Source organism: Bradyrhizobium sp. USDA 4503, assembly GCF_054055815.1.
In genome coordinates this window covers 6,337,860-6,393,587 of the sequence record NZ_JBSRXS010000001.1, presented here as the reverse complement: position 1 = coordinate 6,393,587, position 55,728 = coordinate 6,337,860, and the positions used below count along the sequence as shown (strand labels likewise).

The following is a 55,728-nucleotide window of genomic DNA, read 5'->3' as shown; positions in this document are numbered from 1 at the left end:
AGGTCAGCAGAATGATGATCGGCGCGCCACTGTCGCTGCTGGTGAGCTTGAAGCTGCTCGAGACCGGGACGACGCTGTCCGTGAAGTTGGTGGTGAGCTTGGTGTTGGGATTGTTGTTGTCCGTGAACTTCAGCGCAAAGACGTCGGAGATCAGCTTCTGCGCATCGGTCGACAGTTGCGCCGACGAGACGAAGCTGACGCTGCCCTGGCCGTTGACAATGGTCTGGGTGCCGGCCTGATCGACGGTCGCGATCGGATTGAGCGTCGTCTTGTCGAACAGGATGTAGGAGCCGGTGCTGCCATCGGGCTCGACCAGCACCTGGAATTTGGCCGGCGGCACGCCGCCGGTGCCCTGCACGTCGAAATCGATCTCGACCAGCACCGCGGTGCCGCGGATGCCCATGGTCGCGACCGGCGTATCGACCTTCATGTCGCCGTGCTTGGCGGTCGCGCCGGCCACGAAGGAGATCGTGCCCGAGACCAGACTCATCAGCGACGTATTGCTCGACCCGTTCGGGTCGTAGATCATTTCGTTCAGCACCATCTTGGCGTTCGGGCCGAGACCGAACACGGTGCCGTCGATGAAGGTGATGCCGAGCGTCGAGTCGCCGCCGGATTGCACCACGTCACCCTTGTTGACGTTATCGCCCTGGTTCAGGACGATCGCGACGCCGTTGCGGATGGCCGTCGCGTTCCCGGTCAGCTTGGTGACATGGCCGATGACCTTGGCCGGCTCCGCCGCGCCGCCGGCCTGGGCATATTGAGTATAGCCGGTGAGTGCGCTGACGAGATCGCCGGTGAGATGCGCGCCGTCAGGCGACGCCAGCGGCGCGCGCTTCTCGCCCTTGAAATAGTCGTGCAGGACGAGTTCCCGATCGTCCTTCGCGATGACGAGATCGAGCCCGGCCCGCTTGAAGTCGCCGGTGAACAGCAATTGCCCGTCGTCGACGATGATCGCGCCGGGCGGAGCATGCGTGGAAACGCTGTCGACGTGCACGTATCCACGGGCATAAGCGTCCGTGCTCGGCAACAGGCCGTCGAATTTCTCGACAAAGTTCACTGCGGATCACCGCACGAGAGTTAATATTGTTAAAATATCCGAATGATTATGCCTGCATATCATCGGATAAAGCTTGGCGAAACCACTCTGTGCTTGCGCAAGGTGGTCCTGTAGTGCGGTTTGACTGGATGTGACTTGGCTCACGCTGTGAAGAGCCGTGTAGTTCGGATTCGCCTGACGGTACCATAAGGTGGGATTTAAGCCAAGATACGTACTGAGCCACGTATTCGTGGTATTGATTGGCATTTCTGTACTTGCCTCTATTTCCCCTTAGCCCAGAGCGGCCATTTGACCCCAATTTCCCGGCCAAAGCTGTGACTTAGCTTACAAATCACAGCAGTCCCGTGCGCGGACCGGCCGGGTTAACCAGAGGGCAAGGATGAGTTGCAAAGCAGTGGAAAAAGGTTCGCCGCTTCCTTTCACAAACCGGTAAAGTTTTCGGGACCCCAAGCAGGCGCCCTTTAGCCTCTTCCCCTGATTCCCCACATCTTAAGTCGATTCGAAGGGATCGTTCGCCATGCTGCCCGGCATGAAACGATCCGATCGCGTGCGCGGTGCAATTTCCACCCGCCGAAGAGCGGACAGGGGGTGTCGGATGAGATTCTCGCTTCGCCCGCTTGCGCTGAGCGCCGTCATGCTGGGCTTCGGCCTGGCCCTGGCCGCGCCGGTTGCCGAGCTCAATGCCGCTTCGCTGCTTTCGCCCGGTCCGGCGACGCTGATCAGAAAATCGACCGAGCCGTTCGGCCTGACGACCAGCCTGCTTGCCGACGGCGGCCTGCACGACAAATGGCTCGGCGTGCAGCGCCAGCTCGCCGACGAATTGGAGCAACTGGCAGCCTGCGAGAGCGACCGCGCCGGCTGCGTGTCGCCGGCGGCGCTGCGATTCCTGGCGATCGTCGATGCCGGACGGGCGCGTCAGGGTCGCGCCCGGCTCGGCGAAATCAACCGCGCAATCAACCTTGCGATCCGTCCGGGCAGCGATCTCGTGGCCTATGGCGAGCCCGACGTCTGGGCGACGCCGCTCGCCACCTTCGCCCGCGGCAGCGGCGATTGCGAGGACTATGCGATCGCGAAACTCGTGGCGCTGCGCAAGGCCGGCGTGGCGCCGGAAGATCTGCGGATCGTCGTCCTGCATGACCTCGTCGGCGGCGAGGACCATGCGGTGGTCGCGGCGCGGCTCGACGGCCGCTGGCTGACGCTCGACAACCGCCGCATGGCGATGATCGAGGACAACGACATCAGGAGTTTTCGGCCGACCTTCGTGATCGACCAGCACGGCGTCAGCCGCTATGTCGATGCCCCGCTCGTCGCCGAGGCCGCTTGGCGGCCGGCGGCGCAGACATACTTTCCGTCATTGCGAGCGAAGCGAAGCAATCCATCCCTCCGCGGAAAGATGGATTGCTTCGTCGCTCGCTCCTCGCAATGACGAGTGAATCCAGATGAGCGACTACCCGTCAGAACATCAGATTATCCTTCACCAGCACCCAGCGGCCGCCCTTGACCTGCTGCACCTGGGTGATGGTGTTGGCGAGATGATCCGTCTTGGAGAACTTGGTCGGCGGCGAGCTGAAGATGTCGAGGAATTTGTCGCCTGACTCCAGCGAGTCCAGCATCTTCTGGCCGGAGAGATCCTTGCCCGCCTTCTGGGCGTAGAAGGCGAAGGTCATCACCGCGTTGTAGCCGATGATCGCCTGGGTGTTGGCGTCGGTGTTGAACATCTTCTTGTAGTTCACCAGCCAGTCCTTCACCTTGCCCTTGGCCGTGTCCTCGTAGGGAATCTCGAAGCCCGAGGCCGCATAGAGCCCTTCGACGGCTTCCTTGCCGAGCGCCGGCACTTCGAGCACGTTGGTCGGGGTGGCGCCGAGGAAGGTCACATCCCAGCCGAGCTTCTTGGCCTCGTTCATCGCGCCGATGGTCTCGCGGATCACGGTGCCGAGCACGACGAGGTCGCAGCCGTCGGCCTTCATCTTGGCGACCTGCGCCGAGAAGTCGGAGGCGCCGCGCTTGTAGCTCGTGACCGAGGCCGGCTGCACCTTCATCGCGCCAAGCTGCTGGGTGAAGCCGTCGAGCACGTTTTTGCCGTACTCGTCATCCTGATGCATGATGCAGGGCTTCTTGAAGTTCTTCCACTCCATCATGTATTTGAGCGCGGCGCGCGTGCTCTCGACATAGGGCAGGAGGTTGTTGAACTTCAGCCGCTCCTGCGGCTTGGCGGGATCGAACTTGAAGGTGAATTCGGCGGCCGTCAGCGGGAACAGCTGCAACACGCCCGCATCGAACAGGATGTCCTGCGCGGCGAGCACGGTCGGCGAGCCCATCGGGCCGATCATCGCGAACACCTTGTCGCGCTCGACCATCTTCTGCGAGGCCAGCACCGCCTTCTTCGGATCGTAGCCGTTGTCCTCCAGGATCATCTTGATCTTGCGGCCGTTGATGCCGCCGCCGGCGTTGATCTCCTCAACCGCCATCTTCATGCCGTTGGACACCGGAACGCCCCAGACCTTGATCGGGCCGGACAAGTCCTGATGCGTTCCGATCACGATCTCGGTCGGCGAGATGCCTTCATTGGTGACCTTGGTCTGGGCTGCGGCCGGCAGACAGGTCAGCGCCAGCGCACTCACCGCAAGGCCCAGCGCCTTCAGCGATTTCGACATTGCAGTCTCCTCCTTACATGGCCCATGTTAAGCGAAGGGTCGGGCCTGCTCGCTCCTTCGCCAATTTCTTTCTCCTCGGCTATGCCACCGCGCGTTCGCCATACATGGCGGCGATCTCGGCCGCGTAGCGCTTGTTCACGAAGCTGCGCTTCAGCTTCATGGTCGGCGTCAGCTCCTCGTCCTCGGGCGTGAGCTGGCGCTCGATCAGATAGAATTTCTTGACGGTCTCGACGCGCGCGAACTTGACGTTGACCGCCTCGACCTCGCGCTGGATCAGATCCTGGATTTCGCGTGCGCGGCACAGGCTCGCGTAATTGGTGAAGGGGATGTCGTGGTCCTGGGCGTATTTCTCGACATTCTCCTGGTCGATCATGATCAGGCAGGTGAGATACGGCCGCTTGTCACCGATCACGACCGCATCCGAGACATAGGGTGAGAACTTGAGCTGGTTCTCGATCTCGGACGGCGTGATGTTCTTGCCGCCGGAGGTGATGATGATGTCCTTCATCCGGTCGGTGATCTTGACATAGCCTTCATTGTCGATCGTCCCCACGTCGCCGGTGTGCAGCCAGCCTTTGGCGTCGATCGTCTCGGCGGTCCTCTCCGGCTGGTTGAGATAGCCCATGAACAGGAAATCGCCCTTGATCAGGATCTCGCCCTTCGGGCAGATCATCACCTCGCCCCAGGGCGCGGCCTTGCCGACCGAGCCGAGCTTGATGCGATCCGCCGGCATCATGGTCGCGACGCCGCAATTCTCGGTCTGGCCGTAGACCTCGCGCATGTCGATGCCGAGCGCGAGATACCAGCGGATCAGATCCGGCGAGATCGGCGCGGCGCCGGTCAGCGCAATCCGGCAGCGGTCGAGCCCGAGCATGCGGCGGATGTTGCGGAACACCAGCCAATAGGCCGCGCGGTTGGCGAGCCGCAGCGACAAGGGCGGCGTCTCGCCCTGCAGCCGACACTCGGTCATCCGGTTGCCGATCGCGAGCGCGCGGGCATACATCCAGTTCTGGAACGGGGTCGCATCCTTCAGCGCGATGGTGATGCCGGAATAGAACTTCTCCCAGATCCGGGGCACCGCGAGGAATGCGGTCGGCTGCACCTCGCGAAGATTGTCCGGCACCGTCTCCGGGCTCTCGGCGAAATTCATCACCGATCCCAGCGCGAGCGAGAGGTAATAGCCGCCGACCCGCTCGGCGACGTGGCAGAGCGGCAGAAACACCAGCCGCTCCTCGCTGTCGGTCGAGGGGTAGAGATCGTTGGCGTGGCGCATCTGGTGCGTCACGCTGCGGTTGGAGTGCATCGCGCCCTTGGGCGGGCCCGTGGTGCCGGAGGTGTAGACCAGGATCGCGAGATCGGAGGCGGTGCGGCTGCCGGTCATCTCGTCCCACAGCGCCGGATTGCCCCAGGCATGATTGCGGCCGAGCGACGTGAATTCCGCGAGCGACAGCACCATCGGATCGGAGAAGCCGGAGAGGCCCTCCATGTCGAACACGACGATCCTCTCCAGCGTCGGACAGCGCGACCGGCAGGTCAGCACCTTGTCGAGCTGCTCCTCATCCTCGACGAAGATCACCCGCGTGCGGGAATCGTTGATGAGGTATTCGACCTGCGCGGCCGAATCGGTCGGATAGATGCCGGACGAGACGCCGCCGGCGCACAAGATGCCCATGTCGGCGTAGACCCATTCCGGCACCGCGTTGGCGATGATCGAGCCAACGTCGCCGGGACGGAAGCCTGTGGCATGCAGGCCGTAGGAGATGTCCTTGGAGATCTGCAGCCATTCGCGCCAGCTGGTCGGTTGCCAGATGCCGAACTTCTTCTCGCGGATCGCGGGCCTGTCGCCACGCGTTTGAACCGCGAGCAGAAAGCTCCTCGCGATCGTGTCGGCAACCGTCAGCACCGCTGGTCCTGCCATGCGCGCTCCCTCCTCTGCCGCCGGTCTCACGCGCCGGCTTGTGTTGCCGGTCTTGTTGGCGAAACTGGCCTGAAATCTAGCTCCAACTCTCGTTCAGTGCCAAACCTTCCTCGGCGCCATTGCCAACGCCCAGTCATTCTCAACGCCACGTCTTCTTCTTTTTCCAGCGCCGCTCGCCGCGCGCACCGGCTTCCTTGGCGCCGAGGTAGAACTCCTGGATATCGGGTGAATTCATCAGCCGCTCGCAGCTGTCGTTCATGACGACGCGGCCGATCTCCAGCACATAGCCGTAATGCGCCGTCTCCAGCGCGATCTTGGCATTCTGCTCGACCAGCAGGATCGACATGCCCTGCTCCTCATTGACGCGGCGGATGATGGTGAAGATCTCCTTCACCAGGATCGGCGACAGCCCGAGCGACGGCTCATCGAGCAACAGCAGCGTCGGCCGGTTCATCAGCGCCCGCCCGATCGCCAGCATCTGCTGCTCGCCGCCCGAAAGCTGCCCGGCCGGCTGGCCGAGTCGCTCTCTCAACCGTGGAAAATAGCCGTAGACGCGCTCGAGGTCCTGCGCCACACCGTCGCGGTCCCTGCGCAGATAGGCGCCCATCATCAGGTTTTCGCGCACCGACAGGAACGGAAACACCTCGCGCCCCTCCGGCACGTGGCTCAGCCCGAGCCTCACGATCCGGTCGGCCTCCATGCGCTGGATCGGCTTGCCGAGGAATTCGATCGAGCCCTTCTGCGGGTCGAGGATGCCGGAGATCGTCTTCAGGACCGTGGTCTTGCCGGCGCCGTTGGCGCCGAGCAGCGTCACGATCCGGCCGCGCGGCACCTCGAGGCTGACGCCGCGGATCGCCATGATCGGCCCGTAATAGCTTTCGATGTTGGAGAGTTTCAGGATGATGTCCGCTGTGCTCATGGCATCATCCTCATGCGCCGAGATACGCTGCGACGACGTCGGGATGGTGCTGCACCTCGGACGGCGAGCCCATCGCCAGCACGCGGCCGTAGTTCAGCGCGATGACGCGGTCGGAGACGCGGTTGACCAGCGTCATGTCGTGCTCGACCATCAGCACGGTGATGCCGAGCTCGCTCTTCATGTCGCGGATCCAGAACGACATGTCGTCGGTCTCCTCGACATTGAGGCCGGAGGACGGTTCGTCGAGCAGGATCAGCTTCGGCTCCGAGCACAGCGCCCGCGCCAGCTCGATCACCTTGCGCACGCCGTAAGGCAGTCCCGAGATCAGCTTGTCGCGGTAGGGCTCGAGATCGAGGAACTCGATCACCTGCTCGACGCGGCGGCGATGCGCCTTCTCGCCGGCACGAACGCTCGGCAGGAACAACAGTTCCTGCCACAGCCGGGTGGTGGAATGGCGATGGCGGCCGACCAGGAGATTGCTCAGCACGGTCGCGTTCTCGAACAGCTCGATGTTCTGGAAGGTGCGGGCGATGCCGAGTTTCGCGATATCGTAGGCCGGCTCCTGGGTGATGTCCTGATCCTCGAAGAAGATCTTGCCGGAGGTCGGCGGATAGATCCGCGAGATCAGGTTGAAGATCGAGCTCTTGCCGGCGCCGTTGGGCCCGATGATCGAGAGGATCTCGCCCTTCTCGACCGCGAAGCTGACCGCATCGACCGCCTTGAGGCCACCGAAATGCAGCGACAGGTTCTCGGCGCGGAAATAGCTCATCTGTTCCGCTCCGATTTCACATAGATCTTCTGCCGCTTGAAGGTGGCGCGCTTGTAGAGCGGGAACAGCTGGAAGAAGAGCTTGATCTTGAGCCAGCGGCCATAGAGTCCGAGCGGTTCAAACAGCACGAACAGCACGATGATGATGCCGTAGATCGCGCCCTTCAGTCCGTTGGCGGAGGCGAAGGCTGCGACCGCGTCCTGGATATGGCCCGCGCGCTCGGTGCCGGCGCCGAGGGTGGCAGCAATGCCGCCGATCACGCCGGGCATATCGTCCTTCAGATAGGTCAGGAACGGATCGATCATGACCAGGAAGATCGCGCCCAGTACCGCGCCGTGCAGGCTGAACGTGCCGCCGATCAGGATCACGATGATGAACTCGATCGAAAGCTGCAGCGTGAACATCTCGGGCGAGATGAAGGAGAGCTTGTGCGCGAACAGCACGCCGGCAAAGCCGGTGATCGCCGCCGAGATCGCGAACGACTTCACCTTGTAGAGTGCGACATTGATGCCCATGCTGCGCGCCGCGGTCTCGCTGTCGCGGATCGCGACAAAGGCGCGCCCGGTCGGCGAGCGCAGCAGATTGAGCGTGCCGACGATGGTCAGCACCAGCACCGCAAGGCAGAGGTAATAGAAGGTCGGGCCGTCGCGCGACACCGTCGTGCCGAGCAGCTGCATGGTCTTGACCCGCATGCCCTCATTGCCGTTGGTGACGCTTTCCCAGCGCGCCAGGATCTCCTCGACGATGAACGCAAAGGAGATCGTCGCGATCACCAGATAGATGCCCTGCAGCCGCAGCGCCGGAAACCCGACCAGCGCGCCGACCACGCCGGTCAACAACCCCGCGGCGAGGAAGTAGACCGGAAACGGCACATTGAACTGCTGCAGATAGGCCGCTGTGTAGGCGCCGATCGCAAGAAACGCGGCATGGCCGAGCGAGGCCTGTCCGGTGAAGCCGGTCAGGATCAAGAGCCCGACGCCGACGGTCGCGTAGATGCAGACGAAGACCAGCTGGCTCATCAGATAGCTCGAGAGCACGTAGGGCGCGATCAGCAGCACCGCCAGCAACAGGCCGTAGGAATAGATGTAGCCCGAATGCGGGAACAGCTTGATGTCGTCTTCGTAATCGGTCTTGAAGAGAAACCGCATCCGTTGCTCCTCAGACTTTCTTCCGGACGTGAAGGCCGAACAGGCCCTCGGGCTTGAGCAGCAGCACCGCGAGCAGCACGATGTAGGGCGCGACGTCCTTCCATCCCTGCGGCAGATAGAAGCCGGCCATGCTCTCGATCACGCCGATCAGGACGCCGCCGACCACGGCGCCCGGGATCGAGCCGAAGCCGCCGAGCACCGCAGCCGGAAACGCCTTCAGCCCCAGCACCAGGCCGACATTGGAATGAATGAAGGTGATCGGCGCCAGCAGCACGCCGGCGCAGGTCGCGACCGCGGCCGAGATCGCCCAGACGATCGAGACCACCCGCTTGACCGGAATGCCCATGTAATAGGCAGCCAGCATGTTCTCGGAGCTGGCGCGCATCGCGGTGCCGAGCGTGGTCCGGTTGAAGAACAGATAGAGCAGCGCGCACAGGATGATGGTCGCCGCGATCACCGACAGCTTGTCGTAGGCGAGCACCAGGCTGCCGATCCGAAGCACGCCCTGGCTGAACGGCGTCTCGATCTTGAAGTCGTCGGTGCCCCAGATCATGCCGGAGACCGAGCGCAGGAAATAGCCGAGCCCGATCGTCGCCATGATGATGGAGAATTGCGGGTAGCCGAGGATCGGCCGCACCACGAGCCGCTCGGCCAGCATGCCGAACAGCGCCATGCAGATCACCGCGCCGGCGAACCCGACCCAGTAATTCAGCCCGAGCATGCCGATGAAGGTGAAGGCGAAAAAGCCGCCCAGCATCATCAAATCGCCTTGCGCGAAGTTGACGACCTCGGTTGCCTTGTAGACCAGCACGAAGCCGAGCGCGATCAGGCCGTAAACGCAGCCGAGCGCGATGCCGCTGACGAGCTGCTGAACAAAGTCCAGCATCGTTCCCTCCCCGATGCCCGGCGATTCTTATCCGATCGCTCGTTGCATCCCGCCTTCACGCCCTTGTGTCTGGAGCGCCGAAAGCCGCCTATGTCCGCCCCGATTGAGCCAAAAGGCCCGATCCCTGTCAACAAACCGCTGTTGTCGCTGTATCATCACATTTGCGGAGATTTGCCGCAGCACGGACTAATACGGATATCACCTTTGATTTGCCCCGTGCGATTCACTGCACCGAAACGGTTTTTGTCCAAGCTTTGCGCAACCGACGAGCGAAATTCCGGATCGCCACCCCGCCATGACACCTGAACTGTCCGCACTCGCCGTGCGAGGGTTAACCAAGCGTTTTGACCGCCCGGCGGTCGACGCGCTCGATCTCACGATCCGTGTCGGTGAGTTCTATGCGCTGCTCGGACCGAACGGCGCCGGCAAGACCACGACGCTGCGCATGGTGGCGGGGCTATTGCGGCCCGATGCCGGCTCGGTTTCGATCCTCGGCATCGACGCGCTGGCCGATCCGGTCGCCGCCAAGCAGATCATGGCCTGGGTGTCCGACGAGCCGATGATCTACGACAAGCTGACGCCGCTGGAATATCTCGAATTCGTCGCCGGCCTGTGGGGCATCGATCCGCGCACGTCGGAGAGCTCGGCGCGCGATCTCCTGGTGTCGCTCGGGCTCGAGCCGCATCTCAACGAGCGCTGCGAAGGCTTCTCCAAGGGCATGCGCCAGAAGGTGGCGCTGGCCGGCGCGCTGGTGCACGATCCCCGCCTGATCATTCTCGACGAGCCGCTGACCGGCCTCGACGCGCTGTCGGCACGTCACGTCAAGGGACTGCTGCAGGAGCGCGTCCGCGCCGGCTGCACCGTGATCATGACGACCCACATTCTCGAAGTCGCCGAGCGGATGGCCGACCGGATCGGCGTGATCGCGGCCGGCAGGCTCATTGCCGAGGGCACGCTGGCCGAGCTGCGCGCGCAGAACGGCCGCAACGACACCACCCTCGAGGACATGTTCATCGCGCTGGTCGATACCGAAGCGGCGGCCGCGTGAGCTCGGTCGCCCACCTCACCTGGTTCGCGCGGCACGAATTCCGCCTGGCGTGGCGCGAATGGCTGGCGATGATGACCGGCGGCCGGCGCCGGCGCAATCGCGCCGTGATCGGCCTCTTGGTCTTCGCGGCGATCCTGCATCTGCCGGCTTATGCCGTGGTCAACCGCTATTCCGACTTGCGGTTTCCGCTCGACCCGTCGTCGCTGATCGTGCTGACCGCGACGATCTTCCTGGCCTGGGCGCTGATGCTCTCGCAGGCGATCGAGTCAGTGACGCGCGTGTTTTACGCCCGCGCCGATCTCGATCTGATCATGTCGTCGCCGGCAAAACTCACCAACATCTTCTCGATCCGGATCGCCGCGATCGCGCTGACGGTGAGCAGCATGGCGCTGTTGCTGTCGACGCCGTTCATCGACGTGCTGGTCTATCTCGGCGGCCCGCGGTGGCTCGCCGGCTTCGGCGTCGTCCTTGCGATCGGGCTGTCGGCGGCAGCCGCCGCGATCGCCGTCACCGCGTTCCTGTTCCGCCTGATCGGGCCGAGCCGGACGCGGCTGGTGGCGCAGGTCGTCTCCGCCGTGATCGGCGCCGGCTTCGTCATCGCGCTGCAGGTCGTGGCCGTGCTGTCCTACGGCACGTTGTCGCGCTTTGCCTTCCTGACCTCGGAAACCGCGGCGCGAATTGCCCCCGCCCTCGGCAACCTGCTGTGGTGGCCGGCGCGGGCATCGCTCGGCGACCTCGAAATCATGATGCTGCTGCTCGCCGCGGCGCTGGTGATGCTCGGCGGCGTGATGGCGATATTCGCACCGCGGTTTGCCGATACGGTCGCCAGCGTCGCCGCCAATCCAGCTGCGGTGACGCGGGGACGCGCCCGCGCGTTCCGGGCGGGCTCGCGGCAGCAGGCGCTGCGGCGCAAGGAATTCTTGCTGCTGCGTCGCGATCCGTGGCTGCTGTCGCAGACCCTGATGCAGATGCTCTATCTGCTGCCGCCGGCGCTGATGCTGTGGCGCAGCTTCTCCGGTACGTCGACCGCGATCGTGCTGATTACGCCCGTCATCGTAATGGCCGCAGGCCAGCTCGCCGGCGGGCTCGCCTGGCTGACCATCTCCGGCGAGGACGCGCCCGATCTGGTGGCGACCGCGCCGCTGCCGCCGTCACGCGTGACCCGCGCCAAGGTCGAGGTGGTCCTGATCGCGATCGCCGCAATCTTCGCCCCGCTGGTGGCCGCGCTGGCGTTTGCCTCGCCAGGTCAGGCCGCGGTCACGGCGATCGCAATCCTCATCGCGACCGCATCCGCCGCCGCGGTCCAGCTCTGGTTCCGCGCACAGGCCAAGCGCAGCCAATTCCGCCGGCGCCAAACCTCCTCCCGCATCGCCACCTTCGCGGAAGCCTTTTCCTCGATCGGCTGGGCCGCAACCGCGGCACTGGCCCTGACAATCCCGACGGCCGCGCTGGTCAGCGGCATTCTGACGCTGCTGACGCTTGCCATCGCCTGGAAGATCAGCCCGCGGCGCTAGCCTTCATCACCTCGATCACCGCCGCGGCAAACGCCTCGGGCGCTTCCTGCGGCAGATTGTGGCCGGCATGCGGAATCAGGCGATGGGCAAGGCGGCCGGTGTACTTTGCCGCGGTGCGACTGCCGTCGGTCGCGAACGTCACGCCGTCGTCGGCGCCGTCGAGCGAGATGGCGGGGACCCTGATGACAGGCAATGTGTCGAGCCGCCGCTGCAAATCCGCATATTGCGGATCCCCGTCGACAACGCCGTAACGGTGCCGATAACTGTGGATCACGACGTCGACATAATCAGGATTGTCGAACGCAACCGCGGTCCGCTCGAAGCAGGCGTCGTCGAACGCCCAGCTTGGCGACCATTGCGACCACAGGATTTTGGCGATGCCGCGCCGGTTGGCGGCGAGCCCCGCCCGCCCCCGCTCGAGCTGGAAGTAGTACTGATACCAAAGCGGCACCTCGCGATCAGGCGGCGCCGGCACCATCGCATGCGCGATGTCCTGGATCATGTAGCCGTTGGTGCAGACGAGTCCGATGCATCGTTCCGGCCACAGCGCCGCACCGATCGATGCGGCGCGGCCGCCCCAGTCATAGCCGGCGAACACCGCGCGCTCGATGCCGAGCGCGTCCATCAGCGCGATCAAGTCGGCGCCGACCGCCGCCTGCTCGCCCGAGCGCGGCGTCGCCTTGTCGCGGAACGCCGTCGGTCCGTAGCCGCGCAGATAGGGCACGATGACCCGACAGCCCTGCGCCGCCAGCATGGGCGCGACGTCCACATAGGAATGGATGTCGTAGGGGAAGCCATGCATCAGCAGCACGGCCGGCCCAATGGAGGGGCCCGCTTCGTAATAGGCGATGTTGAGCACACCGGCATCGACATGGCGCAATGGCTCGAGCCGTTTGGTCGAAGGCGCGCGCTGCGAAGAGACGGTATCAGTCACGCAGAACTCCCTGATCTCGATCGTTTGCGCGGCATCCTAGCGTGTCCCGACGCAATAATCGCCCGGCTCGTGTTGCAGCCCGCGCCATGGAGCGATGCACGGGCCTCATCATGACGGCGCGCCAATTGCGCGCTACTCTTCCGTCCGCGGATGCCGCCGCAGACGGAACAGGTCATGCTGAGATTGCTCGCCGCGCTCGTCTTGCTGGGATCATTGACCGGTCACGCCTTCGCGCAGGACGCCCGGCGCAGCGAATGCCTGGCGATGGCAAATGCGCCGCCGCGCGCCGTTCCCGTGAGCTACCGCCGCGTCGCGGACAAGAACGCGACCAAGTCCGACGAAGTCGCGATCACCTATGCCGGCCATTCGACCTACTATATCGACACGCCCGGCGGCATCCGGATCGCGACCGACTACAACGGCGTCTATCGGACCGGGCGGCTGCCCGACGTCGCGACCATGAACCGGGCCCACGCGACCCATTACACGCTGTTTCCCGACCCCAAGATTCCCCACGTGCTGCATGGCTGGGGCGAGAACGGCCAGGCCGCGCATTACGCGATGCGCATCGGCGACGTCTATATCCGCAACGTCACCACCGACATTCGCCGCTACTGGGGCGAAGACCCCGGCGGCGAGATGATCAAGGACGGCAATTCGATCTTCATCTTCGAGGTCGCCGGCCTCTGCATCGGCCATCTCGGCCACCTCCACGTCAAGCTCGACGACAGCCATTTCGCCGCGATCGGCCGGCTCGACATCGTGATGGTGCCGATCGACGGCACCTATACGATGTCGCTCGACGGCATCTCCGAGATCACCAGGCGATTGCGCGCCGCCGTCGTGCTGCCGATGCACCGCTTCACCACCCCGCTCGACGAGTTCATGCGCCTGATCGGCCAGCAGTTCGAGATCGATCGCCGCGGCGGCGAGCGCACCTTGCGGATTTCGCGCGACACCCTGCCGGCGACGCCGACGGTGATCATCCTCGACGGGGTGTGAGGCTCAACGCACTCATTCCTCCGCCGCCTGGCTGCGCCGGTAGTGCCGCCGCGATTTGGCAAGATTGCCGCAATCGCCCATCGAGCACCACCGCCGGTTCTGAGTACGGCTCTCGTCAACGAACAACCAACCGCAACCCCGCTCATCCTGGCACTGCTTCACCCTCAGCGCACGGGGCCCGGTCAGAAGGCTCACCGCCGACCATGCGATCGGCTTGAGCAGCGTCTCGGGCGCAACTTTCCCGGCTGTCGGCAGCCACCGCAGGGTGTCGCCGACAGGTGCGAGCGCAACACCGCCCAACGCGGCTTCAAGGTATCGGTTGATATCGGCCAGCGCCGTCGGATCGATCCGGCCGCCTCCGATGCGGGCGATAAAGATCCTGTAGAGCGCCTCGCGCAGACCATGCGCCGCATTCAGAAAGGCATCGGCCTCGTGCGGTGAGGCTTTCCATCGCGCCCTGAGCTGCGCGGCGATCCGGCGATCCGCCAGTTCGGCATCGACCAGCCATTTCAGAATGGAATCCGAAGTCGCGATCCGATCCTCAACCAGGTCGCGGAGACGCCATGCGACGGTATTGACGAACTTGATGCTGAGCTCTTCCCGGGACGACGCCTCAGGCGAAGGAACGCGCGGCATGGTCCAGCAACTCCTCTGGAACGCATAACCCCTTAATGGGTTGGATTGATAACCCATTAAGGGGTTAGAATCTAGCTCGGGAGCCCCGTATGCCCAAGCGCCTTTTGATTGTCGGCGCGTTCGCCGCCATCTATCTGCTTTGGGGTTCCACCTACTTCGCGATCGCGCTCGGCTTGAAGTCGATCCCGCCGTTCCTGCTGATGGGCCTTCGCTCGCTTGGCGGCGGCCTGATCCTGATCGCGCTGAACGGGGCTGACGTCACGCGCGTTTCGCGGTGGAACTGGCTGACCGCAGCACTCTGCGGCGTGCTGTTCTTCGTCGGCTGCCATGGTGTTCTCGCTTATGCCCAGCAATCGGTTCCGTCCGGCATCGCCGCGATCATGCTGGCTACGATCCCGTTCTGGGTGTTGCTCATCGATTTCCTGTATCCGCAAACCCGGCGTCCCGCGACCATGACGCTGGCCGCATTGCTGCCCGGCCTTGCTGGTGTGGCAATCGTGGGCTGGCAATCGGCCGAACAGGGCCATTTCAGTATCCTTCCCATTCTGCTGCTGCTCGCTGCGGCGTTCTCCTGGGCGATGGGCACGGTGCTGTCGCGTCGGACTTCGGATCATGGTTCGCCAACATTGTCGTCAGGCATGCAACTGTCGATCGGCGGCGCGGTCCTGTTTGCAATCAGTCTTGCGTCCGGTGAACTGGAAGGCTTCTCGCCGCGCGGCGTTTCGGCGCCCTCGCTCGCGGCCGTGATCTATCTCGCCATCGCCGGCAGCGTCATCGGCTTCACGGCATTTCGCTGGCTGCTCGACAATGTGTCGACGTTCATGGTCTCGACCTACATCTTCGTCAACCCGATCATCGCCGTGCTGCTCGGCACGCTGATTCTGGGCGAGCCGTTTTCCGTCACGATGTTGTTTGGAGCGCTTCTTGTCATCGCCTCGGTCATCATCACCTGGCGCACCGAGCAGGCAACGCCGGCGTCGGCGAGGCAAGCTCAGTCGATGACATGGTCGCGACCGGCAATACGGTCGGGGTGACCGGCACCCGCAGACGTACGCATGCCTCCTCAGGCAGAGGCAGGTTTGACGCGCTCCTGCGCGGCTCGTTATCCTCTCCCAAAGCCGACATCGTATCGGCGGCCGACAAGAGCAAGAACAGGGAGCATCATCCATGGCCAGCACTCTGCCCGCCTCCGCCAGCGGGCTCTATGCCAATCCGCGCGAAGACTGGCTCGCCCAATACACCGAGAAGATCATCGATCCGGCCCGTCCGATCGTCGATCCGCATCACCATCTCTGGGACCGCGGGGGCTTGCGCTATCTGATCGAGGAGATGCGCGACGACATCGCGTCCGGCCACAACATCGTGGCGACCGTCTATGTCGATTGCCGGTCGATGTACCGCGCCGACGGCCCGGAGGCGTTCCGTCCGGTCGGCGAGGTCGAGTTCGCCAACGGCGTCGCGGCGATGGGGGCGAGCGGCGGCTACGGCAAGGCGGCGATCTGCGCCGGCATCGTCAGCCACGTTAACCTTCTGATCGGCGATCAGGCCAAGGCGGTGCTGGAGGCGGAGATTGCCGCCGGCAACGGCCGGTTCCGCGGCATCCGCCACTCCTCGGCCTGGGATGAAGACCCCAACGTCGCCCACATGTACGCGAACCGACCGAAGGGCATTCTGCTGGACTCCACCTTTCGTAGGGGGTTCGCCTGCCTGGCACCGCTCGGCCTCAGCTTCGATGCCTGGTTGTTCCACCCGCAGATCGGCGAGCTGACCGACCTCGCCCGCACCTTCCCCGACACTCGGATCGTGCTCGATCATTGCGGCGGGCCGGTCGGCACCGGCCGTTTCGCCGGCAAGCGCACGGAGACCTTTCCGGTCTGGCAGGCGTCGATCCAGGAGATCGCCAAATGCCCGAACGTCGTGGTCAAGCTCGGCGGGCTGGCGATGTGCCTGCTCGGCTACGACTTCCACCTCCGCCCCAGGCCGCCCTCGTCGGAGGAACTTGCGGCCGCCTGGCGGCCTTATGTCGAGACCTGCATCGAGGCGTTCGGTCCGGACCGTTGCATGTTCGAGAGCAACTTCCCACCTGATAAGGGGCAATGCAGCTACCAGGTCATCTTCAACACCTTTAAACGGCTTGCATCACAATATAGCGAAGCCGAAAAGACGGCGTTGTTCTTGAAGACGGCAAAGGATGTCTATCGGCTCGATATCGGGTAAGCTCTCGACTCATGGATGACGGCATCACCATCCGGCCGCTTCGAGAGGCTGATGCGGAAGCGGTGGTCGAACTTTACGCAAAGGCAGCCGCGGTGGAACCGCGGCTAGGCCCTGTCACGCTGCCGCAATGGGACCAGTTCCTGAAGCTGCCGCAGAACCGCGGCGGGCGCGACTTTCGCGTAGCCGAGCGCGATGGCGTGCTCGTCGGCCTCGCCGAGTCGTCGTTGCGCGACCAGGGCGCGCATCACACCCGATTCCTCAAGATCGTCGTGGCGCCCGAGATGCGCCGCCGCCGGATTGGCCTCGCGCTGTTCGACGAGGTGCTTGCGATCGACGCCGACGCCGATCTCACCGTTCAGACGCTGGTGAGCAGCGACTGGCCGGCCGGAATGGCCTTCGTGGCCGCCTTCGGCTTTGTTCATGTCGAGTCCGAGATCGGGATGAAGTGCGTCGAGCCGTTGCAGCCGGCGCGCACGCTCGCGGCCGCGCGCGCCACCATCGAGCAGGTCAGCGACGTCACCGCCTGCGCGGGCGAGGTCGCGCGCATCCATAACGCCGCCTATGCGTCGGACGCCGCCTTCCGCCTGTACTCGCGGGAAGAGATGGCGCAGGTCCTGACCGAGAGCGAAGTCTGGATCGCGTCGGAGGATGGACAGATGTCGGGCTTCTGCCTGACTGAACTGGAGCGGAACTCGATGTGGATCGAGTCGGTCGCCGTCGACCCGGTGCGGCAGGGACGCGGGCTCGGCCAGCTGCTGGTTTATCGCGTGCTGGCCGCACACGACGTATCGGTCGAGCACCCGTGCTGGCTCAACGTCTCGAGCCGCAACGCTCCCGCGCTGAAGATCTATCGCCGGCTCGGCTTCCGGCCGCAGCACGAGACCTGCCGCTTCAGCGCGCCACGCGGCGACCTGCTCGCCGCGCGGGGGCGGAGGTTTCAGTAGAGCGCGATGAGATTGGGTCGGGAGCGACGGCGACGGGATTGCGCTCCCTCGCCCCGTTCTTACGGGGAGAGGGTTGGGGTGAGGGGCCTCTCCACATATTCGGTGACAGCTGCATTCGCGGAGGCGCCCCCTCACCCGGATCGCATCTGAAGATGCGATCCGACCTCTCCCCGCACGCGGGGCGAGGTGAAGAGCGTCGGCCCCCTTAAGCCCACTCGCCCTTGCGGAACACCGGCACGCTGCGACCGTCGGCGTGGATGCCGTCGATATCGGTGTGGGCGGAGCCGATCATCCAGTCGATATGGATCAGGCTCTTGTTGCCGCCCTGCTCGGCGATCTGCTGCGGCGTCAGCTTGTCGCCATTAACGAAGCATTTCGAGTAGCACTGGCCGAGCGCGATGTGCGAGGCGGCGTTCTCGTCGAACAGCGTGTTGAAGAACAGCAGCCCGCTCTTCGAGATCGGTGAGGAATGCGGCACCAGCGCGACCTCGCCGAGGCGGCGCGCGCCCTCGTCGGTGTCGAGCACCTTCTTCAGCACTTCCTCGCCGCGCGAGGCCTTGGCCTCGACGATGCGGCCTTCCTCGAACTTGACCGAGATATTGTCGATCAGCGTGCCCTGATAGGACAGCGGCTTGGAGCTGACGACGTGGCCGCTGACGCGGCGGCAGTGCGGGGTGGTAAAGACTTCCTCGGTCGGGATGTTGGCATTGCAGACGATGCCGTTCTTGGCAGTCGACGCACCGCCCTCCCATTCATGACCGTCGGCGAGGCCGATCGTGAGGTCCATGCCGGGTCCGGAATATTTCAGCGCATGGAAGCGCTGGCCGTTCAGCCATTCGGTGCGCTCGCGGAGCTTCGCATTGTGCTGTGCCCAGGCGGCGACGGCGCCATCCTGATCGACCCGGGAGGCGGCGAAGATCGCATCCGCAAGCTTGGCCACTGCGACGTCCTCGGCATCGTCGGGGAACACCTGCTTGGCCCAGGAGGTGCTCGGATAGGCGATGATGTTCCAGTTGGTTTCGAAATTGACGATCTTCTCCAGCGCCGGCTGGTAGGCGATCGAATTGGCCTTGCTGGCGCGCGCCACCTTGACCGGGTCTTCCCCTGACAACAGCATCGGATTGTCGCCGACGATCGCAAGCCGCGCGGTGTTGGCGCCGAACGCCTTCGCCATGCCCTCATAGAGCCAGCTTGCGGCGCGATCGAAGCTCGCATCATTGGCGTAGCGGTAGCGCGCCAGCGTGAGCTCTTCGTCCGAGAAGAACGGGGTCACGAGACCAGCGCCGGCCTTGTAGGCGTGCTCCACCACCCGCCGCACCAGCGGCATCGCGGCGGCGGGCGCCGTCAGCAAGAGATCCTGCCCCGGCTGCAGCTGCAGGCCGACCCTGATCGCGACTTCGGCAAGCCGATCGAGCTTGACGGGATCGATCGAGGCGGAAAGGTTGCGTTGATGTGCGGTCATGAAGCGCCGTGTCGTTTGAGGAACCCTCGGGATTCGTAATCCAATTCGATCCGCATTCGCAAGGTTCCCGGCCGGTGCGCGCGATCACGCGACGGCGAGCAATTGGCTCGAATTTTACCGCTTCACCGAGGCCAGCACCCGGTCGACCATCTCGGGCGCAAGGCCGAGATAGTTTTTCGGCGCAGTGAGGCGGTCGATCGTCGCCCGATCGATCCGGCTGGCAACGCGATCATCCGCCGCTAGCGCCTCGGCCAGCGTCAGGCCCTTGTCGTTGGCGAGGCGGCAGGCGTCATAGACCACGTCATGCGCTTCCTGCCGGCCGATCGACGACGCGAGGCCCATCATCACGGCTTCGGCCACGATCAGCCCGCGGCTGATGTCGAGATTGTCGGCCATCCGTTGCTCGTCGACGATCAGACCGCCAAGCGCGAACCTCGCCTGGTGCAGCGCGCCCGCGGTCAGCACGAAGCTCTCCGGGATCGCCATCCATTCGGCGTGCCACGGACCGGTGGCGCGCTCGAAATCCTGCACCATCGCATCCAGCATCAGGCCGGCATGCTGGCGCACCGCCTTGGCGGCGGCGAGCATCAGTTCCGACGAGATCGGGTTGCGCTTCTGCGGCATGGTCGAGGACGCGCCGCGCCCCTTGACGAACGGCTCGTAGACCTCGGCGAACTCGGTCGACGCCATGATCATGATGTCGAGCGCGATCTTGCCGAGCGTTCCCGTGAGCAGTGCGAGGAAATTCACCGCTTCGGCCAGACCGTCGCGCGCGACATGCCAGGTCGCGACGGGCACGCCGAGCCCGAGTTCCTCGCACAGCGCCCGCTGAACCTCGAATCCCTTGTCGCCGAGCGAGGCCAGCGTGCCGGCGGCGCCGGCGAACTGGCCGACCAGCACGCGCGGCTTCAGCTCCACAAGCCGCGCGGCGTGGCGATCGAACGCGGCTAGCCAGATCGCGGTCTTGTAGCCGAACGTCACCGGCAGCGCCTGCTGCAGATGGGTGCGGCCGGCCATCGGCGTGTCGCGGTATTTTTTCGAGAGATCGGCGAGGATGCCGCGCAGCGCACCGATGTCGTCCTCGATGATCTTCAATCCATCGCGCAGTTGCAGCACGACGGCGGTGTCCATGACGTCCTGCGTGGTCGCGCCCCAATGAACGTAGCGGCCGGCCTCGCCGCACTGCTTGGCCATCTGATGCACCAGCGGCAGGATCGGGTAGCCGACGACGTCGGTCTCCTGCCGCAGCAGATCGAAATCGAGCGCGGCAACATCGGTACGTTTTGCGATCTCCGCGGCGGCTTCAGCGGGAATCACGCCGCAGCGCGCTTCGGCCTTCGCCAGTGCGACCTCGACCTCGGCGTAGCGCTCGATCAGCCGCAGGTCGGAAAACACCTCGCGCATCTCGCGCGTGCCGAAGGCATCGCGAAACAATACGGAATCAAGCACGGTGGTCGAGGTCGGGAAGGCGGACATGGGCAGATCCTGTTGCCGGTCGCGGTCGGCAACGTCCCTATCACGGCAAGGGCCGGTGCCCTACCCCTCCGGCGGCGCCTCGCCGAACACCTCGGCTGCAATCTTGCTGGTCTCGATCGCGGCCGGAATGCCGCAATACATCGCCACCAGCAGCAGCACGTCCTGCACCTGCGCGGCGGTGCAGCCATTGGCCAGCGCGCCCTTGGCATGGACGCGGAACTCGGCGGGCTTGCTGCTCGCCGCGGTGATGCCGAGCATCACGAGGCTGCGGATCTGGTCGGACAGCCCGCTACGCTCCCAGACGTCGCCGTAGACATAGGCATTGATGATGTTCTGCAGCGGCGCGCCGAAGTCACCCGCAGCCGCCATCCGCTTGGCGACATCGACCTCGCCGAACATCTTCTGGCGCCGGCGCAGTCCGCGCGCATGGAGATCGCTGATGTCCACCATCGTCGTCGGGCTCCCTGAATGGGCTATTTATACGGATAAATATGACACACCTCAACATTCCAGCGGGCATAACGCTTGCCTTTCTGATGTATTTGTCCGTATAAATTTGCAAAAGCAGACACGGGAGGAGACCGGGATGAAGTTACGGCTGGGGCTGCTCGCAGTCCTGCTTGCGACGCTTTCCATCCTGCCGGCTTTCGCCGCGGACGATTTCCCGCAACGGCCGCTCAAGATCATCGTGCCGTTCCCGGCCGGCGCCGGCCCCGACAACGTTGCGCGGCTGGTCGGCCAGCATCTGCAGGACGCGTTGGGCCAGACCGTGCTGATCGAGAACCGCGCCGGCGCGCTCGGCAGCATCGGCGCCCAGGAGGTCGCCCGCAGCGCGCCCGACGGCTACACGCTGTTGATGGGCACCAACACCACCCATGCCAGCAACGTCGCGACGCTGAAGAGCCTGCCATACGACCCGGTGAAGGATTTCGCACCTGTCATCCGCACCACCACCACGGCGATGGTGCTGCTGGTCAATCCCAAGCTCGCGGCCAGGGACCTGCCGCAGTTCCTCAGCTACGCCAAGGCCAATCCCAACCTGACCGCGGGCTACGGTTCCGGCGCATCGCAGATCTCGATCGCCCAGCTGCAATCGCGCGGCGGCCTGTCGCTGGCCGCGGCGTCGTATCGCGGCGTCCCGCAGGCGATGACCGACGTGATGGCGGGGGTGATCGATCTCACCTTCGGCGACTTCTCGGTCGCGATCCCGCAGATGCAGGGCGGCACCTTGCGCGGCATCGCCGTGACGTCGGCGACCCGCAACGAGCTGACGCCCGGCCTGCCCGCGCTCGCGGAAGCGATGCCGGGCTTCGAGGCCACGATCTGGTACGGCCTGTTCGCGCCCGCCGGCACGCCGGAACCCGTGGTCAGCAAACTCTACGCCGAGTGTGCGAAGTACCTCGCGATGCCGGAGACGAGGAAGAAGCTCGCCGATGTCGGCGTGATGGTGGCGCCGCTCGCGCCCGCCGAGTTCGGCGCCTTCGTCAGGAGCGAGGTCGTGCGCTGGTCGGCGGAGGTCAAGGCGGCCGGCATCCGGCCGCAATAAAGCGAGGCGGCGTCGCATCATGGCTCGCGAGACACCTGTCGGCATGATTGGCCTCGGGCTGATGGGATCGGCGCTCTCCGCGCGGCTGATCGACGCCGGCATCGGGGTGATCGGCTTCGACATTGACGCCGCGAAGACAGATGGCCTGCGAGCCAGCGGCGCCGAGTTCGCGGCGTTCGCCGCCGACGTCACGGCGCGCTGCCGGACCATCGTCATCGCGGTGTATGACGCGGCCCAGGTCAGGACGCTGCTGCCGGACCTCGCCAACGCGACGCCGCCGCCGCGCGTCATCTGCACCACCACCTGCGCGCCGGGTGAGATCGTGGCAATCGCCGAATTCGCCTCCCGCTCGCGCCTCGCCTTCATCGAAGCGCCGATCTCGGGCACCAGTGCCGAGGTCCGGGCGGGCACGGCCACCGCGCTGGTCGCCGGCGATGCCGACATCATCGACGCCGCCGCGACGACGCTCGATATTCTCTGCCCGCAGCGGGTCAATGTCGGCGCGATCGGCAATGCCAGCCGCACCAAGCTCGCCATCAATCTGATCCTGCAGAACAACCGCGCCGCGCTGGCCGAGGGCATCGCCTTTGCGGAAAGCCTCGGCCTCGACGGCGCGGCGTTCCTTGCGACCGCGCGGCAATCGGCGGCATATTCCAAGGTGATGGACAGCAAGGGGCCGAGGATGCTGGCGCGGGATTTCTCGCCGCAATCGCATATCGCGCAGACCTTGAAGGATGCCGAACTGATCCTGCAGGAGGCCGGGCGGCACGGCCTGCCCTTGCCGCTGACCTCGGTGCAGGCCGAACTGCTGCGCGCGGCGATCGCGCTGCAAGGGCCGGACAGCGACAGCGCCGCGGTCATCGAGGCGATCCGGGCCGGCCGCGGCCACGGTGAGGGACAGTCATGATCAACTGTGCGATCGCGGGCCTCGGTCGATGGGGCCGCGCACTGGTCGGGGCCGCGCGCAACGAGCCGCGGCTCAGGATCGTGCGCGCGGTGGAACCCGACGCCAACGGCGTCGCCAGCTTTTGCGAGGCGCTCGGCCTCTCCCTCGCGGCGAGCCTGGACGATGTGCTCGCCGACCCTCGCATCGATGCCGTGCTGCTGGCGACGCCGCATTCGCTGCACAAGGGCCAGGTGATCGCGGCAGCCGGCGCCGGTAAGCAGGTGTTTTGCGAGAAGCCGCTGGCGCTTCGGCGCGCCGATGCCGCGGAGATGTTCGCGGCGTGCCGCAGCGCCGGCGTGGTGCTCGCGGTCGGGCATAACCGCCGGTTCTGGCCGTCGATGCAGGCGCTGCGCGCGATCACAGCCCGCGGCGAGCTCGGCACCATCCTGCATGTCGAGGGCCACAATAGCAACGAGAACTCGCGGAGCATCACGCAGGGCTGGCGGCTGTCGCCCGAGGAATCGCCGGGCGGCGGCCTGACCGGCGCGGGGCTGCATGTGCTCGACGGCTTCGTCAGCCTGCTTGGTCCCGCGCGCCAGGTCTATGCCCGGTTGAGTGCGCGCGAGGCCGGACCGCCGCCGCTCGACACTGCAACCTTGGCGATTGAATTTGTGAATGGCGTGAGCGCAACCCTTGCGACAATTCGCGCAACACCGTTCTATTGGCGCGTGCATGTGTTCGGAACGAAGGGATCCGCCGAGGTGCTCGACGAACAGACGATGGTGCTGCGGAAATCCGGCGAGGCGCCTGCGACGACGCGCTATCCGGCAATCGACAGCCTCACCGCGGAACTATCGGCCTTTGCCGACGCCGTCGAAGGCAAGCAGCCGTTCCCGGTGCTCGAGGCAGACGTGCTGGCGACGCTCGCCGCGTTCGAGGCCGCGCTGCAGTCGATGCAATCGGGACATCCGGTCGTCTGCCATACGGCATACCAGTGATCCGCCATGTCTGAACAACCGGACCGAGCGCGATCGTCCCGCTACCGCGACATCGCCACCGGACTGCAGAAGGACATCCGGCTCGGCACCTACGCGGTCGGCAATCTGCTGCCGACCGAGACCGAGCTGATGGCGAGCTATCAGGCCAGCCGGCAGACCGTGCGCGAGGCGCTGCGCATCCTGATCGACCAGGGCCTGATCGTGCGCCGCGCCGGCCTCGGCTCGGTGGTGATCGCATCCGAGCCGCCGGTGCTGTTCACCCACAGTGTCAAGTCGCTCGGCGAGTGGCTGCGCTATTCCAACGAAACCTACCGCGAGGTCGTGGCCAGCAGCGACATCGTCGCCGACCGCAAGCTGGCCGGGCTCTTGAAATGCGAGCCCGGCAAGAGCTGGTTCCTGATCGAGGCGGTGCGCCGCTCCGACCAGTTCGCAGCCCCGCTCGGCTGGGCCGAGATCTACGTGCTGCGCAGGTTCGCCGATGTCGTGACCCGGCCCGACCACGGCCGCACCCCGGTGCATGAGCAGATCGCCAGGATGTACGGCCAAGTCACTGAGCGCGCGCAGATGGAAATCTTCGTGCGGGGCATGCCGGCGCCGATCGCCAGGGCGCTCGGCGTCAAGACCGGCTCGCCGGCGCTCACCGTGGTACGCCGCTACTACGGCCAGCGAGAGGAACTGTTCGAGGTCACCATCACCACGCACCCCGAGGGGCGCTACACCTACACAATGGATATGCAGCGCTCGCTGCGGCCGAAGCTCTAGCGCACCCGGGCCAGATGGGTGCTGGCAGAGGTGTGTGCCGTCTGCGGGGTGCCGCTCACGCCCCAGATCGCGACCGCAATCAGCGCGGCCGCCCAGACATAAGGCACAGCATTCAACTTCTTCATTTCCGGGATCATCCCCAACGTCTCAGCAGGACCGACTGACCTTGCGACCCTGGTCGTGAATCTCACCACCGCGGTCCTCAGCGTCTCACCAGGCAGCCGTCCTTCACAACGCTACTAAGGTTAGACCTTGTCGGTTTCAGGACGCCTTCGTGCGAATCCGGAAATGATTTCGTCGGAACCGGGCTCTCTCATCCGAATTGATGAGACCGTAGGCCAATCGAGGTCGGCTTCATTCGAGGCAACACTTAAGAGAATTTTCTGCCCAAATTTGAATCAGACGCACAACAAACCTTCCAAAGATGCGCCCACTGAATCCTTTTTGATTGTCGCCCCGACTCCCGCCGTGCCATCAGGGCCTGTGACACTGTGATGACAAGGGTTTCTCCCGTGACTGCCGAACCGGCCAAACCGCAAGGCGACTCCCGTCGCCGCTCCAAGGAAACCCAGGACGAGGTGGCGCGGTCGCTGGAACGGGAATTGAAGCTGCTGACGGAAGAGCGCCAGGAGCGCGCGCTCCGGTTCGGCCTCGACATTGCGGGCAAGACGCCGAAGGTGGACCAATAAGGTCGCCGCCGCGCTGGGAGCCTCGGGCGCATAGTTTCCTTAGCATTGTCGATTCGCGCGGCCGTCTGCCATGGCCGGTGTGCGTGTTGGCGTACGCCGGTCGTGATTTCCTGCGGCCATGCCGGCGAGGTCGCTGCGCGGGCACGACGCCTTCTGCACTATTGCAACGACCAGTCCCAGCTACAACGTCTGCAGCGGCTTATGGGTCCCGGCCTTCGCCGGGACGACGCGAAGGAAGCCGAGCTTCACGTGCCCGAAATGGACAGGGACGCGGCCCGCGCTCGAGCTATTGCGAGCCCGGCGCTTCAGCGTCGGCCTTAACGTCACGGCCGAAGCGATCCTTGCCGCTGAGCCGGGCCTTGCCGCCATCGAACGACAGCAGCCATCGGCGGTCGGTATCGCCGCCGACCAGACGCAGATCGATCGCGAATGTCTGGTTGTCCTGCCACGTCCCTTTCAGCGCCATCACGCCGAGCGCCGTCGGTTGACCGAGACGGTAGGCACCGTCGAGCCCGATCGGTCCCGCCAGTGTCGTCACCGGCCTCGCCGAATCCGGCGTCGCCGTTTCGAGTTCGTAGTGCGCGGGCTGATCCGTCAGATGCAGCGTCAGTGCCCGCAAATTGAAGCCATTGGCCGGGAAGCGCCAGGTCTTGCCGGAGATGGCGGCGGCCGTCTCGGGCACGGCACCAACCGTCGACAGCTTCTCGGTTGCGATATCGCGCAACGCGCCCGCGAGCTGATTGCCGCCGACGGAGTTCACCGGCAGCGCCGTGTCGGATTTGACCGCGCCCGAAATCTCGTCGGCCATTCTGCCGAACGAGCAATAGTCGCGCGCGGTCACGACGGTGACGATGTCGAGCGCGGGAAACAGCATGAGGAGCTGGCAGCGGTCGCCGACCGCCATGACAACCTGCCGCTGCGGCATGACCCAGAAGAAATTGGCGTAGCGCAACGATGAGTCGAACGAGGCGTGCATCTCCGTCGTCGCATGCCTGATGCGGTCGACCCAGCCGGTCGGCAGCAAGCGCTGCCCGTCCCATTCACCGTCATGCAGATAGAGCAGACCGATCCTGGCCGCGTCGCGCGGCGCGAGCTGAAGCCCGCCGCCGCCCTGCGTCAGTCCGGGACCGATGCTGTGCCAGTACGGCGCGGCTATCCCGAGCGGGCGAAACAGTTTCGTCACCGCATAGTCCCGCGCGCTCATGCCGGTGAGCTTGTTGATGATCGCAGCCAACAGCTGCGCATTGCCGGTGTTGTAATCAAACGCCTCGCCCGGCGCCTTCGCCATCGGGCGGTCGAGGATGTACTGGATCGCATCAGGGCTGCGCCCCCACTCGATCAGCGAGTCCGGTCGGCCACCCTCAACGCCTTCGGTCCAGGCCATTCCCGAGGTCATGTCCAGCATGGTCTGGACCGTGATCGCCCGCTTGCGGTCGTCGAGATTGGCGATGGTGCGATCGCCGAAGAAATCCACCATGCGATGGTCGAGGCTGTCGAGCACGCCATCCCTGAGCAGCATCGCGACCAGCGTTCCGGTCACCGCCTTGGTGACGGAATTGAACAGATGCGGGATCTCCGGCGTGTAGGGCGCATAATAGGCGTCGAGCACGATCCGGCCATGCCGCGCGATCAGGAGGCTATCGAGACTGTGGTCCGCGCCAAAATTGACGAGCCGCGCCAGCGCGGCGGAATCCATCCCCTGCTCTTCCGGCGTCGAGGTCTGCCACTGCCAGGTCTGCCACTGCGAGGTCTGCGGCATCGGCTCGGCGGCGCCTTGCGCCCGGGCTGCGCCCGACAAAGCCGAAGCTGCAAGCACGAGCCCTGCAAGCATCGGCAGCGCCAAACGTTGAACTTGCATCGGCGTCTCATTGCGACACGGCGGAGAGCCGCACCATCCGCGATCCCTCGCTTGCTTGTCAATCGCCGCCGCGACCGCGCGCCAATCAGGACGGGCAAGCCGTCTAGCGCTGCCGCTGCGCGAGATAGAATCCGGCCAACACGGCGGCCAATCCGGCCGCCTGCAGCGTGGTTGGTGGCTCGCCGATCAGGAGCCATCCCAACAGCAGAGTCAGCACCGGCACGGTCGCAGGAAATACGGCTGCGCGGGCAACGCCCAGGCGCTGGATCGACACCGCGAACAGATACATCGCCGCTGGCCCGGCCAGGATGCCCTGGGCGATGGCCTGTAGCGTGTTTTCATGCAGGCCGATGGCCGCATCGCGAGCGAGCCCACCCGAGGCGGCGTAGAGTGGAAACAACGAAAGCGACAGCACGCTGATGACGCTGGCCACGGAGAACGCCGAGACACGCCAGTAGCGCACCAGCGTGGCGAAGCCTGCGAACATCAATCCGGTCAGAACGAAGATCAAATCGCCGATCACGGCGCTCGGCCCCATATGGCCGATCGACTCGCTGCCGATCACGGCAAGACCGACGACAATGACGACCGCGCCGGCCGCGCGCGAGAGCGAGACCGTTTCCTTCAGCAAGACGACCGCGAGAAACAATCCACCCAGCGTCGCGCAGGACGGCTGGATCACGCTGCCGTGCCCCAGCGGCACGAACATGAAGCCGGCATAGCTGATCAGCGACATCACCGGCCCGCCGAGCAGCATCAGCGCCATGCCGCGCCCCCAGCCGATGCCGCAGAGATCGCGGAGGCCGGCGCGCACAACGAGCGGCAGGAAGACGATGCCCGACCACAGGAAGCGATGCATCAGCAGGTCGACGGGTGTAAAACCGACCTTCAGGCCGTGCCGGGTCGCCACGAAGCCGAGCGCCCAGCACAGCGCCGCACCGAGGCCGCATGCGACCCCGAGCAGAATGGCTTTCGTATCCGGAAGAGCTGCAGCCTTGGCGATGGCCGGACGTTCGTTCATCGCGAACGACTACGTTAGTGCCGGAAGCGGATCAACCCATCGATACGCACGGCTGGTTGGCGCAAGCCTGCCAGGGTCCGCTTGGATCAAGCTCTGACGTCATTCCGCGCTGCCGCGATGTCCGCTTGCTGCAAAGGGCGAGCTCGAGGGCCGGTTCACCCTAAGGGAAGCTGGCCTTTCACAGACAAGACGTGGGACTTACTTCCGCGGTTCAACCACGGTTTTTGTCGATCCGTCCGGCGCTCCCTGCATTCCCGGCGGGCTTTGACCTTGCGGGCTTTCCGGCGGCGCACCACCTGATTTTGTTTCAAGTGGCCCGGTCCAACCTTGTGGCTGCAATTGACCTTTTTCTTCCGGTGCCGAGCGCCCGGTTGCCGTGTTCACGTCCTTGTTGGGATCGGCCTGGGCTAGCGCGAATCCACACGACAACGCCCAGCCAATCGTCGTCATCAGAATGATCCTCATTCCGACCTCCCTTGGCTAATCGTACCAAACAGGCTGGACCGGCTTCGGTTCCGTTTGCCGAAGGAGGCGACCAAAACCAGCGTCAAACGATACCCGCTATGGGTCCAGCAGCGGACGTTCGGATGTGGAGCATCAATTTTAAGCCGCGGGCGAGCCGCTGCGTTGAGGAAACAGCCGAGCTGCGCCCTCAGGAAGCAACCCGCAAGCCTGGAGCACGCTGTAGACGAGCGCTGCTAGAATGATGAAACCGACAATGCGATTGAGTTTGAACACCAAATCTCGAAGCTCTTCGTTGCCAAGCGCCATATTGCCCGAGATGCATCACTCGCAGCAAGAGCACCGAGGCCACGAAGATCAACGCCGCCATCATGCCGCGATGATCGAATGCTTGTACAACCGGGCCACCAACGTAAACAAAGGCCCTTCGGAAGATCAGGCGGCGCTGTAGCCGCCGTCGACCACGTGCGATGCGCCGGTCATGAACGACGCCTTGTCCGAGCACATCCAGACCACGGCTTCGGCGATTTCCTCGGGCACGCCCAGGCGACGGACCGGCACCTTGGCGATGATCTCGTCGTAGCGTTCATCCATCGTCTCCTTTGTCATCGGCGTCTTGATGTATCCGGGATTGACGCAATTCACGCGGATGCCGTCCTGGGCATATTCGATCGCGGCGGACTTGGTCAGCCCGACGACACCGTGCTTGGTCGCGACATAGTGGCCCGACGTGGCGAGACCGACCAGGCCTGCGATCGAGGCCGTGTTGACGATGGCGCCGCCGCCGCCTTGCTTCAGCATTTGCGCGACCTCGTATTTCAGGCACAGGAACACGCCCATCAGGTTCACCGAAAACATCTTGGCCACCGAGGCTTGCGTGAGTTCATGAATGCGCTGGCCGGGCGGGCCGACGGAGCGCCCGGCAACGCCGGCATTGTTGAACGCACAATCGATGCGCCCGAACGCCGAAACCGTGCGGGCCACCATGTTCGCGACGTCGGCCTCGTCGGTGACGTCGCCCTGGATCGCGATCGACTGGCCGCCGGCGGCATTGATCAGCGCGACCGTCTCCTCGATGCCGTCCTTCGAGAGGTCCGACACCGCCACGCGCGCGCCTTCACGCGCCATGGCAATTGCCGTCGCCCGGCCGATGCCGGAGCCGCCGCCCGTCACCAATGCGGCCTTGCCGTCCAGAATGCCTGCCATGAGAAACTCCTCGAGCGCGATGAGAGTACGATGAAATTGGGCTGAATCATTAATGCGCATGAGCTCTTTGTTTGAGCATGTTCTTGTCGAAAAACCGCTTCGCACTTTTCCGGATCATGTTCTAGCGCTTGCCTTCGATTGCGATCTCGACGAGGTACGGCCGCTGCGCCGCGACAGCCTTTGCGACGGCACCGGCAATGTCGTCGGCCTTCTCGACCCTGACCGCCTCGACGCCCATGCCGGCCGCGAGATGCACGAAGTCGAGCGCGGGGCCGGTGATGTCCATGTTCTGATAGGGATGCTGGGTACCGGCCTCAAAGTTCTGGCGCCAGACGTCCACATTGTGCTTGAGGATGCGGTACTCGCGGTTGGCCAGCACCACGAACACGATCGCAAGCCTGTGGTGCGCGGCGGTCCACAGCGCCTGGATCGCGTACATCGCCGAGCCGTCGCCGGAGATCGCGACCACCGGACGATCCGGCATCGCGACCTTGACGCCGATCGCCCCGGCGAGGCCCTGGCCGATGCCGCCGCCGCGGCCGCCGAAATAATCGCCGAAGCCGCGATAGTCGAAGGCGCGCGCGAGATCGAGGCTCGCCGTGATGCTTTCATCAACGATGACGACATCATCGGGCAGGCCGCGACGAAGCTCCGCGGTGACACGCGGCATCGCGGTCGGCTGGCGGTCCCGGCTTTTCTCGACCCGCGCGCGATAAGCCTCCTTCTCCTTCGCCTGCAATTCGGCCAGCGCGGCATTGCGGTTCTGCGCGGCCTGCCTGAACTCCTCGCCCGCCTTTGCACGCACCGCTTCCGACAAGACACCGACGCTGACGGCGATGTCGCCGACGATGCCGGCATCGAGCCGGTTGTTGAGCGCGAGGCGCTCGGCCGAGGCTTCGATCTGCAGCACGGACGCGCCGTCAGGGATGTGGCCACCAGGCGCAAACCAGATGTCCTCAAAGAACGGGCCGCCGATCAGCAGCACGAGATCGGCGTCACCGAGCGCCTTGCGCACCTGCCTTGCGTCGCCCGGAAGCGACTGACGATAGCTCGGATGGCTGGTCGGGAACGGCGCGTGATGGCGGAGCCCCTCGAACCACACGGTGGCGCCGATCGCTTCCGTGAGCGCCACCAACGCCTGCTCGCCGCCCGATCGTGCCACGTCGTCGCCAGCGATGATGGCCGGCTTTTTCGACTTCAGAAGCAGCGCGACAAACGCTTCGATGCCGGCCGGATCGGGGCGCGGCGAGCGCCACAAATTGTCCGGCGCCAGAGCATCGACCGCGGTCTCCTGTTCCATGACGTCGATCGGCAGCGACACGAACACCGGCCCCTGCGGCGCATCGGTCGCCACCTTGAACGCGCGGCGCATGATCGGCGCGATCTCGTCGGCGCGCTCGATCTGCACGCTCCACTTGGTCACCGGCGCCGCCATCGCGACGAGGTCATGGCCGAGCAGCGGATTCTTCAGCCGCATTCGCGTATCCTGCTGGCCGGCCGTCACGACCACGGGCGAACCCGCCTTCAGCGCGCCGTACAGCGAGCCGATGCCGTTGCCGAGGCCGGGAGCGACGTGCAGGTTCGCGACCGTGACACGCCCCGACGCCTGCGCGTAGAAGCTGGCGGCGCTGACCGCGACACCTTCATGCAGCGCCATGATGTATTCGAGTTGCGGAAATGCGGGCAGGCTGTCGAGCAGTGGCGTTTCGGTCGTGCCAGGATTGCCGAAGATATGACGCACGCCGTGCGACACGAACGATTCCATCAGCACACGGCGCCCGCGCATTCGCTCCCTCTCGATTGTTCTGATCCGTTTTGCGCATCATCGGCCGGGGAGCGCCCCGTGGCAACCGTGCGAGACGGCCAGCATCCGCGCGCCCGGCTGCGTCTTCCGCATGGCTTCAAGGCGCAGCCGCGCCAGCGAGGCCGCGGCCCTGCCACTTCCGCGGCCAAAGCAGCCACGAATGAAAAGGGCCACCGTCTGGGTGGCCCTTTCGCCTATTTCTTGAGGTTGGCGGCAAACAGCTTTGCGGCTTCGGCCTTGGATTCCTGATCGGCCTTGGCGTCGTATCTGAGCGGCAAATTGAACTTCTTGCCGAGCTCGGTGGCTTCGGGGTTGGTGAACGCGTGAACCGCGCCGGGATACTCGACGATGCGGTAATCGGCCTTCGCGGCGTCGAAATCCTTCTTCAGCGCATCATACTGCTCGCGCTTCACGAACGGGTCGTCCGCGCCGTTCAGGATCAGGATTTTCGCCTTGACGGTGCCCGGCGCCGGTGCGGGGGTATTGAGACCGAGCGAGGCGTGGAAGCCCGCGACGGCGGCAAGATCGGCGCCAGTGCGCGCCATGTTCAGCACCACCGCGCCGCCGAAGCAGTAACCGACGGCGCCGATCCGCTGCGGATTGACCGAGGCCTGCTTGGCGAGTTGCTCGCGCGCGGCATTGAAGCGCTGCTCCATCACCTTCGGGTTCTTCATCACCGAGCCCGAGAGCGCGCCGGCATCCTTCGGGTTGTCGGCAGTCTTGGCGTCGCCGTACATATCCGCGATGAAGGCCACGTAGCCCTGCTCCGCGAACTTCCGCGCCTCGTTATGGATATGCGGGGTGATGCCCCACCATTCGTGCACCATGACGATGCCGGGCCGCTTGGCCTGGGTCGCGTCGTCATAGACGACGAAGCCCTTCATCGTGGTCTCGCCGTCGGTATAGGTGACCGGCTCTTCCTTGACCGCTGCGTGTGCGCTCGCGACCATCGCGATGGCGCAGAGTGCTCCCACTATGTTCGTTATGATCGTTCGCATGCTGACCTCCTGCGGGTTTGGCACGACGCGACATTGGCATACCAGCGAATCCTGCGCTAGGCTTGGAAAGCGGAGCCGCTTCGCTCGCCGGCTGCGCATCATCTCCCGAGCGCGCGGGCGTCTGGCCCGCGGCCGAGCGCGCCAACATTTCTGTCGGTTGCTGATCTGTGAACGATGTTGCGTCAAGGTCAGCGCGTCGCCGTTGCTGAGCTTGTCGCGCTATCGATGAACGCAACCGGGGTGCCCTTCGCGACACCGGCCGCGACGCGCTGCGCGTCCCAGTTGGTGAGCCGGACGCAGCCGTGGGACTCCGCCTTGGAGACCTTGCCGGGATCGGGCGTGCCGTGAATGCCGTAGCCTTCGCCCGAGAGGTTGATCCAGACCACACCGACCGGGTTGTTCGGACCGGGCCTGATCGTGAACGGCGTCTTCGATCTGACGCCCTTGAACGCGTATTTCGGATTGTAGCGATAGGTCGGGTTCTTGTTGATCGCCGTCACCTTGAGCGTTCCGCTCGGCGTCGGCTTCTCCGCGCTGCCGACGGTCGCAGGATAGAAGCCGAGCAGCTTACCTGCTGCATCGAACGTGCTGAGCGCCTGCCTCGTCTTGTCGACCTCGATGCGCGCGACCTGCGGCGGTTTTCCGGCGTCGACGACGTTGGCAACCGCAATGGTCTCGCCGGCCTTGTCGAACTTCTGTCCCGGATTGAGCGCCTGAAGCAGCGCCTCGCTCATGTGGAATTTTTCGGCGAGCGCTTCGCGCGGACTGGTATAGCCCAGCGCCGGCAGGCTCTTCATGCTCTCCATCCTCGCGGGGATCCTCTTCGCGAACGGCCCCTTCACGTCGGCGTCGACGATCGTGTAGCTGACGATCGCAGGCCCCTCGCTGGCGGTTGTGAGCCCGCTCCAGAGCTCCGGCGTCACCGCCTTGTCGAAGGACAATCCATTCGCGTCGGCAAACGCCCGGAGCGCCTTCTGCGCGTTGTCGCCCAGCTTGCCGTCGATCTCGCCGGGAGAAAAATGCGCGCGGTCGAGCAGGATCTCGAGCCTGGCAACGAAGGCGTTGAGCTGACCACGGTCCGGCAATTTTGCCGGCGGCGCCGCCACGTCGTTGATCGCGGCCGCATCAAGACCCGCGGCCACCGCCGGCGCGGCCGACACAAGCAAAAGTGCAATCGCAAAACGTGCAACGGAAAACGGTCGGAACATCGTGCATCCCAACGTGATCATCTTCCGTAAAGCTACGGAAAGCGTCGAAGTTCCAATGCGAACAGCGGCGAAGTTCCACGGCGGAACAGCTGATTTCGCGGCTTCGCCGCAATCGACCCGCTAAAAAGTCGTGATCCGAAGTGCATTTGCGCGCAACTCACATCACAATTCATGTCTCTGGAAGCAAATGCGATTTGTCATCGCGGCGCTTGCCGCGTTTCTTGTCTTGATGCTCGATTTCGATCGTTCGCCCGGCTCGATCAACGCCTCAACTCAAGCCCCGACATTCTCGCGCGACGCGACATCCGACGCCGTTCCGTTTGCCGCGCGCTTTATCGAAAGCGCTGATGCCAGCGAGGCGCCCGCTGCGACGGACGCGGACAAGACGCCCGCGCCTGCGGCGCAGCCGAGCGATGCCGCGGCCGAGCCGCAGCTGTCCGCGATCGACAAATTCTGCCACAGCCTGAAGGACGCGGCGCAGGCGAGCGAAATCCCCGTTGCGTTCTTTGCGCGGCTGATCTGGCAGGAGAGCCGCTTTCGCTCGAACGAAATCAGCCATGCCGGTGCGCAGGGCGTTGCGCAGTTCATGCCGGAGACGGCGGCCGAAGTCGGGCTCGACGACCCCTTCGATCCGCTGCAGGCGTTGCCGGCATCCGCAAAGCTGCTGCGCAAGCTGCGCGACGATTTCGGCAATCTCGGCCTCGCGGCGGCCGCCTACAATGCCGGCAGCGGCCGCGTCCAGAAATGGCTCGCCAGGCAGAGCGAGCTGCCGCGCGAGACCCGCGACTATGTCCGGATCATCACCGGCACCAAGGCGGAGGACTGGATCGAGCGTGCCGACACGCTCGCCATCCGCATCGACTTGCCGAGCGAAGCGCCGTGCGAAGGCATAGGCGGCCTCTCGAAGGCGAAGGATGTCGCCTTCGTGGCGGCGTCGCCGGCATCCGCGGTGACGACGATCATCCGCAAGGCCGAGGCCGCGCGAGAGGCGGCAAGGTCGGTCGCCGGCCGCGCGCGCAAGCGGCTCGCACTCGTGCTCGGGAAGAGCTCGCCGGGCGCGGCCCGGCTCGGCAAGGCGCGCCCGACCGTCGCCGCAGCCAAAACGAAATCCGGCAAGACCCGCGCCATTCACGTCGCCTCGCGCGCGCGTTCGTCGAGCTGAGGCCGCGTCACGACGCGTGCACCGCCGCAAGCGTGGGCCGGCGATATTTCCGCTCAGGAAACTGAGCGCACTGGTGTATGTTGCCGGTCGTTTTCAGATCGGTTTGCTTGCAATTTTCATTTCCCAGTGGGCGTTGTCATGACGTTGATCGATGGTTTGGGTTATCTGGCGTCGGCGCTTGTGTTGCTGACGTTCTGCATGAGTACGATGTTGAGCCTGCGCGCTGTCGCGATATTCAGCAATCTGGCATTCATCAGCTATGGATTGGGCGACCGGATCTACCCGGTGCTCATCCTGCATATCATTCTGCTGCCCCTGAACGTGGTGTTGCTGTTCCAGATGGTTCGGCTGCTTCGGAAAGCGAAGCGTGCTGCAGCGACGGACCTTTCTCCGAACTGGCTGCAGCCGTTCATGCAGCCGAAGCATCTCAAGGCGGGAGAAACGATCTTCCGGAAGGGCGACGACGCCGACCTGCTGTACATGGTCGTGTCCGGCGAGGTCAGGTTTCCCGAGATCGATCGCGGGGTATCGGCGGGTGAACTGTTCGGCGAGATCGGGCTGTTTTCGCTCGAGCGCCGCCGCACGCAAACCGCTCAAGCCGCGACCGATGTAGATCTGCTCTGGATCAGCGACAGCGCACTGAGGAAGCTGTGCGAGCGCAACCCGGGACTGTCGCTGTATTTCCTGCGCCTGACGGCGACGAGGATGACGGAAAACGCAGCTCGCGCAATCGGGGTCGGCGAGGTGGCGCCCAGTCCGGCGTAAGGTGCGCCGCCTCGCTTGCCGGCGCTACGGCGCGGACGACGCCGCAAGGCTCGGCAGCGGCGCAAACTGCATCTCTGCAACGGCCGAGCCGGCGTATGCACTGGCGATCAGGATCATGACTCGAATGGCGACGAACATGGTGCCTCCTCAGTCTTGTTGTTGGTCTTTCAATGCCAGAGACTTCTTTCCCGCCGGTGAGGAAAGCTGGTTGCCGCAACCTTGAAGGCATTGGTAAGCGGGCCGTTTACGCAAGCCCATTCATGAGTTGGGAACCGTATCGGCCGATCGGCCTCGGCCCTAAACGCGCGGTTCACCGTCACCGGGCATTGTTCGCCTCAATCAAGAAGGCGCAAGCACAATGCCGATTTTCAGGACGATCCTTGTTGTCGTATCGATTTTTCTTGCCGGTTTGTACGTCTACGACAGCTGCCACAGTGATGGGCTCGCCATGCCGGTTTCGGTAAACGAAATCCTTGCACGGCGCTGGCCGGAACCGGACGCGTTTCATACGACGGCGGCCCCAGTGTCCGCGGCTGCCGGCACAGTGACGCCGGCCGCGCGCGTTAGGGAAACGTTTGCGATGTTCATTCCCAAGGATGCGCGACGCCATCCGATGCAGCGCAGCCTTTAGAGCATGATCCGGAAAAGTGGAAACCGGTTTTCCGAAAAGATCATGCTCAAACAAGGAGATGAGATCATGATGCGATTCTGTGGAAACGCATCATGATCTAGCGGCCTCGGGTCAGCCCAGCGACGCGCCGGCCTTGGCGCGGCTTATTCCGAGCGTCACGATGCGCTGCAGGAGATCCGGATAGTCCAGCCCGTCATGCCCGGCGGCCGTCGCGAACTCCTGGCTCTTGGCGATTTCGGGGTTGGGATTGGCTTCGATGAAATACGGAACGCCATTGGTGGACAGGCGGAAGTCGATGCGCGCATAGCCATCGAGCCCCAGCGTCCGGTAGATGCGCTTCGCCAGCCGTTGGATATGGGCGGATAGCTCCGGCGTGAGATCCTCGGCCGGGCCGTCGACAATCCCGACCCGCTCCTGATAGCTGGTATCGTGCTTGACCTTTTCGGTGGCGATCTGGCGCGCGGCGGGGCCGCCCATGCTGCCGAATTTCAGTTCCCACACCGGCAGCACCCGCAGCCGGTTGTTGCCGAGCACGCCGACATAGAGCTCGCGTCCCTCGATGAACTGCTCGGCGATCGCGGCCGTTCCGATCCGCTCATGGATGAAGGCGACGCGCTCCGCGAGCTTCTCGTCGGTATCGACGATCGACGCCTGCGAGATACCCAGCGATCCATCGCTGCTCAGGCTCTTGACGATCAGCGGCAGCTCGAGACGCGGCGGCCGCTTGACCTTGCGGCGCATCGGAAACACGGCGAAGGCCGGCACCGGGATCCGGCGATGGTGCACCAGCGTCTTGGACAGATCCTTGCCGCGCGCCAGGATCAGGCCGCGCGGATTGCACCCGGTATAGGCGATCTTCATCAGCTCGAGATAGCTCGCGATGTGCTGGTCGTACACGACGTCGTAGTGAAACTCCTCCAGCAGCGTGAACACGACGTGCGGCTTGAAGCCCTCGATCTCGTCGCGCACCGGCTTGATTTCCTCCTGCACGCCGAGCGGACGAACCTCATGGCCGGCCGCGCGCAGGGTGCTGACGACGTCGTATTCCGTCTTCCACTCGTTGATCTCCCGCGCGCTGTATCCATCGCTGGAGTCGGGCGGCACACAATCCGGGTGCATCAGCACCAGAATGCGAAGCTGTTTCATAGCGCGATCCATTTCCGGCGCGACGGGCCGAACAGCGCGTGCATGGTCTTGGCGGTCAGCAGAATGGTGAAGTTTGTCACGAGCTTCTGCTCGGGGCCGACGGCACGCAGATTGAGCTCGCGGCAGCGCGAGATCATATCATCGAGCACGGCATCGAGCGTCAACTGGTTCTCGCCGGTCCACCGCGCCACCAGCTGCCTGATCTGGGCGCGGTGCCGCCTGATGAAGGCCGCGGCCGGCGGACGCCGATAATGCCGCGGATCGGCGGAGAACAGCTTGGAGAGATCGCGGTCGTAGGTCTTCGGCGGCGTGAAGGCGTAGAATGCCTGCTTCTTCCTGTAGTGCTCGGCGAGCGTTTGCTTGAGCGTATGCAGCGGATCGACCCGCTCGCGCGTCGGGAGCAGCGGCCGCTTGCCGGCGATCTCGCCCATCAGCTCGTCGACATATTCGAGCTTCTTCAGCGCGGGCCAGCCGGCATAGCGCGTCCGCCAGTTCGAGCGCGGCCGCAGCCACACCGCGAAGGTCTCGGCGAAGTCCTCATCCGGATGGCTCTGCGCGTACCAGAGCCGAAGATGCTGGACATAATTGCGGCTGGCCGGATTGGGCCGGTAGTAGCGCGGATAGTGCTGCGACGACGGGCCGAACAGCTGCTGCCAGCGCCGGCGGCGCTGCAGCTGGTAGCCGTGCTGCACGGCATGCCCCGCCTCGTGGCGGAGAATCGCCATGCACTCGGACCACGAGGCGCCCTCGACGTCGAGCATCATCTTCTTCTCGAGCTTCATCAGGCGGGGATGGGCGAGGTAGAACGGGATGGCGATGCCGGGCACATCTGCCGGGCTGAACCATTCGCTCGAGATCCATGTGTGCGGCCGCAACCGGATGCCGCGCTCCTCGAGCTCCTCATAGAGCGTATTCACACAATCGGCGAGCCAGGTGCCCTCGACGGCAACCCTCAGACGATTGAGCGGTTGCGCGAGCAACTGCTCGTCCGTCAGCTTTTCCCAGGCAAATTTGCGGCGCGGCATAGGCTTCCAAAGTCTAAAGCAAATCGGACTCTGGATGGTGTCATAGGTTGCCGCCGGCAACAACCGCCGGGCCTTCGCGGCGAGCCTCCGGCCAATGCCGGCATCGGGCCGGCCCGAGTGTCCGCCTTGGGCGGCGGGCAGCGCGCCGAGCCCGATTCGCCGGCTCAAGGCGACGCTCATCTGGCGTCCTAAGGCTTGACCCAGCGTTGCACGGCAGCGGCGGTGTCGGCTGGCCTGGTGTTGAAGCAGATGGCGGCATCGGGGGCGAGCCGGTGCACCAGATTGAGGATCGTCTCGAACAGCAAGAGCCGCTCCGGCGGCTTGCGCAGCCCGGCACCGATCACGACGCAGTCGTAGCGGCGCGCGTTGAGGGCCGCCGCCGTCACGGCTTCCGCCGTATCGCCGAGGTCGATCAGGCAGCTCTCGACGTCGTAGCCGAGCGTCCGCAGGCACTCGATCTGCGCGTCGAGATAGCTACGTACCAGTTCGGGCGTGAACTGCGGCATGACGGACAGATCGACGAAGGTAGGGTCGAGGCCGATCGCCAGCACGGATGGCTTCGTCATGGTGGCAGTTCCCGGTCCGAGAGAATTTCGTCCGAGCATGCCGCAGGTTTGAGTCGAAATCGCGGACACGACGACCCGCAGGAACCTTGTGAAGCCCGGGTGAGCGAAGCGACACCCGGGGTCGCTCGTGGCAAAGACCCGCATGTCGCTTCGCTCATGCGGGCTACATGGTTTCGCTCCGCCGGAATCGCGGAGCCGTCAGCGGCAGCCATGATCCTGCGCGGCACGCGCAGCGATTGCGGCGCGCCGCTTGAGGAACTCGCGCTCGCGCGAATTGCCGGCTAATGCGGCGGCGGCCTCGAACGCGGCATGCGCCTCCGCGAAACGGCTCAGCTTATTCAGCAGATCGCCGCGCACGCTCGGCAGCAGATGATAGGATTTCAGCGCCGGCTCATCGGTGAGGCCATCGACGATCGCGAGCGCGGCAAGCGGCCCCTCGGCCATGCCGATCGCAACTGCGCGGTTGAGCTCGATCACGGGTGAATCCAAGAGCGCGGCGAGATCGCCGTACAGCGCGGCGATGCGGCGCCAGTCGGTCGCGTCCGGTGTTCCGGCTTCGGCGTGGCAGGCGGCGATCGCGGCCTGCAGCACATAGAAGCCGCCGGCGCCGCCGAGCTCGCGGGCACGCGCCAGCGCGAGCTGCCCGCGGCGGATCTGCAGGCGATCCCACCGCGCACGGTTCTGGTCCATCAGCAGGATCGGCTCACCGGACGCATCGGTGCGCGCCGCCATCCGCGAGGCGTTGAACTCCATCAGCGCCAGCAGGCCGTGCGCCTCCGGCTCCGATGGTGCGATCGAGGTCAGCACGCGGCCCATGCGCAGCGCCTCGTTGCAGAGCTGCGGCCGCAGCCATTCGTCGCCGCTTGCCGCGGTATAGCCCTCGTTGAAGATGAGGTAGACGACCTCGAGCACGGAGGCGAGCCGCTCGGACAGCTCCTCGCCACGCGGCGTCTCGTAGGCAAGGCCTGACTCCGACAACGTGCGCTTGGCGCGCACGATGCGCTGGGCGATGGTCGCCTCCGCCTGCAGGAAAGCGCGCGCGATCTCCTCGGTGGTGAGGCCGCAGATCATCCGAAGCGCCAGCGCGGCGCGCGCCTCCCGCGACAGGCGCGGATGGCAGGCGGTGAAGATCAGCCGCAGCAATTCGTCACCGATATCGTCGTCGAGCGCGGCATCGAAGTCGGGCATGGTCTCCTGCTCCCGCGCCAGGTCGTGCGCGATCATGCCGTGCTTCTCGGTCAGCATGCGATTGCGGCGCAGATGGTCGAGCGCGCGGCGTTTGGCCGTCGCCATCAGCCAGGCACCGGGCTTTTCCGGCACGCCATCGGCCGGCCAATGCTCGAGCGCGGCGACCAGCGCTTCCTGGGTCAGGTCCTCGGCGAGCGGCACGTCGCGCAGCATCCGCGACAGGCTGGTGATCAGCCGCGGCTGCTCGATGCGCCACACCGCAAGGATCGTGGCCTGGATGTCGGCGGCCGTCATCGCCGCCGACCTGGATTCTCGTCCTGACGCGTTTTCTTCACGCGAGCCGGCGTCCACTTCGCTTGCGAACGCCCTGTTCGCGCGGCGCATCAGGCGCAGGCGGACACATCGACCTGACAGCCGCCGTCGGCGCCCGGGGTGGCGAACGGACGGACCTCACAGGTTCCCTCCCAGCCCGGCATATGCTCCTTGTGCAGCTGCATGAACTCGACGGCGGCGGCGACCGCCTCTTCCTTGTTGCGGAGCTCGAAGATCGCGTAGCCGCCGATCATCTCCTTGGTCTCGACGAAGGGCCCGTCGACGACGTTGAGCTTGCCGTCGGTGATGCGGACCTGGGCGCCCATCGCTACCGGCAACAGCCCGCCGGTGTCGATCATGCGGCCCGCCTTGATTTCCCGCTCGGCAAGCCTGCCCATCGCCTCCATCAGAGCGGGCGTCGGCGGGCCCGGGGGCTGCGCGGAGGTGACGATATACATGAAGCGCATCGGAAAACTCCTGTTGGGCGAGACGCGGCGATGATCGCCGCAAGACCGGCTCGCTATGGGAACGACGATCCGGGAGGGGGTGAATCGACATGGGAAAGGGAATTTTTTTCGGGCAGAAGCAAATCCTTGGCGTCCCTGCGAAAGCAGGGTCCCATAACCACTGGGTTGAGTTGCTGAAGCGAGCCATGGCCACAGCCGCGCAAAACCAACCGGCATCGTGGCTATGGGTCCCTGCTCCCGTGCGCAATTGCGCACTAGGCGCGGACGACACGGAGCTTGTGGCAATCCCGTAGCCGGGTGAGCGAAGCGATACCCGGGGAATGCACCGGCGAAATCCCGCATATCGCTTGCGCTCATGCGGGCTACGAAGCCAGCCCCGACCTACTGCTCCCGCAGCATGATCAGCGGATCGGCGCTGTCCGGGACACGGCGCCACTGGGCGTTGTCGTCGGCCTCGAACTGCCAGGTCTCGCCTTTGGCCGACATCAGGATCATCTGGCCGTGATCGAGCCGCCACATGGTCGGGTTGAAGGAAGCGACCGCGGGATCGCATTTGCCCTTCAGGAACACCTGGAAATTGTCGTTGCCGGCGTCGGTGTTGGTCAGCACCAGCGTGCAGATCGCCTGGCCGTTGCCGCGCACCATCGACCAGTCGCCGATCATCTGGTCCATCGATTTGGCGAGCGAGCGCGCCGCGGCAAGGTTTTGCAGGATGTAGACGCCCTCGTTGGTGCGCATGCCTTCGAAGATGCCGGTTTCGACCTCGGTGAAATCGATCACGGTCTCGCCGGCGGCATTGTGCAGCCGCACGATGTCGCCGAGGCCCTTGATGCTCCAGCCGGTGATGTCCTTGGTGAAGGGCAGCGCGGCGGCGCAGGCGGGCTCGAGCTCGAGCTTGAAGCCTTGCGGCGCCGTATCGCCCTTCAGCGTCACGACGCAGGTCTTGCTGCGCTCGGTGGTGGCGAGCTCCCACTGCCCGATCATGTCCTTCTTCAACGTCGTGACGTCCTGCGCCGCTGCCGGACCGCACGCGGCCAGCAGCAGACACAGCACGGCATTGAAGCGGGACAACAACATCAGCGATCCTTGACCGGCGTTTCGGCAACCGGCGTCAGCGGCGGCTTGCCGGCGAACCAGTTCTTGATGTTGTCGACCACGAGCTGGTCCATCGCGTTGCGCGTCACCACCGAGGCCGAGCCGATATGCGGCAGCAGCACGACGTTCTGCATCGCCTTCAATTCGTCGGGCACGTTCGGCTCGGCCGCGAACACGTCGAGACCGGCGGCCAGGATGGTGCCGGACTTCAGCGCCGCGACCAGCGCCGGCTCGTCGACCACCGAGCCGCGCGCGACATTGATCAGCACGCCGCGGGGACCGAGCGCCTTCAAGACGTCGGCATTGATCATCTTCGCCGTCGAGGCGCCGCCCGGCACGATGACGATCAAGGTGTCGACCGCCTTCGCCATCTCGATCAGATCGGGATAGTGCTTGTAGGAGACGTCCTTGGACGGATTGCGCGAGTGATAGGACACCGGCACCCGCGACGCATCGAGCCGGCGCCCGATCGCCTGGCCGATCCGGCCCATGCCGACGATGCCGATCTTGCGGTCGCGCAGCGAGCCGACGCTGAGCGGATAATTCTGGGTCTGCCACAGGCCGGAGCGCACGTAGCGGTCGGCCTTGACGAATTCGCGCAACGTCGCGATCAACAGGCCCATCGCGACATCGGCGACCTCCTCGGTCAGTACGTCGGGCGTATTGGTGACCACGATATTGTGATCGCGCGCATAGGCAGAATCGACGTGGTCGTAGCCGACGCCGAAGCTGCCGACGATCTCGAGCTTCGGAAACATCGCCAGCGCGGTCTTGTCGGTCGCCATCGTGTGATAGGTGACGGCGATGCCGCGGATCTTGGCCAGCGTATCGGGCGTCAGCCGCTCGAGGTCGCCGCGGCTCTCGGCACGGTGCAGCACGTATTGATCGGGAAAGCCGTTTTCGAGGATTGGCCGGATCGGTCCATAGATCAACAGATCGATCTTTTCGGAAGAAATCGGGGCCATCAACTGTCCTTTCCTAACGCGCTTTCATGCCAACGCCGCAACAACAAATGCGAAACTAGCGCCAGCAACCCATAAATGACAATCCCGGCCAGCGATAGCAGCAGAAGTGCTGCGAACATGCGGGGAATATTCAGCCGGTAGCCTGATTCAGCGATCCGGAAGGCGAGGCCCGAGCCGGCGCCGGCGCTGCCCGCCGCGATCTCCGCGACCACGGCGCCGATCAGCGACAGCCCGCCGGCGATGCGCAGACCGCCGAGGATATAGGGCAGCGCCGCCGGCAGCTTCAGGAACAGCAGCGTCTGCAGCTGTGAGGCGCCATAAAGTTGAAACAATCCGGCGAGGTTGCGATCCACCGAATTGAGGCCGAGCGTCGTGTTCGACAGCACCGGAAAGAACGCCACGATCCAGGCGCAGACGATCACCGCGGTCTGCTGCTGCAGATAGATCAGGAGCAGCGGCGCGATCGCGATAACGGGCGTGACCTGCAGCACCACCGCATAGGGAAACAGCGAATACTCCAGCGATTTCGACTGGTTGAACAATAGCGCCAGCACGATGCCGCCGACTGCCGCGGCAACGAAGCCTTCGAGCGTGGTCAGCAGCGTGACGCCGAGCGATTGCGACAGGATAGGCCAGTCCGCAACCAGCGTCTTCAGCACCAATAGCGGGCTCGGCAGCACGTAAGGTTGGATGCCATAGCCGCGGACGATGGCTTCCCAGAGCAGGAGGCCAGCGGCGAACACCGCAAGCGGCAGCAGAAAACGGACGAGGTCTTGCGGAGATTTCATGCGCCCGCCTGCCCTGCATAGGATGGCGCCAACGCGCTGGAGACCTCGCGGCAGAACGCGGCGTATTCGGCCGAGGTGCGGAACTCCTCGCCGCGCGGTTCCGGCGAGGTGATGCGAAACTCGGCGCCGATCCGGCCCGGGCGCGCGGTCATCACGATCACGCGCTCGGAAAGATAGACCGACTCGAACACGGAGTGCGTCACGAAGATGACGGTCTTGTGCAGGGTGCGCCACAGCGACAGCAGGTCGTTGTTGAGGCGAAACCGCGTGATCTCGTCGAGCGCCGCGAACGGCTCGTCCATCAAGAGGACATCCGGATCGGTGACCAACGCGCGCGCCAGCGACACCCGCATCTTCATGCCGCCGGACAATTCGCGCGGATAGGCCGTCGCGAACTCCACAAGCCCGACCTGATCCAGCGCCGCATCGATGCGCGCATCGGCGTCGGTCGCAGGCAGCCGGGCAAGCTTCAGCGGCAGGCGGACATTGTCGCGCACGGTAGCCCACGGCATCAGGGTCGGCTCCTGAAATACGAAGCCGATGCGGTGGCTGCCGCGCTGCGCCGCGCCATGATGCGAGACCTCGACCGTGCCGGCGCTTGGCGTAGCGAGACCTGCAATGAGCCGCAGCGCGGTGGACTTGCCGCAACCGGAGGGCCCGAGTAGCGAGACGAACTCGCCATGCCTCACGTCGAGGTCGAGCGGCCCGAGTGCCCTCACGCCGCTGTCATAGGTCTTGCTGACGCCGCGCAGGCGCACGGCCGACGCTGCATCAGATCCAGACAACGCAGGCTCCGCCATCGCCCGTCCGCACCCGTCAGTTCTTCGGCCGGAGCTCGGCGCCGACCGCCTTGTTGACGAAGCGCAGCGTGTAGCCCTGGCGATAGTCGATGGCGCTCTTGACCACGCCGGCCCGCACCATCTTGTCGAAGAAGCTCGCCATCCGCTCGTCGGTCATGGCGCCGATGCCGTTCTTGATGGAATCGCCGGAATCGACGATGCCGTGCTCGCGCATCTTGGCGACGCAATAGGAGAGCAGCTCGTCGTTCATGTCGGGATTGAGCTTCTTGATCATCGCATTGCCGGCCGAGTTGTCACCGTAGACGTAGTGGTACCAGCCGACGATCGAGGCATCGACGAAACGCTGCACGAGGTCAGGCTTCTTGTCGACCAGGTCGCGGCGGGTCTCGATCAGCGTCGAGTAGGAGTTGAAGCCGTAATCGGCGAGCAGCAGCACGTTCGGCCTGAAGCCGGCGGCTTTCTCGACCGCGAAGGGCTCCGAGGTGACGTAGCCCTGCATCGCGGTCTGCTTGTTCACGATGAAAGGCTGCGGGTTGAAGGTGTAGGGCTTCACCTTGTTCTCGTCGAAGCCATATTCGGACTTCAGCCACTGGAAGTAGCTGGTGATGCCCTCCTTCGAAATCAAAAGCGTGAGCGGCTTCAGATCCTCGATCTTCGTGGCCTTGACCTCGGGATGGGTCAGGAAGACCTGGGGGTCCTTCTGGAACATGGCGGCGACGGCGACCAGCGGCACGTTGTTGGTGACGGCGTCGAAGGTCTGCAGCGAGTTCGCGCTCATGAAGAAGTCGAGCTTGCCCGCGATCAGCAGCATGCGGTTGTTCTCGTTGGGACCGCCGGGCACGATGGTGACGTCGAGGCCGTATTTCTTGTAGGTGCCGTCGGCGAGCGCCTGGAAGAACCCGCCATGCTCGCCCTCGGCGACCCAATTGGTGCCGAACGAGACCTTGTCCAAGGTCTGGGCCCGCGCGGGGGCAAGCGCCGCGGCAACGCAAAGCGCGGCGGTCAGAAGGCTTGTGGTTAACGCTCGCAGCAAAAAGGCCGGGATCATGGTTGGACTCCGTCGATCATTATGGCCCATGATGGAAGGCGGGAAGACGTGGACCGCGCCCGGAGACGCGAACCCGTTATGATGTTAAACAAACTAGCCTGCAAATCCATCCCGTGAAACGCTTGTATTGAAACGACCGGCTTGATGACTTCTCAGCTTCCGCCCCGCGACTGGACCGCCATCCACTGGCCCGATATCGCCAGGGATACGGCCGCGCGCTGGATTGCGGTGCTGCCGCTGGCCGCGACCGAGCAGCACGGGCCGCATCTGCCGCTCGGAACCGACGTCATGATCGGCGAGGCCTATCTTTCGCGGGTGCGAGAGTTGCTGCCGGCGCCCACTCCCGCCACGTTCCTGCCGTTGCAGCCGGTCGGCATCTCAACCGAGCACATCGATTTTCCGGGTACCTTGACCTTGCCGACCAACGTGGCGCTGAAGAGCTGGATGGCGCTCGGCGAGAGCGTGGCGCGCGCAGGCGTCAGGAAGCTCGTGATCGTGACCAGCCATGGCGGCAATTCCGCCGCGATGCAGCTGGTGGCGCAGGATCTGCGCGCGCACCATCAGATGCTGGTGGTAACCACGAGCTGGTCGCGCTTCGGCGCGCCCGACGGGCTGTTCGACGCCGGCGAACTGCGCCACGGCATCCATGGCGGCGCAGTCGAGACCTCGATCATGCTGGCGAAATATCCGCACGCCGTGCGCAAGGATGCGGTCGCGGACTTCAAGCCGGCCAGCGTGCGGATCGAGAAGGATCATCGCTTTCTGTCGACGCAGCGGCCGGCGCCGTTCGCCTGGCAGGCGCAGGACCTCAATCCGAGCGGCGCGATCGGCGATGCGACCAAGGCCTCGGCCGAGAAGGGCGAGAAGCTGATCGAGCACGGCGCGCGTGCGTTCTGCGAGCTGCTCGCCGATGTCGACAGGTTCGATCCCAGCGTATTTCGCGGCAAATGACCACGATTGCTTCGTCCTGACAAGCGCGACGAAACAATTCGCGAAACCATATTTCCGCCCCGATCTTCGAACCGGAACCGGACAGCCTCCGTCCAACGGGCATGCGGACCACACCGGCGCCGCCCACACAGGATGGAGTATTCCATGTCGATCAAGACCAAGTTCGCCGCCCTCGCCCTCACCGCGCTCGCCGTGACCGGCACCATCGCGTCCACGACGTCGCAGGCTGAAGCGAAGCCCTATGGCTGGGGCTGGGGCGTTGGCGCAGGTCTCGTCGGCGCCGCCGTTGTCGGCAGCGCAATCGCGGCCAGCGACGGCTATTACTACGGCGGTGGCTATCGGCGCTGCGGCTGGGTGCGCCAGTTCGACGCCTACGGCAATTACATCGGCCGCGTGCGCAGCTGCTCCTACTGATCGACGCAATTCCCAGGGTTGCGGATCCTGTGTTCGGCACGGGTCCTCATCCACCCCGTGCCGCAACCGACCCGTCCGGTGATCCCCCCGGGCGGGTCAATTCTTGAACGCGGCAATCACAGATACTTCGCGACCAGTCTGAAATCGCGTAGCACGGCTCGCCCTTTCGGCCCCGATGCCTTCAGCGTGTCCTCGAGGCTGTGCCCGATGTGATCGTGGATCAGCGCCTTCTTGGCGCTCTCGATCGCGCTCTCCACCGCCTGCAATTGCTGGGCGATCTGCGCACAGGGCCGGCCCTGCTCGATCATCTCGACGATGGTGTCGAGATGGCCGTTGGCGCGCTTCAGGCGCCTGGCGATCGCAGCGTGCGGATGGTCGTCGGACATCTGGCTCTCCTATCCTCCCCGGAGGATAACCGTGATCCTCCCCGGAGGATAGCGGAATCGGCTTGACAGGCCATTGTCGCGGGCGTAGTGCCCGATGATCGGAACGTTCGTTCCGCGCCGGGGGTTCTATCTCCGGAGACAAGTCGATCCACGAGCCAGCACAGAAGGCACATGGGCAGTAGCAACTCAGGCGACAGTAGTCCGGCGATGCCGGGACTGGTGACGCCGCAACACAGCAAGACTGATCGCGCAGATCTCGCCTGCGTGGACGGGTGGTCGCGCCCAAGCTGACCACTGCTCCTCACCGGCCTGCCGCGACCAGCGGAAGTGGAGGTGAGCGATGTTCGAAAAGCTCGCAAAATTCCGGCAAGCAAGCCCGCGGCGCGTTGTCGAGCCGCGGCGCATGCCGCCGCCGGCCGCCATTCATTGCAATGACAACCTGCCGGGCTTTCGCCGCCTGGCGGGCCGCCGCCGGCGTCCAACCCCGGCCTGTCATTGGGTCCTGATCGACGGCCGCCTGGAATGCCGTTGGATCGTCGACGACAGCGGCGGTGATCTCGATCAGCAGCGACGCGCCGCAGCGAAGCCACGGCTGTGCGCTTAGGCCGACCGTGAGGGCGGGCTTGATAACGACAGTGCTGGCCGCTCCCCTCTCCCCGTTCTTGCGGGGAGAGGGTTGGGGTGAGGGGCCGCCTCCGCGCACACGGTAATAGCTGAGTTCGCGAAAACTCCCCTCACCCGGATCGCATCTGATGATGCGATCCGACCTCTCCCCGCACGCGGGGCGAGGTGAAGCGGCGCCCGCTGCTCGGTCGGAAGTAGTTGTCTTGGTTTAGGAGGCCGACATGGACGAAGGACCTAGTTGCCCCGTTGCGCGGCATTCAGGCGCGGCAACGGGATTCTCGATCTGCATCACATCTGGAAATGCCGCTGCTCACGGCAGCGGAGACGTGCGCGCCTGACGACGCCTGCGTCCCTCCCGCCGTGCCGAAAGGCGGCGAGGAGACGCGAAATGACCGAAAGCAAGACCACACAAACCGCCATTCTCGACAGCGCGCATGCCGGCGACATCCACGGCGCGCTCGGCAGCATCGCTCGCGACGACACCGCGCCGCGCGCGACCTTGCTGGCCCGGCTGAAGACATTGCTGGCGATCGTCGGCCCCGGCCTGATCGTGATGGTCGGCGACAACGACGCCGGCGCGTTCGGCACCTATACCCAGGCCGGACAGAATTACGGCACCACGCTGCTGTGGACGCTTCTGCTGCTGATCCCGGTGCTCTACGTCAACCAGGAGATGGTGGTGCGGCTCGGCGCCGTCACCGGGGTCGGCCATGCGCGGCTGATCTTCGAGCGCTTCGGCAAGTTCTGGGGTGCCTTCAGCGTCATCGACCTCCTGGTATTGAACGCGCTGACCATTGTCACCGAGTTCATCGGCATCACGTTTGCACTTCATTTTCTCGGCGTCTCGCAGTTCTGGGGCGGGTTGGCCTCGGCTGTTATCGTGATGCTGGCGGTCTCGACTGGCGACTTCCGCCGCTTCGAACGCTTCGGCATCGCGCTGGTCGCAGGCAGCCTGCTGCTGGTACCCGTGATCCTGATGGTGCATCCGCCGGTCGGGCAGATCGCCTCCGACTTCTTCGTGCCGAAGATGCCGCAGGACGCCAAGCTCAGTGAGGTGATGCTGCTGATCGTCGCCATCGTCGGTACCACGGTGGCGCCGTGGCAATTGTTCTTCCAGCAGAGCTACATCGTCGACAAGCGGATCACGCCGCGTTTCATCCGCTATGAACGGATGGATCTATGCATCGGCATCGTGCTGGTCGTGGTCGGCGCGGTGGCGATGATCTCGTTCTGCGCGGCAGTGTTCGCAGGAAAGCCCGAATTCGGCAATTACACGGACGCGCTGGGGACCGCGGTCGGCCTCGAGACATATGCCGGCCGGCTGCCGGCGGTGCTGTTCGCCCTTGCGCTGCTCGATGCCTGCATCATCGGTGCTGCGGCAGTCTCCCTCGCGACCGCTTATGCGATCGGCGACGTGTTCGCGGTCAAGCACTCGCTGCACCGCAAGCCGTGGGACGCGAAGGGCTTCTACAGCGTCTATTGCGGCCTGATCGTGCTCGCGGCGGTGCTGGTGCTGACGCCGGGCACGCCGCTCGGACTATTGACCAACGCGGTGCAGACGCTGGCCGGCGTGCTGTTGCCGAGCGCGACCGTGTTCCTGCTGCTGCTGTGCAACGATCGCCACATCCTCGGGCCCTGGGTCAATTCGACCAAACTCAACCTGTTCACCGGCGCGGTGGTCGCGGGGCTGGTGATGCTGTCGGTGATCCTGACCGCCGCGGTGCTGTTCCCCCATCTCGGCGAGACGTGGATCATCGGCATCCTCGTCGGCGGCAGCGTGCTTGCGCTCGCGATCACGGCAGCCGTCAAGTTCTACGGGACGTCGTCGCGCCGCAACGCGTCCTTCCGCTTCAAGCGCAAGCCCTCGCTGGTCGACCGCGACAGCTGGCGGATGCCGCCGCTCGACCGGCGGCCGCCGGCGCGGCTCAGCCCGCTGAGCCGGATCTGGATGATCGTGCTGCGCGGCTATCTTGTCGTCGCCGCCGGCCTCGTGCTGCTGCGGATCGTCCAGCTCGCCACGGTGGGAGCGTGACCGCGCTCAGTCGCGGCCGGCGATGGGGCGCGATCGTGCTGCTCAGGCTGGCGAGCGCCATCCTGCGCGGCGCGGCCGCGCTCCACCGGAAACGCACAATCTCAAACGCCGGGCTGCGGACGGCGCTGTCGCTGGCGCGATGTATCGAACGGGCCGGCGCGCGGGTCGTGCTCGGCAGGGCATCGCAGCCGGCACTCATCAACACATAGGACGAGAACAATGGCGGCATCGATTGAACGGTCGGGTCGCGACCGGTTTGCCACGGACACGCAGCCGATCGCCGTCGATGTGGCCTGCCGCCTCGCGCTGTTACGTGACTGTCACGGTGGCGTGCAAATCGGAACGGTATTGGGTGCACCTCAGTTGCTATTGCGAATTATTTGCAATAAGCGACAGGGGATGCTAGGTGCTGATCTGGCTTTGGATGGGACGACACAGATCGGACCGGGGACGGCGGGCGATGATTTCAAATCTCGGGTGGCAAGCGGCCGCCAAATCTGCAGTGATGCCGGGCGAAACCGCCACTCGTTCGCGGAAAGCCGCGTCATGACCTGCGTCCGCCTCTTCCGGGTCCAGATCGCCGCCGGCGCAGCGCTCGGTGCGGCAACCTTCGGCGCGCCGGCGACCGCGGCCGATCTGGCGCTCAAATCCCCCGCCGCCAGGGCGGTCTACAGCTGGACCGGATTCTATGTCGGCGCCCATGTCGGCTATGGCGACGGCACGCTGGGCCCCGGCACCAATCCGATCCTGGAACAGGGCGTGTTCTTTCCGCCCACCATCACCGGCGGGATCGGCGGCTTCCAGGTCGGATACAACAGGGAATTCGCCAACCGCTTCGTGCTCGGCATCGAGGCGGATGCGACCTTCACCGGCCCGACCGACCTGCCGCGGCGGGTGCTCGGCCCCTTCAATTCGTCGATCGACTATGTCGGCACGCTGCGCGGCCGCGCCGGCTACTCTTTCGGCACCTGGATGCCTTACGTGACCGGCGGCTTCGCCTGGGGCCACAGCCAGGTTCGGGTCAACGACGCCGCGGGCGAGGTGATCTCGGAGCCCGGCCAGTACCAGACCGGCTGGACCGTCGGCGCCGGCGCCGAATTCGCGGTGAGCGGCAATTGGACCGCCAAGGTCGAATACGACTATGTCGACCTGTCGCGCCGCACGCTCGGCCTCAATGATTTCGGCCTGCCCGGCGTCAGCATCGACCCGCGCATCCATTTGCTGAAATTGGGCCTCAACTATCAGCTTGGCGACTCGCCATGGTCGGCAACGCCGACGCGCACCGCGCTGCCCGAATCGAGCGACTGGAGCGTGCACGGCCAGACGACGCTGCTGCCGCAGACCTATCCGTCCTTCCGCTCGCCCTATGCCGGCACCAACAGCCTTCCCGGCGCGGGGCAGTTGCAGCAGACCTGGACCACGACGGCGTTTCTCGGCGTGCGGCTCTGGGAAGGCGGCGAGTTCTACTTCAACCCGGAAACCGCGCAGGGCTTTGGCCTCAACGGCACGCTCGGCCTTGCCGGCTTCTCGAACGGCGAAGCCCAGAAGGCCGGCGCGCCGTTCCCGAAAATCCGGCCGCAGCGCTACTACTTCAAGCAGACCTTCGGCTTCGGCGGCGAGCAGGAAGACGTCGCCGACGGCCCGAACCAGATCGCCGGCAAGCGTGACATCGATCGCCTCACGCTCGTGGTCGGGCGCTTTGCGGTCGGCGATTTCTTCGACGGCAATTCCTACGCCAAGGACCCGCGCGCCGATTTCATGAACTGGGCGATGTGGGCGTCCGCCGCCTACGACTTCCCGGCCGACTTGCCCGGCTACACCCGCGGCGCCGTGGTCGAGCTCAACCGCAAGGATTGGGCGGTGCGCGCCGGCGTGTTCCAGGTGCCGAACGCGCCGAACAGCGACGTTCTGGTGTTCAACACCGGCGGCGCCGTGGTGGAATTCGAGGGCCGCTATTCGATCTTCGACCAGCCCGGCAAGCTGCGCGTCGGCGTGTTCGGCAACCGCGGCAACACCGGCAATTACGCCCAGGCGCTCGCGATCGAGGACGCCAATCCGGGGCTCGACATCAACGACGTGATGGCCGGCATCCGCAAGGACAATCTGAAATACGGCTTCTATCTGAACGGCGAGCAGCAGATCGCAAAGGATGTCGGCCTGTTCGGCCGCCTCAGCTGGAACGACGGCCGGACCGAGATCCTGTCGTTCACCGATGTCGATCGCAGCGTGTCGGGCGGCCTGTCGATCAAGGGCAGCAGGTGGGGACGGGCGAACGACACGATCGGCATCGGCGGCGCGATCAACGGGCTGTCATCAGCGCATCGCGACTACCTTGCCGCCGGCGGCCTCGGCCTGCTGATCGGCGACGGCGCGCTGAACTACAGCCCGGAGCGGATCTTCGAGACCTACTACGCCTATCAGGTGAACAAGAACCTGACGCTGACCGCGGACTATCAGTTCATCACCAACCCCGCCTACAACGCCGACCGCGGCCCGGTGCACATCTTCTCCGGCCGCATCCACGGCGAGTTCTGAACGCGCCATCTCTGGGTCCCGGCCTTCGCCGGGACGACAGCAAATTTGCCGCGCCGTTCTTGTCAATGATGTCTCGGAATTGGTTCGATAGAGCAAACGCCCTCTCCCCACTCAGATATATGTAGCCCCCCCGGGCTTGCCGCAAGCCCGGGGTCATCCCGTAGAACGCGCGCCCAATCGAACGGAGGAGTGCGGGATGCGGAAACATGCTGTCGTGATTGCCGGCGGAGGTCCGACCGGGCTGATGCTGGCGGGCGAGTTGGCGCTGGCGGGAATAGATGTTGCGATTGTCGAGCGGCGCGCGAGGGAGGACCTGATCGGCGCGCGGGCCGGCGGCCTGCACGCGCGCACCATCGAGGTGCTCGATCAGCGCGGCATCGGCGACCGATTCGTCGCGCTGGGAACGCGCCATCCGGCGGTGCTGTTCCATTCGCACCTGGTTCCGCTTGAGATCACCGACTTTCCGACCCGGCGCAATTTCACGCTGGGGCTCCGGCAGAACCATATCGAGCGCCTGCTCGGCGAATGGGTCGGCGAACTGGCGGTGCCGATTATCCGCGCGCGCGACGTGACCGGCTTCACGCAGGACGACGCCGGCGTCGACGTCGAACTGTCGGATGGCCAATTGCTCCGGGCACAGTATCTCGTCGGCTGCGACGGCGGCCGGAGCCTCGTCCGCAAAGCGGCCGGCATCGAATTCGCCGGGTGGGATCCGACCACGAGCTGGCTGATTGCCGAGGCCGAGATGGCGGGCGAGCCGGAATGGGGCTTTCGCCAGCACGACACCGGCACCTCGGCGATCGGCAAGGCGGACGCTGGCGGGCGGGTGCGGCTGGTGCTGGCCGAGCGGCAACTCGGCACCGACCGGGAGCCGACCCTGCGCGACGTCAGCGAGGCGCTGGTCGCCGCGTACGGCACCGATTTCGGCATCCACAGTCCGGGCTGGATCTCGCGCTTCACAGACATGACCCGGCAGGCCGTGACCTACCGCAAACAGCGCGTGCTGCTGGCCGGCGATGCCGCCCATGTGCATCCACCGATGGGCGGCCAGGGCCTCAATATCGGCGTGCAGGACGCGGTGAACCTGGGCTGGAAGCTGGCCCAGGTGGTCAAGCAGATCGCGCCGGACAGCCTGCTCGACACCTACGAAGCCGAACGGCATCCGGTGGCGGCCCGCGTGCTGCGCAACACCATGGCGCATGTCGCGCTCAACCGCACCGATCCGCGCACCAAGGCGTTGAACGAGATCGTCTCCGACCTTCTGCGCATGGACGTGCCGTGCAAATGCTTTGCCGCGATGATGTCCGGCCTCGATCTTCACTACGATCTTGGCGACGGCCATCCGCTGCTCGGACGCCGCATGCCCGATCTCGATCTGGTCACCGCCAACGGCCCGGCGCAGGTCTTCGCGCTGCTGCAGCGGGCACGGCCGGTTCTGCTGAATTTCGGCGAGCCCGGCGGCATCGCCATCGCGGGATGGACCGACCGGGTTCAGCTGGTCGATGCCGAGTATCGCGGCGCATGGGAGCTTCCCGCGCACGGCACGGTTTCGGCCCCGATCGCGGTGCTGGTGCGGCCCGATGGCTACGTGGCGTGGGTTGGCGAGCGAACGCAGGCCGGCCTAACCGAGGCGCTGACCAAATGGTTCGGCGCGTCCGCTGGTACGTAATGAGCGTAGCCCGGATGGAGCGCAGCGTAATCCGGGATCGGTCGATCCGCACAGAGAGTGGTCCCGGATTGCGCTGCGCTTCATCCGGGCTACGGATTTGCCGCCCCCTACCCCGCCGGCTGGAACGAATCCGCGCGCGCCATCGCCCAGGCGTCGCGGAAGCGGCGGTCCTGGGTGCCTTCGAGCAGTTCGCCGGGGCGCAGCGTCGGATAGAGCTCGGCGAAGGAAGAGACCTCGGTGGTCGAACTCCGCTGCGAGAAGTGGATCGGGCGCAGCTCCTTGGTGTGCTCGAGGCCGGCGGCGGCGAGCAGCTCGGTCAGCGCGTGCAGGGTCGAGTGGTGGTAGTTGTACACGCGGTCGATCTTGTCGGGCACGTAGAGCGCGCGGTTGCGGATCGGGTCCTGCGAGGTGACGCCGGTCGGACAGCGATCGGTGTGGCAGCTCAGGGACTGAATGCAGCCGAGCGCGAACATGAAGCCGCGCGCCGAATTGCACCAGTCGGCCCCGATCGCCATCGCGCGCGCCATGTCGAACGCGGTCGCGATCTTGCCGGAGGCACCGATCTTGATGCGATCGCGCGCGCCGATGCCGATCAGCGCGTTGTGGACGAAATTGACGCCCTCGCGCATCGGCATGCCGAGATGGTCCATGAACTCGAGCGGCGCGGCGCCGGTGCCGCCTTCATTGCCGTCGACCACGATGAAGTCGGGATAGAGGCCGCTCTCGTGCATCGCCTTGCAGATCGCCAGGAATTCCCAGGGATGGCCGATGCACATCTTGAAGCCGGCCGGCTTGCCGCCGGACAGCTTGCGCATCCGGGCGACGAATTCCATCATCTGCAGCGGCGTCGAGAACGCCTTGTGATAGGCCGGCGAGATGCAGTCCTCGCCCATCGGTACGCCCCGGATCTTGGAGATCTCCTCGGAAACCTTCGCCGCCGGCAGCACGCCGCCATGGCCGGGCTTGGCACCCTGGCTGATCTTGAGCTCGACCATCTTGATCTGATCGTCGCCCGCGACGCTCGCGAAGAGATCCGGATTGAAGGTGCCGTCGCGGTTGCGGCAGCCGAAATAGCCGGAGCCGATCTCCCAGATGATGTCGCCGCCCATCTCGCGGTGATAGGGGCTGACACCG

The 55,728-nt window shown here is 65.1% G+C and carries 54 protein-coding genes (2 of these 54 running past the window's edge); 22 read left to right on the top strand and 32 right to left on the bottom strand.

The features are described from left to right. Window positions 1-1,060, bottom strand: the beginning of a protein-coding gene (locus ACVMIH_RS30370; RefSeq protein ID WP_456864436.1) for a VCBS domain-containing protein. It extends 3,107 nt beyond the left edge of the window; 1,060 of the gene's 4,167 nt are visible here — the first part of the coding sequence; the start codon lies at window positions 1,058-1,060; its stop codon lies beyond the left edge, outside the window. A gap of 595 nt (window positions 1,061-1,655) precedes the next feature. Here ACVMIH_RS30370 and ACVMIH_RS30365 point away from each other — a divergent pair. Continuing rightward, window positions 1,656-2,486: a transglutaminase-like cysteine peptidase gene (locus tag ACVMIH_RS30365; RefSeq protein ID WP_456864434.1), complete on the top strand. Its 831-nt coding sequence runs from the start codon at window positions 1,656-1,658 to the stop codon at window positions 2,484-2,486. A gap of 28 nt (window positions 2,487-2,514) precedes the next feature. Here ACVMIH_RS30365 and ACVMIH_RS30360 read toward each other — a convergent pair whose 3' ends face one another. The 6 genes from ACVMIH_RS30360 to ACVMIH_RS30335 form a co-directional block, all read right to left on the bottom strand. Continuing rightward, on the bottom strand, window positions 2,515-3,714 hold the full coding sequence (locus tag ACVMIH_RS30360) for an ABC transporter substrate-binding protein (RefSeq protein WP_050382511.1): 1,200 nt from the start codon (window positions 3,712-3,714) through the stop codon (window positions 2,515-2,517). Between the two features lie 79 nt (window positions 3,715-3,793). Beyond that, window positions 3,794-5,632 (bottom strand): AMP-dependent synthetase/ligase, encoded by a 1,839-nt coding sequence (locus ACVMIH_RS30355; protein WP_057020092.1) that lies wholly within the window; start codon window positions 5,630-5,632, stop codon window positions 3,794-3,796. 139 nt (window positions 5,633-5,771) lie between these two features. After that, window positions 5,772-6,551: an ABC transporter ATP-binding protein gene (locus ACVMIH_RS30350; protein WP_057020093.1), complete on the bottom strand. Its 780-nt coding sequence runs from the start codon at window positions 6,549-6,551 to the stop codon at window positions 5,772-5,774. 10 nt (window positions 6,552-6,561) lie between these two features. Next, window positions 6,562-7,320, bottom strand: coding sequence for an ABC transporter ATP-binding protein (locus ACVMIH_RS30345; RefSeq protein WP_028336610.1), 759 nt, complete (start codon window positions 7,318-7,320; stop codon window positions 6,562-6,564). Further along, window positions 7,317-8,468 carry a branched-chain amino acid ABC transporter permease gene (locus ACVMIH_RS30340; protein WP_016846829.1) on the bottom strand — a complete coding sequence of 384 codons (1,152 nt, stop codon included), beginning with the start codon at window positions 8,466-8,468 and terminating at the stop codon, window positions 7,317-7,319. Before ACVMIH_RS30340 ends, ACVMIH_RS30345 begins: the two co-directional genes overlap by 4 nt. Window positions 8,469-8,478: 10 nt before the next feature. Then, window positions 8,479-9,354 (bottom strand): branched-chain amino acid ABC transporter permease, encoded by an 876-nt coding sequence (locus tag ACVMIH_RS30335; RefSeq protein WP_028336612.1) that lies wholly within the window; start codon window positions 9,352-9,354, stop codon window positions 8,479-8,481. Between the two features lie 295 nt (window positions 9,355-9,649). Here ACVMIH_RS30335 and ACVMIH_RS30330 point away from each other — a divergent pair, with 295 nt between their 5' ends. Both ACVMIH_RS30330 and ACVMIH_RS30325 read left to right on the top strand, forming a co-directional pair. Continuing rightward, window positions 9,650-10,402: an ABC transporter ATP-binding protein gene (locus ACVMIH_RS30330; protein WP_050382508.1), complete on the top strand. Its 753-nt coding sequence runs from the start codon at window positions 9,650-9,652 to the stop codon at window positions 10,400-10,402. Further along, window positions 10,399-11,916, top strand: coding sequence for a permease (locus ACVMIH_RS30325; protein WP_456864431.1), 1,518 nt, complete (start codon window positions 10,399-10,401; stop codon window positions 11,914-11,916). Before ACVMIH_RS30330 ends, ACVMIH_RS30325 begins: the two co-directional genes overlap by 4 nt. On the opposite strand, the gene ACVMIH_RS30320 is transcribed toward ACVMIH_RS30325, so the two are convergent. Further along, complete coding sequence (locus ACVMIH_RS30320) at window positions 11,900-12,850, bottom strand: alpha/beta fold hydrolase (RefSeq protein WP_456864429.1); 951 nt, start codon at window positions 12,848-12,850, stop codon at window positions 11,900-11,902. The two genes, ACVMIH_RS30325 and ACVMIH_RS30320, sit on opposite strands and share 17 nt — an antisense overlap. Window positions 12,851-13,024: 174 nt before the next feature. On the opposite strand from ACVMIH_RS30320, the gene ACVMIH_RS30315 reads away from it, so the two are divergent. Further along, window positions 13,025-13,852, top strand: a complete 828-nt coding sequence (locus ACVMIH_RS30315) for an MBL fold metallo-hydrolase (RefSeq protein WP_456864427.1) — start codon at window positions 13,025-13,027, stop codon at window positions 13,850-13,852. Between the two features lie 12 nt (window positions 13,853-13,864). Here ACVMIH_RS30315 and ACVMIH_RS30310 read toward each other — a convergent pair whose 3' ends face one another. Further along, the gene (locus ACVMIH_RS30310) at window positions 13,865-14,488 is read right to left on the bottom strand and encodes a CGNR zinc finger domain-containing protein (protein WP_168858232.1); all 624 of its coding nucleotides are present in this window, start codon (window positions 14,486-14,488) and stop codon (window positions 13,865-13,867) included. An 89-nt stretch (window positions 14,489-14,577) separates the two neighbouring features. On the opposite strand from ACVMIH_RS30310, the gene ACVMIH_RS30305 reads away from it, so the two are divergent. The 3 genes from ACVMIH_RS30305 (at window position 14,578) to ACVMIH_RS30295 (ending at window position 17,649) form a co-directional block, all read left to right on the top strand. Continuing rightward, window positions 14,578-15,522 (top strand): EamA family transporter, encoded by a 945-nt coding sequence (locus ACVMIH_RS30305; protein ID WP_456864425.1) that lies wholly within the window; start codon window positions 14,578-14,580, stop codon window positions 15,520-15,522. Window positions 15,523-15,655: 133 nt separating this feature from the next. Continuing rightward, window positions 15,656-16,705 (top strand): amidohydrolase family protein, encoded by a 1,050-nt coding sequence (locus tag ACVMIH_RS30300; protein WP_456864423.1) that lies wholly within the window; start codon window positions 15,656-15,658, stop codon window positions 16,703-16,705. 11 nt (window positions 16,706-16,716) lie between these two features. Continuing rightward, window positions 16,717-17,649 (top strand): GNAT family N-acetyltransferase, encoded by a 933-nt coding sequence (locus ACVMIH_RS30295; protein WP_076832641.1) that lies wholly within the window; start codon window positions 16,717-16,719, stop codon window positions 17,647-17,649. 205 nt (window positions 17,650-17,854) lie between these two features. On the opposite strand, the gene ACVMIH_RS30290 is transcribed toward ACVMIH_RS30295, so the two are convergent. The 3 genes from ACVMIH_RS30290 to ACVMIH_RS30280 all read right to left on the bottom strand — a co-directional run bounded on the left by ACVMIH_RS30290 (window position 17,855) and on the right by ACVMIH_RS30280 (window position 21,037). Then, window positions 17,855-19,111 (bottom strand): aminopeptidase, encoded by a 1,257-nt coding sequence (locus tag ACVMIH_RS30290; protein WP_456864421.1) that lies wholly within the window; start codon window positions 19,109-19,111, stop codon window positions 17,855-17,857. A gap of 114 nt (window positions 19,112-19,225) precedes the next feature. After that, complete coding sequence (locus ACVMIH_RS30285) at window positions 19,226-20,587, bottom strand: class-II fumarase/aspartase family protein (RefSeq protein ID WP_456864419.1); 1,362 nt, start codon at window positions 20,585-20,587, stop codon at window positions 19,226-19,228. A 60-nt stretch (window positions 20,588-20,647) separates the two neighbouring features. Beyond that, window positions 20,648-21,037, bottom strand: a complete 390-nt coding sequence (locus ACVMIH_RS30280; RefSeq protein WP_057020100.1) for a carboxymuconolactone decarboxylase family protein — start codon at window positions 21,035-21,037, stop codon at window positions 20,648-20,650. Window positions 21,038-21,173: 136 nt separating this feature from the next. Between ACVMIH_RS30280 and ACVMIH_RS30275 the strand changes: the two genes are divergently transcribed. The 4 genes from ACVMIH_RS30275 to ACVMIH_RS30260 are packed head-to-tail and all read left to right on the top strand — an operon-like array spanning window position 21,174 to window position 24,779. Then, window positions 21,174-22,133 (top strand): Bug family tripartite tricarboxylate transporter substrate binding protein, encoded by a 960-nt coding sequence (locus ACVMIH_RS30275; RefSeq protein ID WP_456864417.1) that lies wholly within the window; start codon window positions 21,174-21,176, stop codon window positions 22,131-22,133. 19 nt (window positions 22,134-22,152) lie between these two features. After that, a complete protein-coding gene (locus tag ACVMIH_RS30270) occupies window positions 22,153-23,040 on the top strand; it encodes an NAD(P)-dependent oxidoreductase (RefSeq protein ID WP_456864415.1) in 888 nt (295 codons plus the stop codon). Continuing rightward, a complete protein-coding gene (locus ACVMIH_RS30265) occupies window positions 23,037-24,017 on the top strand; it encodes a Gfo/Idh/MocA family protein (RefSeq protein ID WP_456864413.1) in 981 nt (326 codons plus the stop codon). The genes ACVMIH_RS30270 and ACVMIH_RS30265 overlap by 4 nt, the downstream gene beginning before the upstream one ends. Window positions 24,018-24,023: 6 nt before the next feature. Then, window positions 24,024-24,779 (top strand): GntR family transcriptional regulator, encoded by a 756-nt coding sequence (locus ACVMIH_RS30260; RefSeq protein ID WP_028337580.1) that lies wholly within the window; start codon window positions 24,024-24,026, stop codon window positions 24,777-24,779. Here ACVMIH_RS30260 and ACVMIH_RS30255 read toward each other — a convergent pair. After that, a complete protein-coding gene (locus tag ACVMIH_RS30255; protein WP_016847287.1) occupies window positions 24,776-24,904 on the bottom strand; it encodes a hypothetical protein in 129 nt (42 codons plus the stop codon). The genes ACVMIH_RS30260 and ACVMIH_RS30255 overlap by 4 nt on opposite strands. Window positions 24,905-25,291: 387 nt before the next feature. Here ACVMIH_RS30255 and ACVMIH_RS30250 point away from each other — a divergent pair, with 387 nt between their 5' ends. Then, on the top strand, window positions 25,292-25,468 hold the full coding sequence (locus ACVMIH_RS30250) for a hypothetical protein (RefSeq protein ID WP_162832420.1): 177 nt from the start codon (window positions 25,292-25,294) through the stop codon (window positions 25,466-25,468). A gap of 286 nt (window positions 25,469-25,754) precedes the next feature. Here ACVMIH_RS30250 and ACVMIH_RS30245 read toward each other — a convergent pair whose 3' ends face one another. The 7 genes from ACVMIH_RS30245 to ACVMIH_RS30215 all read right to left on the bottom strand — a co-directional run bounded on the left by ACVMIH_RS30245 (window position 25,755) and on the right by ACVMIH_RS30215 (window position 34,025). Next, a complete protein-coding gene (locus ACVMIH_RS30245; protein ID WP_456864411.1) occupies window positions 25,755-27,326 on the bottom strand; it encodes a serine hydrolase domain-containing protein in 1,572 nt (523 codons plus the stop codon). Between the two features lie 103 nt (window positions 27,327-27,429). After that, entirely contained in the window at window positions 27,430-28,347 is a 918-nt protein-coding gene (locus tag ACVMIH_RS30240) for a DMT family transporter (RefSeq protein WP_456783284.1), read from the bottom strand. Between the two features lie 198 nt (window positions 28,348-28,545). Next, window positions 28,546-28,812, bottom strand: a complete 267-nt coding sequence (locus ACVMIH_RS30235) for a hypothetical protein (RefSeq protein WP_141340539.1) — start codon at window positions 28,810-28,812, stop codon at window positions 28,546-28,548. A gap of 432 nt (window positions 28,813-29,244) precedes the next feature. Beyond that, window positions 29,245-30,015 (bottom strand): SDR family NAD(P)-dependent oxidoreductase, encoded by a 771-nt coding sequence (locus ACVMIH_RS30230; RefSeq protein ID WP_076832663.1) that lies wholly within the window; start codon window positions 30,013-30,015, stop codon window positions 29,245-29,247. Between the two features lie 121 nt (window positions 30,016-30,136). Beyond that, window positions 30,137-31,801 (bottom strand): thiamine pyrophosphate-binding protein, encoded by a 1,665-nt coding sequence (locus tag ACVMIH_RS30225; protein WP_456864409.1) that lies wholly within the window; start codon window positions 31,799-31,801, stop codon window positions 30,137-30,139. A gap of 212 nt (window positions 31,802-32,013) precedes the next feature. Then, the gene (locus ACVMIH_RS30220) at window positions 32,014-32,817 is read right to left on the bottom strand and encodes a dienelactone hydrolase family protein (RefSeq protein WP_225163114.1); all 804 of its coding nucleotides are present in this window, start codon (window positions 32,815-32,817) and stop codon (window positions 32,014-32,016) included. A 188-nt stretch (window positions 32,818-33,005) separates the two neighbouring features. After that, window positions 33,006-34,025 (bottom strand): L,D-transpeptidase family protein, encoded by a 1,020-nt coding sequence (locus ACVMIH_RS30215; RefSeq protein WP_456864407.1) that lies wholly within the window; start codon window positions 34,023-34,025, stop codon window positions 33,006-33,008. Between the two features lie 187 nt (window positions 34,026-34,212). Between ACVMIH_RS30215 and ACVMIH_RS30210 the strand changes: the two genes are divergently transcribed. The 3 genes from ACVMIH_RS30210 to ACVMIH_RS30200 all read left to right on the top strand — a co-directional run bounded on the left by ACVMIH_RS30210 (window position 34,213) and on the right by ACVMIH_RS30200 (window position 36,583). Continuing rightward, complete coding sequence (locus ACVMIH_RS30210; RefSeq protein ID WP_456864405.1) at window positions 34,213-35,187, top strand: lytic transglycosylase domain-containing protein; 975 nt, start codon at window positions 34,213-34,215, stop codon at window positions 35,185-35,187. Window positions 35,188-35,325: 138 nt separating this feature from the next. Then, window positions 35,326-35,952, top strand: a complete 627-nt coding sequence (locus ACVMIH_RS30205; RefSeq protein ID WP_076832668.1) for a Crp/Fnr family transcriptional regulator — start codon at window positions 35,326-35,328, stop codon at window positions 35,950-35,952. A gap of 358 nt (window positions 35,953-36,310) precedes the next feature. After that, entirely contained in the window at window positions 36,311-36,583 is a 273-nt protein-coding gene (locus ACVMIH_RS30200; RefSeq protein WP_456864403.1) for a hypothetical protein, read from the top strand. 111 nt (window positions 36,584-36,694) lie between these two features. Here the strand turns inward: ACVMIH_RS30200 and ACVMIH_RS30195 are convergent, their stop codons facing one another. The 10 genes from ACVMIH_RS30195 to ACVMIH_RS30150 form a co-directional block, all read right to left on the bottom strand. Continuing rightward, a complete protein-coding gene (locus ACVMIH_RS30195; RefSeq protein WP_050382451.1) occupies window positions 36,695-37,729 on the bottom strand; it encodes a D-alanine--D-alanine ligase family protein in 1,035 nt (344 codons plus the stop codon). After that, entirely contained in the window at window positions 37,726-38,934 is a 1,209-nt protein-coding gene (locus ACVMIH_RS30190; protein WP_253605020.1) for a putative zinc-binding metallopeptidase, read from the bottom strand. The genes ACVMIH_RS30195 and ACVMIH_RS30190 overlap by 4 nt, the downstream gene beginning before the upstream one ends. An 8-nt stretch (window positions 38,935-38,942) precedes the next feature. Next, entirely contained in the window at window positions 38,943-39,320 is a 378-nt protein-coding gene (locus tag ACVMIH_RS30185; protein ID WP_456864401.1) for a hypothetical protein, read from the bottom strand. 198 nt (window positions 39,321-39,518) lie between these two features. Continuing rightward, a complete protein-coding gene (locus ACVMIH_RS30180) occupies window positions 39,519-40,802 on the bottom strand; it encodes an RNA polymerase sigma factor (RefSeq protein WP_456864399.1) in 1,284 nt (427 codons plus the stop codon). A gap of 89 nt (window positions 40,803-40,891) precedes the next feature. Then, window positions 40,892-41,287: a YciI family protein gene (locus tag ACVMIH_RS30175; protein ID WP_057020112.1), complete on the bottom strand. Its 396-nt coding sequence runs from the start codon at window positions 41,285-41,287 to the stop codon at window positions 40,892-40,894. A gap of 381 nt (window positions 41,288-41,668) precedes the next feature. Further along, entirely contained in the window at window positions 41,669-42,364 is a 696-nt protein-coding gene (locus ACVMIH_RS30170; protein ID WP_456864397.1) for an AprI/Inh family metalloprotease inhibitor, read from the bottom strand. Next, on the bottom strand, window positions 42,364-43,347 hold the full coding sequence (locus ACVMIH_RS30165; RefSeq protein WP_092083215.1) for a 2-hydroxyacid dehydrogenase: 984 nt from the start codon (window positions 43,345-43,347) through the stop codon (window positions 42,364-42,366). Before ACVMIH_RS30165 ends, ACVMIH_RS30170 begins: the two co-directional genes overlap by 1 nt. Further along, window positions 43,347-44,135 carry an ABC transporter permease gene (locus ACVMIH_RS30160; protein ID WP_456864395.1) on the bottom strand — a complete coding sequence of 263 codons (789 nt, stop codon included), beginning with the start codon at window positions 44,133-44,135 and terminating at the stop codon, window positions 43,347-43,349. The genes ACVMIH_RS30165 and ACVMIH_RS30160 overlap by 1 nt, the downstream gene beginning before the upstream one ends. Continuing rightward, window positions 44,132-44,935: an ABC transporter ATP-binding protein gene (locus tag ACVMIH_RS30155; protein ID WP_456864393.1), complete on the bottom strand. Its 804-nt coding sequence runs from the start codon at window positions 44,933-44,935 to the stop codon at window positions 44,132-44,134. The genes ACVMIH_RS30160 and ACVMIH_RS30155 overlap by 4 nt, the downstream gene beginning before the upstream one ends. Window positions 44,936-44,951: 16 nt before the next feature. After that, a complete protein-coding gene (locus tag ACVMIH_RS30150; protein ID WP_316398320.1) occupies window positions 44,952-45,983 on the bottom strand; it encodes an ABC transporter substrate-binding protein in 1,032 nt (343 codons plus the stop codon). A 144-nt stretch (window positions 45,984-46,127) separates the two neighbouring features. Here ACVMIH_RS30150 and ACVMIH_RS30145 point away from each other — a divergent pair, with 144 nt between their 5' ends. Both ACVMIH_RS30145 and ACVMIH_RS30140 read left to right on the top strand, forming a co-directional pair. Further along, a complete protein-coding gene (locus ACVMIH_RS30145) occupies window positions 46,128-46,934 on the top strand; it encodes a creatininase family protein (protein WP_456864390.1) in 807 nt (268 codons plus the stop codon). Between the two features lie 144 nt (window positions 46,935-47,078). Further along, window positions 47,079-47,348 (top strand): hypothetical protein, encoded by a 270-nt coding sequence (locus ACVMIH_RS30140; RefSeq protein ID WP_057020179.1) that lies wholly within the window; start codon window positions 47,079-47,081, stop codon window positions 47,346-47,348. A 116-nt stretch (window positions 47,349-47,464) separates the two neighbouring features. On the opposite strand, the gene ACVMIH_RS30135 is transcribed toward ACVMIH_RS30140, so the two are convergent. Beyond that, window positions 47,465-47,734 (bottom strand): metal-sensing transcriptional repressor, encoded by a 270-nt coding sequence (locus ACVMIH_RS30135; protein WP_057020119.1) that lies wholly within the window; start codon window positions 47,732-47,734, stop codon window positions 47,465-47,467. 340 nt (window positions 47,735-48,074) lie between these two features. Here ACVMIH_RS30135 and ACVMIH_RS30130 point away from each other — a divergent pair, with 340 nt between their 5' ends. The 5 genes from ACVMIH_RS30130 to ACVMIH_RS30110 all read left to right on the top strand — a co-directional run bounded on the left by ACVMIH_RS30130 (window position 48,075) and on the right by ACVMIH_RS30110 (window position 54,594). Next, window positions 48,075-48,338, top strand: coding sequence for a hypothetical protein (locus ACVMIH_RS30130; protein WP_057020120.1), 264 nt, complete (start codon window positions 48,075-48,077; stop codon window positions 48,336-48,338). A gap of 408 nt (window positions 48,339-48,746) precedes the next feature. Further along, window positions 48,747-50,390: an NRAMP family divalent metal transporter gene (locus tag ACVMIH_RS30125; protein ID WP_456864388.1), complete on the top strand. Its 1,644-nt coding sequence runs from the start codon at window positions 48,747-48,749 to the stop codon at window positions 50,388-50,390. Next, window positions 50,387-50,599, top strand: coding sequence for a hypothetical protein (locus ACVMIH_RS30120; protein WP_057020122.1), 213 nt, complete (start codon window positions 50,387-50,389; stop codon window positions 50,597-50,599). The genes ACVMIH_RS30125 and ACVMIH_RS30120 overlap by 4 nt, the downstream gene beginning before the upstream one ends. 337 nt (window positions 50,600-50,936) lie before the next feature. Further along, entirely contained in the window at window positions 50,937-52,925 is a 1,989-nt protein-coding gene (locus ACVMIH_RS30115) for a carbohydrate porin (protein ID WP_057020180.1), read from the top strand. 196 nt (window positions 52,926-53,121) lie between these two features. After that, window positions 53,122-54,594 carry an FAD-dependent monooxygenase gene (locus ACVMIH_RS30110; protein WP_456864386.1) on the top strand — a complete coding sequence of 491 codons (1,473 nt, stop codon included), beginning with the start codon at window positions 53,122-53,124 and terminating at the stop codon, window positions 54,592-54,594. A 107-nt stretch (window positions 54,595-54,701) separates the two neighbouring features. Here the strand turns inward: ACVMIH_RS30110 and ACVMIH_RS30105 are convergent, their stop codons facing one another. Further along, window positions 54,702-55,728 carry the 3' portion of an FMN-binding glutamate synthase family protein gene (locus ACVMIH_RS30105; protein ID WP_456864384.1) on the bottom strand. It continues 599 nt past the right edge of the window, so only the last 1,027 of its 1,626 coding nucleotides appear in the window; its start codon lies off the right edge, out of view; its stop codon occupies window positions 54,702-54,704.

Bases quoted from the DNA above. Each gene is read 5' to 3' on its own strand.
- ACVMIH_RS30210 (WP_456864405.1), top strand. From the start codon at position 34,213: ATGCGATTTGTCATCGCGGCGCTTGCCGCGTTTCTTGTCTTGATGCTC.
- ACVMIH_RS30185 (WP_456864401.1), bottom strand. From the start codon at position 39,320: ATGACGAAGCCATCCGTGCTGGCGATCGGCCTCGACCCTACCTTCGTC.
- ACVMIH_RS30150 (WP_316398320.1), bottom strand. From the start codon at position 45,983: ATGATCCCGGCCTTTTTGCTGCGAGCGTTAACCACAAGCCTTCTGACC.
- ACVMIH_RS30220 (WP_225163114.1), bottom strand. From the start codon at position 32,817: ATGCGAACGATCATAACGAACATAGTGGGAGCACTCTGCGCCATCGCG.
- ACVMIH_RS30245 (WP_456864411.1), bottom strand. From the start codon at position 27,326: ATGCAAGTTCAACGTTTGGCGCTGCCGATGCTTGCAGGGCTCGTGCTT.
- ACVMIH_RS30110 (WP_456864386.1), top strand. From the start codon at position 53,122: ATGCGGAAACATGCTGTCGTGATTGCCGGCGGAGGTCCGACCGGGCTG.
- ACVMIH_RS30305 (WP_456864425.1), top strand. From the start codon at position 14,578: ATGCCCAAGCGCCTTTTGATTGTCGGCGCGTTCGCCGCCATCTATCTG.
- ACVMIH_RS30335 (WP_028336612.1), bottom strand. From the start codon at position 9,354: ATGCTGGACTTTGTTCAGCAGCTCGTCAGCGGCATCGCGCTCGGCTGC.
- ACVMIH_RS30270 (WP_456864415.1), top strand. From the start codon at position 22,153: ATGGCTCGCGAGACACCTGTCGGCATGATTGGCCTCGGGCTGATGGGA.
- ACVMIH_RS30195 (WP_050382451.1), bottom strand. From the start codon at position 37,729: ATGAAACAGCTTCGCATTCTGGTGCTGATGCACCCGGATTGTGTGCCG.
- ACVMIH_RS30275 (WP_456864417.1), top strand. From the start codon at position 21,174: ATGAAGTTACGGCTGGGGCTGCTCGCAGTCCTGCTTGCGACGCTTTCC.
- ACVMIH_RS30215 (WP_456864407.1), bottom strand. From the start codon at position 34,025: ATGTTCCGACCGTTTTCCGTTGCACGTTTTGCGATTGCACTTTTGCTT.
- ACVMIH_RS30190 (WP_253605020.1), bottom strand. From the start codon at position 38,934: ATGAGCGTCGCCTTGAGCCGGCGAATCGGGCTCGGCGCGCTGCCCGCC.
- ACVMIH_RS30300 (WP_456864423.1), top strand. From the start codon at position 15,656: ATGGCCAGCACTCTGCCCGCCTCCGCCAGCGGGCTCTATGCCAATCCG.
- ACVMIH_RS30125 (WP_456864388.1), top strand. From the start codon at position 48,747: ATGACCGAAAGCAAGACCACACAAACCGCCATTCTCGACAGCGCGCAT.
- ACVMIH_RS30365 (WP_456864434.1), top strand. From the start codon at position 1,656: ATGAGATTCTCGCTTCGCCCGCTTGCGCTGAGCGCCGTCATGCTGGGC.
- ACVMIH_RS30230 (WP_076832663.1), bottom strand. From the start codon at position 30,015: ATGGCAGGCATTCTGGACGGCAAGGCCGCATTGGTGACGGGCGGCGGC.
- ACVMIH_RS30265 (WP_456864413.1), top strand. From the start codon at position 23,037: ATGATCAACTGTGCGATCGCGGGCCTCGGTCGATGGGGCCGCGCACTG.
- ACVMIH_RS30155 (WP_456864393.1), bottom strand. From the start codon at position 44,935: ATGGCGGAGCCTGCGTTGTCTGGATCTGATGCAGCGTCGGCCGTGCGC.
- ACVMIH_RS30285 (WP_456864419.1), bottom strand. From the start codon at position 20,587: ATGTCCGCCTTCCCGACCTCGACCACCGTGCTTGATTCCGTATTGTTT.
- ACVMIH_RS30200 (WP_456864403.1), top strand. From the start codon at position 36,311: ATGCCGATTTTCAGGACGATCCTTGTTGTCGTATCGATTTTTCTTGCC.
- ACVMIH_RS30175 (WP_057020112.1), bottom strand. From the start codon at position 41,287: ATGCGCTTCATGTATATCGTCACCTCCGCGCAGCCCCCGGGCCCGCCG.
- ACVMIH_RS30340 (WP_016846829.1), bottom strand. From the start codon at position 8,468: ATGCGGTTTCTCTTCAAGACCGATTACGAAGACGACATCAAGCTGTTC.
- ACVMIH_RS30160 (WP_456864395.1), bottom strand. From the start codon at position 44,135: ATGAAATCTCCGCAAGACCTCGTCCGTTTTCTGCTGCCGCTTGCGGTG.
- ACVMIH_RS30355 (WP_057020092.1), bottom strand. From the start codon at position 5,632: ATGGCAGGACCAGCGGTGCTGACGGTTGCCGACACGATCGCGAGGAGC.
- ACVMIH_RS30330 (WP_050382508.1), top strand. From the start codon at position 9,650: ATGACACCTGAACTGTCCGCACTCGCCGTGCGAGGGTTAACCAAGCGT.
- ACVMIH_RS30235 (WP_141340539.1), bottom strand. From the start codon at position 28,812: ATGAGGATCATTCTGATGACGACGATTGGCTGGGCGTTGTCGTGTGGA.
- ACVMIH_RS30115 (WP_057020180.1), top strand. From the start codon at position 50,937: ATGACCTGCGTCCGCCTCTTCCGGGTCCAGATCGCCGCCGGCGCAGCG.
- ACVMIH_RS30255 (WP_016847287.1), bottom strand. From the start codon at position 24,904: ATGAAGAAGTTGAATGCTGTGCCTTATGTCTGGGCGGCCGCGCTGATT.
- ACVMIH_RS30360 (WP_050382511.1), bottom strand. From the start codon at position 3,714: ATGTCGAAATCGCTGAAGGCGCTGGGCCTTGCGGTGAGTGCGCTGGCG.
- ACVMIH_RS30170 (WP_456864397.1), bottom strand. From the start codon at position 42,364: ATGTTGTTGTCCCGCTTCAATGCCGTGCTGTGTCTGCTGCTGGCCGCG.
- ACVMIH_RS30205 (WP_076832668.1), top strand. From the start codon at position 35,326: ATGACGTTGATCGATGGTTTGGGTTATCTGGCGTCGGCGCTTGTGTTG.
- ACVMIH_RS30260 (WP_028337580.1), top strand. From the start codon at position 24,024: ATGTCTGAACAACCGGACCGAGCGCGATCGTCCCGCTACCGCGACATC.
- ACVMIH_RS30240 (WP_456783284.1), bottom strand. From the start codon at position 28,347: ATGAACGAACGTCCGGCCATCGCCAAGGCTGCAGCTCTTCCGGATACG.
- ACVMIH_RS30140 (WP_057020179.1), top strand. From the start codon at position 47,079: ATGTCGATCAAGACCAAGTTCGCCGCCCTCGCCCTCACCGCGCTCGCC.
- ACVMIH_RS30165 (WP_092083215.1), bottom strand. From the start codon at position 43,347: ATGGCCCCGATTTCTTCCGAAAAGATCGATCTGTTGATCTATGGACCG.
- ACVMIH_RS30345 (WP_028336610.1), bottom strand. From the start codon at position 7,320: ATGAGCTATTTCCGCGCCGAGAACCTGTCGCTGCATTTCGGTGGCCTC.
- ACVMIH_RS30315 (WP_456864427.1), top strand. From the start codon at position 13,025: ATGCTGAGATTGCTCGCCGCGCTCGTCTTGCTGGGATCATTGACCGGT.
- ACVMIH_RS30135 (WP_057020119.1), bottom strand. From the start codon at position 47,734: ATGTCCGACGACCATCCGCACGCTGCGATCGCCAGGCGCCTGAAGCGC.
- ACVMIH_RS30225 (WP_456864409.1), bottom strand. From the start codon at position 31,801: ATGCGCGGGCGCCGTGTGCTGATGGAATCGTTCGTGTCGCACGGCGTG.
- ACVMIH_RS30280 (WP_057020100.1), bottom strand. From the start codon at position 21,037: ATGGTGGACATCAGCGATCTCCATGCGCGCGGACTGCGCCGGCGCCAG.
- ACVMIH_RS30350 (WP_057020093.1), bottom strand. From the start codon at position 6,551: ATGAGCACAGCGGACATCATCCTGAAACTCTCCAACATCGAAAGCTAT.
- ACVMIH_RS30290 (WP_456864421.1), bottom strand. From the start codon at position 19,111: ATGACCGCACATCAACGCAACCTTTCCGCCTCGATCGATCCCGTCAAG.
- ACVMIH_RS30145 (WP_456864390.1), top strand. From the start codon at position 46,128: ATGACTTCTCAGCTTCCGCCCCGCGACTGGACCGCCATCCACTGGCCC.
- ACVMIH_RS30310 (WP_168858232.1), bottom strand. From the start codon at position 14,488: ATGCCGCGCGTTCCTTCGCCTGAGGCGTCGTCCCGGGAAGAGCTCAGC.
- ACVMIH_RS30180 (WP_456864399.1), bottom strand. From the start codon at position 40,802: ATGACGGCCGCCGACATCCAGGCCACGATCCTTGCGGTGTGGCGCATC.
- ACVMIH_RS30295 (WP_076832641.1), top strand. From the start codon at position 16,717: ATGGATGACGGCATCACCATCCGGCCGCTTCGAGAGGCTGATGCGGAA.
- ACVMIH_RS30130 (WP_057020120.1), top strand. From the start codon at position 48,075: ATGTTCGAAAAGCTCGCAAAATTCCGGCAAGCAAGCCCGCGGCGCGTT.